The sequence below is a fragment of the Pseudomonas sp. X10 genome (assembly GCF_054889225.1).
In genome coordinates this window covers 1,829,039-1,886,709 of the sequence record NZ_CM142677.1, presented here as the reverse complement: position 1 = coordinate 1,886,709, position 57,671 = coordinate 1,829,039, and the positions used below count along the sequence as shown (strand labels likewise).

At 61.4% G+C, this 57,671-nt stretch carries 45 protein-coding genes and 1 pseudogene (2 of these 46 running past the window's edge); 23 read left to right on the top strand and 23 right to left on the bottom strand.

All coding sequences use genetic code 11. From position 1 onward, the window contains the following. Both ACYU03_RS08710 and dsbG read left to right on the top strand, forming a co-directional pair. Nucleotides 1-254, top strand: partial view of a TlpA family protein disulfide reductase gene (locus tag ACYU03_RS08710; RefSeq protein ID WP_461889788.1) — the 3' end only. Its footprint begins 583 nt before the window's first position; only the last 254 of its 837 coding nucleotides appear in the window; the start codon falls outside the window, past its left edge; it ends in the stop codon at nucleotides 252-254. Between the two features lies 1 nt (nucleotide 255). Next, a complete protein-coding gene (dsbG, locus tag ACYU03_RS08705) occupies nucleotides 256-1,014 on the top strand; it encodes a thiol:disulfide interchange protein DsbG (RefSeq protein ID WP_461889786.1) in 759 nt (252 codons plus the stop codon). Nucleotides 1,015-1,039: 25 nt separating this feature from the next. Here dsbG and rlmM read toward each other — a convergent pair whose 3' ends face one another. Then, nucleotides 1,040-2,104: a 23S rRNA (cytidine(2498)-2'-O)-methyltransferase RlmM gene (gene rlmM, locus ACYU03_RS08700; RefSeq protein ID WP_461889784.1), complete on the bottom strand. Its 1,065-nt coding sequence runs from the start codon at nucleotides 2,102-2,104 to the stop codon at nucleotides 1,040-1,042. Between the two features lie 251 nt (nucleotides 2,105-2,355). Between rlmM and acnA the strand changes: the two genes are divergently transcribed. The 3 genes from acnA to ACYU03_RS08685 all read left to right on the top strand — a co-directional run bounded on the left by acnA (nucleotide 2,356) and on the right by ACYU03_RS08685 (nucleotide 7,755). Then, nucleotides 2,356-5,097, top strand: coding sequence for an aconitate hydratase AcnA (acnA, locus tag ACYU03_RS08695; RefSeq protein WP_461889782.1), 2,742 nt, complete (start codon nucleotides 2,356-2,358; stop codon nucleotides 5,095-5,097). Between the two features lie 125 nt (nucleotides 5,098-5,222). Then, nucleotides 5,223-5,999 carry a lysostaphin resistance A-like protein gene (locus ACYU03_RS08690; RefSeq protein WP_461889780.1) on the top strand — a complete coding sequence of 259 codons (777 nt, stop codon included), beginning with the start codon at nucleotides 5,223-5,225 and terminating at the stop codon, nucleotides 5,997-5,999. Between the two features lie 190 nt (nucleotides 6,000-6,189). After that, entirely contained in the window at nucleotides 6,190-7,755 is a 1,566-nt protein-coding gene (locus ACYU03_RS08685; protein WP_461889778.1) for a methyl-accepting chemotaxis protein, read from the top strand. Nucleotides 7,756-7,784: 29 nt separating this feature from the next. Here ACYU03_RS08685 and ACYU03_RS08680 read toward each other — a convergent pair whose 3' ends face one another. The 4 genes from ACYU03_RS08680 to ACYU03_RS08665 all read right to left on the bottom strand — a co-directional run bounded on the left by ACYU03_RS08680 (nucleotide 7,785) and on the right by ACYU03_RS08665 (nucleotide 9,949). Continuing rightward, nucleotides 7,785-8,669: a pseudouridine synthase gene (locus ACYU03_RS08680; protein WP_461889776.1), complete on the bottom strand. Its 885-nt coding sequence runs from the start codon at nucleotides 8,667-8,669 to the stop codon at nucleotides 7,785-7,787. A gap of 49 nt (nucleotides 8,670-8,718) precedes the next feature. Continuing rightward, nucleotides 8,719-9,027, bottom strand: a complete 309-nt coding sequence (locus ACYU03_RS08675; RefSeq protein WP_461889775.1) for a transcriptional regulator — start codon at nucleotides 9,025-9,027, stop codon at nucleotides 8,719-8,721. 134 nt (nucleotides 9,028-9,161) lie between these two features. After that, on the bottom strand, nucleotides 9,162-9,593 hold the full coding sequence (locus tag ACYU03_RS08670; protein WP_461889773.1) for a D-Ala-D-Ala carboxypeptidase family metallohydrolase: 432 nt from the start codon (nucleotides 9,591-9,593) through the stop codon (nucleotides 9,162-9,164). A gap of 119 nt (nucleotides 9,594-9,712) precedes the next feature. After that, a complete protein-coding gene (locus ACYU03_RS08665; RefSeq protein ID WP_461889772.1) occupies nucleotides 9,713-9,949 on the bottom strand; it encodes a glutaredoxin family protein in 237 nt (78 codons plus the stop codon). Between the two features lie 312 nt (nucleotides 9,950-10,261). Between ACYU03_RS08665 and ACYU03_RS08660 the strand changes: the two genes are divergently transcribed. The 6 genes from ACYU03_RS08660 (at nucleotide 10,262) to ACYU03_RS08635 (ending at nucleotide 17,277) form a co-directional block, all read left to right on the top strand. Continuing rightward, on the top strand, nucleotides 10,262-10,576 hold the full coding sequence (locus ACYU03_RS08660; protein ID WP_461889770.1) for an ElaB/YgaM/YqjD family protein: 315 nt from the start codon (nucleotides 10,262-10,264) through the stop codon (nucleotides 10,574-10,576). A gap of 9 nt (nucleotides 10,577-10,585) precedes the next feature. Then, on the top strand, nucleotides 10,586-10,966 hold the full coding sequence (locus ACYU03_RS08655; RefSeq protein WP_461889768.1) for a phage holin family protein: 381 nt from the start codon (nucleotides 10,586-10,588) through the stop codon (nucleotides 10,964-10,966). Next, nucleotides 10,963-11,295, top strand: a complete 333-nt coding sequence (locus tag ACYU03_RS08650) for a hypothetical protein (protein ID WP_461889766.1) — start codon at nucleotides 10,963-10,965, stop codon at nucleotides 11,293-11,295. The genes ACYU03_RS08655 and ACYU03_RS08650 overlap by 4 nt, the downstream gene beginning before the upstream one ends. Before the next feature lie 81 nt (nucleotides 11,296-11,376). Then, on the top strand, nucleotides 11,377-12,708 hold the full coding sequence (locus ACYU03_RS08645; protein ID WP_461889764.1) for a deoxyguanosinetriphosphate triphosphohydrolase: 1,332 nt from the start codon (nucleotides 11,377-11,379) through the stop codon (nucleotides 12,706-12,708). 306 nt (nucleotides 12,709-13,014) lie between these two features. Further along, entirely contained in the window at nucleotides 13,015-13,638 is a 624-nt protein-coding gene (locus ACYU03_RS08640; RefSeq protein ID WP_461889762.1) for a response regulator, read from the top strand. A 9-nt stretch (nucleotides 13,639-13,647) separates the two neighbouring features. Continuing rightward, nucleotides 13,648-17,277, top strand: a complete 3,630-nt coding sequence (locus ACYU03_RS08635) for a transporter substrate-binding domain-containing protein (RefSeq protein ID WP_461889760.1) — start codon at nucleotides 13,648-13,650, stop codon at nucleotides 17,275-17,277. Between the two features lie 33 nt (nucleotides 17,278-17,310). On the opposite strand, the gene ACYU03_RS08630 is transcribed toward ACYU03_RS08635, so the two are convergent. Further along, nucleotides 17,311-17,619: a 50S ribosome-binding protein YggL gene (locus tag ACYU03_RS08630; RefSeq protein WP_461889758.1), complete on the bottom strand. Its 309-nt coding sequence runs from the start codon at nucleotides 17,617-17,619 to the stop codon at nucleotides 17,311-17,313. Nucleotides 17,620-17,650: 31 nt separating this feature from the next. Here ACYU03_RS08630 and ACYU03_RS08625 point away from each other — a divergent pair, with 31 nt between their 5' ends. Together ACYU03_RS08625 and ACYU03_RS08620 are read left to right on the top strand one after the other, a co-directional pair. Next, nucleotides 17,651-18,559, top strand: coding sequence for a hypothetical protein (locus ACYU03_RS08625; RefSeq protein WP_461889756.1), 909 nt, complete (start codon nucleotides 17,651-17,653; stop codon nucleotides 18,557-18,559). Nucleotides 18,560-18,815: 256 nt separating this feature from the next. Next, a complete protein-coding gene (locus ACYU03_RS08620; protein WP_461889754.1) occupies nucleotides 18,816-19,976 on the top strand; it encodes a hypothetical protein in 1,161 nt (386 codons plus the stop codon). Between the two features lie 407 nt (nucleotides 19,977-20,383). Here the strand turns inward: ACYU03_RS08620 and ACYU03_RS08615 are convergent, their stop codons facing one another. Further along, nucleotides 20,384-23,770, bottom strand: coding sequence for a P-loop NTPase fold protein (locus ACYU03_RS08615; RefSeq protein WP_461889752.1), 3,387 nt, complete (start codon nucleotides 23,768-23,770; stop codon nucleotides 20,384-20,386). Nucleotides 23,771-24,089: 319 nt separating this feature from the next. Between ACYU03_RS08615 and ACYU03_RS08610 the strand changes: the two genes are divergently transcribed. After that, nucleotides 24,090-26,069, top strand: a complete 1,980-nt coding sequence (locus ACYU03_RS08610; protein WP_461889750.1) for a DUF4209 domain-containing protein — start codon at nucleotides 24,090-24,092, stop codon at nucleotides 26,067-26,069. A 345-nt stretch (nucleotides 26,070-26,414) separates the two neighbouring features. Here ACYU03_RS08610 and ACYU03_RS08605 read toward each other — a convergent pair whose 3' ends face one another. Together ACYU03_RS08605 and ACYU03_RS08600 are read right to left on the bottom strand one after the other, a co-directional pair. Beyond that, complete coding sequence (locus tag ACYU03_RS08605) at nucleotides 26,415-26,741, bottom strand: hypothetical protein (RefSeq protein ID WP_461889748.1); 327 nt, start codon at nucleotides 26,739-26,741, stop codon at nucleotides 26,415-26,417. A 269-nt stretch (nucleotides 26,742-27,010) separates the two neighbouring features. Next, complete coding sequence (locus tag ACYU03_RS08600) at nucleotides 27,011-27,511, bottom strand: hypothetical protein (RefSeq protein ID WP_461889746.1); 501 nt, start codon at nucleotides 27,509-27,511, stop codon at nucleotides 27,011-27,013. A 594-nt stretch (nucleotides 27,512-28,105) separates the two neighbouring features. Between ACYU03_RS08600 and ACYU03_RS08595 the strand changes: the two genes are divergently transcribed. Further along, nucleotides 28,106-28,450, top strand: coding sequence for a YggL 50S ribosome-binding family protein (locus tag ACYU03_RS08595; protein WP_016393045.1), 345 nt, complete (start codon nucleotides 28,106-28,108; stop codon nucleotides 28,448-28,450). A gap of 251 nt (nucleotides 28,451-28,701) precedes the next feature. Here the strand turns inward: ACYU03_RS08595 and ACYU03_RS08590 are convergent. Next, a pseudogene (locus tag ACYU03_RS08590) lies at nucleotides 28,702-28,764 on the bottom strand (hypothetical protein); the annotation flags it as partial. Between the two features lie 210 nt (nucleotides 28,765-28,974). On the opposite strand from ACYU03_RS08590, the gene dacB reads away from it, so the two are divergent. Beyond that, nucleotides 28,975-30,438, top strand: a complete 1,464-nt coding sequence (dacB, locus tag ACYU03_RS08585; protein WP_461889743.1) for a D-alanyl-D-alanine carboxypeptidase/D-alanyl-D-alanine endopeptidase — start codon at nucleotides 28,975-28,977, stop codon at nucleotides 30,436-30,438. An 84-nt stretch (nucleotides 30,439-30,522) separates the two neighbouring features. On the opposite strand, the gene ACYU03_RS08580 is transcribed toward dacB, so the two are convergent. Both ACYU03_RS08580 and rlmKL read right to left on the bottom strand, forming a co-directional pair. Next, complete coding sequence (locus ACYU03_RS08580; RefSeq protein WP_461889741.1) at nucleotides 30,523-32,913, bottom strand: sensor domain-containing diguanylate cyclase; 2,391 nt, start codon at nucleotides 32,911-32,913, stop codon at nucleotides 30,523-30,525. A gap of 96 nt (nucleotides 32,914-33,009) precedes the next feature. Then, nucleotides 33,010-35,202 (bottom strand): bifunctional 23S rRNA (guanine(2069)-N(7))-methyltransferase RlmK/23S rRNA (guanine(2445)-N(2))-methyltransferase RlmL, encoded by a 2,193-nt coding sequence (gene rlmKL / locus ACYU03_RS08575; protein WP_461889739.1) that lies wholly within the window; start codon nucleotides 35,200-35,202, stop codon nucleotides 33,010-33,012. Between the two features lie 554 nt (nucleotides 35,203-35,756). Between rlmKL and rmf the strand changes: the two genes are divergently transcribed. Next, nucleotides 35,757-35,972, top strand: coding sequence for a ribosome modulation factor (rmf, locus tag ACYU03_RS08570; protein WP_003248687.1), 216 nt, complete (start codon nucleotides 35,757-35,759; stop codon nucleotides 35,970-35,972). Between the two features lie 109 nt (nucleotides 35,973-36,081). Here rmf and ACYU03_RS08565 read toward each other — a convergent pair whose 3' ends face one another. Further along, complete coding sequence (locus ACYU03_RS08565) at nucleotides 36,082-37,104, bottom strand: quinone-dependent dihydroorotate dehydrogenase (RefSeq protein ID WP_461889736.1); 1,023 nt, start codon at nucleotides 37,102-37,104, stop codon at nucleotides 36,082-36,084. A 127-nt stretch (nucleotides 37,105-37,231) separates the two neighbouring features. Here ACYU03_RS08565 and ACYU03_RS08560 point away from each other — a divergent pair, with 127 nt between their 5' ends. The 5 genes from ACYU03_RS08560 to cobA all read left to right on the top strand — a co-directional run bounded on the left by ACYU03_RS08560 (nucleotide 37,232) and on the right by cobA (nucleotide 42,878). Next, on the top strand, nucleotides 37,232-38,446 hold the full coding sequence (locus ACYU03_RS08560; protein WP_461889734.1) for a CmpA/NrtA family ABC transporter substrate-binding protein: 1,215 nt from the start codon (nucleotides 37,232-37,234) through the stop codon (nucleotides 38,444-38,446). A 12-nt stretch (nucleotides 38,447-38,458) separates the two neighbouring features. Further along, entirely contained in the window at nucleotides 38,459-39,034 is a 576-nt protein-coding gene (locus ACYU03_RS08555; RefSeq protein ID WP_461891423.1) for an ANTAR domain-containing response regulator, read from the top strand. 179 nt (nucleotides 39,035-39,213) lie between these two features. Next, on the top strand, nucleotides 39,214-40,425 hold the full coding sequence (locus ACYU03_RS08550) for a nitrate/nitrite transporter (protein WP_461889732.1): 1,212 nt from the start codon (nucleotides 39,214-39,216) through the stop codon (nucleotides 40,423-40,425). Nucleotides 40,426-40,432: 7 nt separating this feature from the next. Then, complete coding sequence (locus ACYU03_RS08545) at nucleotides 40,433-42,103, top strand: protein kinase domain-containing protein (protein WP_461889729.1); 1,671 nt, start codon at nucleotides 40,433-40,435, stop codon at nucleotides 42,101-42,103. Nucleotides 42,104-42,131: 28 nt separating this feature from the next. Further along, complete coding sequence (gene cobA, locus ACYU03_RS08540; RefSeq protein WP_461889727.1) at nucleotides 42,132-42,878, top strand: uroporphyrinogen-III C-methyltransferase; 747 nt, start codon at nucleotides 42,132-42,134, stop codon at nucleotides 42,876-42,878. An 85-nt stretch (nucleotides 42,879-42,963) separates the two neighbouring features. Here cobA and ACYU03_RS08535 read toward each other — a convergent pair whose 3' ends face one another. The 8 genes from ACYU03_RS08535 to ppsA all read right to left on the bottom strand — a co-directional run bounded on the left by ACYU03_RS08535 (nucleotide 42,964) and on the right by ppsA (nucleotide 51,083). After that, nucleotides 42,964-43,998, bottom strand: a complete 1,035-nt coding sequence (locus ACYU03_RS08535; RefSeq protein ID WP_461889725.1) for an OmpA family protein — start codon at nucleotides 43,996-43,998, stop codon at nucleotides 42,964-42,966. Between the two features lie 111 nt (nucleotides 43,999-44,109). Then, nucleotides 44,110-44,676 (bottom strand): RNA polymerase sigma factor SigX, encoded by a 567-nt coding sequence (gene sigX, locus ACYU03_RS08530; protein WP_461891422.1) that lies wholly within the window; start codon nucleotides 44,674-44,676, stop codon nucleotides 44,110-44,112. A gap of 114 nt (nucleotides 44,677-44,790) precedes the next feature. After that, the gene (locus ACYU03_RS08525; RefSeq protein ID WP_461889723.1) at nucleotides 44,791-45,615 is read right to left on the bottom strand and encodes a mechanosensitive ion channel family protein; all 825 of its coding nucleotides are present in this window, start codon (nucleotides 45,613-45,615) and stop codon (nucleotides 44,791-44,793) included. A gap of 2 nt (nucleotides 45,616-45,617) precedes the next feature. Then, nucleotides 45,618-45,866, bottom strand: a complete 249-nt coding sequence (locus ACYU03_RS08520) for a CrfX protein (RefSeq protein ID WP_461889721.1) — start codon at nucleotides 45,864-45,866, stop codon at nucleotides 45,618-45,620. Between the two features lie 146 nt (nucleotides 45,867-46,012). Beyond that, nucleotides 46,013-47,008 carry a zinc transporter ZntB gene (locus ACYU03_RS08515; protein ID WP_461889719.1) on the bottom strand — a complete coding sequence of 332 codons (996 nt, stop codon included), beginning with the start codon at nucleotides 47,006-47,008 and terminating at the stop codon, nucleotides 46,013-46,015. 26 nt (nucleotides 47,009-47,034) lie between these two features. Then, entirely contained in the window at nucleotides 47,035-47,526 is a 492-nt protein-coding gene (rraA, locus tag ACYU03_RS08510) for a ribonuclease E activity regulator RraA (protein WP_461889717.1), read from the bottom strand. 87 nt (nucleotides 47,527-47,613) lie between these two features. After that, nucleotides 47,614-48,603 carry an alpha/beta fold hydrolase gene (locus tag ACYU03_RS08505; protein WP_461889715.1) on the bottom strand — a complete coding sequence of 330 codons (990 nt, stop codon included), beginning with the start codon at nucleotides 48,601-48,603 and terminating at the stop codon, nucleotides 47,614-47,616. Nucleotides 48,604-48,707: 104 nt separating this feature from the next. Then, the gene (gene ppsA, locus ACYU03_RS08500; RefSeq protein WP_461889713.1) at nucleotides 48,708-51,083 is read right to left on the bottom strand and encodes a phosphoenolpyruvate synthase; all 2,376 of its coding nucleotides are present in this window, start codon (nucleotides 51,081-51,083) and stop codon (nucleotides 48,708-48,710) included. Between the two features lie 177 nt (nucleotides 51,084-51,260). Here ppsA and ppsR point away from each other — a divergent pair, with 177 nt between their 5' ends. After that, entirely contained in the window at nucleotides 51,261-52,079 is an 819-nt protein-coding gene (gene ppsR, locus ACYU03_RS08495; RefSeq protein ID WP_461889711.1) for a posphoenolpyruvate synthetase regulatory kinase/phosphorylase PpsR, read from the top strand. Between the two features lie 135 nt (nucleotides 52,080-52,214). Here the strand turns inward: ppsR and ACYU03_RS08490 are convergent, their stop codons facing one another. Next, nucleotides 52,215-57,080 carry an NAD-glutamate dehydrogenase gene (locus tag ACYU03_RS08490; RefSeq protein ID WP_461889709.1) on the bottom strand — a complete coding sequence of 1,622 codons (4,866 nt, stop codon included), beginning with the start codon at nucleotides 57,078-57,080 and terminating at the stop codon, nucleotides 52,215-52,217. 328 nt (nucleotides 57,081-57,408) lie between these two features. Then, nucleotides 57,409-57,671: the 3' portion of a Dyp-type peroxidase gene (locus ACYU03_RS08485; protein WP_461889707.1), read on the bottom strand. 685 nt of this gene lie beyond the right edge of the window; 263 of the gene's 948 nt are visible here — the last part of the coding sequence; its start codon lies off the right edge, out of view — the gene reads right to left on this strand; its stop codon occupies nucleotides 57,409-57,411.

Sequence of the window (57,671 nt, the reverse complement as noted above, 5' to 3'; positions counted from 1 at the left end):
AAGGCGAGACGCCGCAGACCGTGAGCACCTTCCTCACCACCACCGGCTTGAACCTGTCCCATGTGCTGTTCGACGGCACTGGCCAACTGGCCCAGCACGTCGGCTCCATGGCCTTGCCCACGACCCTCTTCTACAACGCTGAAGGACACCTGATCGGCAGCCACCTGGGCGAACTGTCCCGCGCCAGCCTGCAGCATGCGCTGCAACCTCTCGAACGCGCCAACGCGCCCGCCCCTACCGCACAAGGAAAGTAGAATGCGCCTCCTCCCCCTCCTGCCCCTGACCCTCTCCCTGCTGGCCACTCCGCTGCTGCAGGCCGAAGAGCTGCCCAAGGCGATCCAGCAACTGCAAGCCAAGGGTGCCGTGATCAAGGGCAGCTTCGACGCGCCCAACGGCCTGCGCGGCTACGCCGCCGAGTACCAGAACAACGGCCTGGCCCTGTACCTGACGCCCGACGGCAAGCATGTGCTGGTCGGCAGCCTGTTCGACGAACAGGGCAAGGACCTCAGTGCCGAACCGCTGGAGAAACTGGTGTATGGCCCCATGAGCAAGGCCATCTGGGCAAAGCTGGAAAAGACCGCCTGGATAGCCGACGGCAAGGCGGATGCACCACGCACGGTGTACCTGTTCAGCGACCCCAACTGCCCCTATTGCAACATGTTCTGGCAGCAGGCCCGGCCCTGGGTCGAATCCGGCAAGGTGCAACTGCGCCATATCATGGTTGGCATCATCCGCGAGGACAGCCCCGGCAAATCGGCGGCCTTGCTGGCCAGCAAGGACCCGGTGCAAGCACTGCAGCAGCATGAAAAGGCCGGCAAGGCCAGCACGCTCAAGGCGCTGGACAAGATCCCCGAAGCGGCACAGGCCAAGCTCGATGCCAACCTGGCATTGATGGAAGAGATGGGGCTGGCCGCGACGCCGGCGATCTTCTACCTGGACGAACAGGGGCAACTGCAGAGCCAGCAAGGGGCGCCCCGTCCGGAAATGCTCGGGAAGATTCTGGGCAAGCGATGAAGCCGTGGCTGGCGCGGCACCGGCATCAACGCTTCTTGATATCCAGCCGCCGCAAATGACAGGTCACTTCCTCACGGTCGTGGTACAGCTGCTTGCAGGCGATAGACACCTTGACCTTGCGTGCCTTGAACCCCGCCTCTATACGGTCGAGCAGGCGCCGCACCTCGGCATAGCGCTGTTTCATCGGCAATTTCAGGTTGACCACCGCTTCGCGGCACAGCCCTTCGCCCAGCCAGGTTTCCAGCAGGGCAGCGCTGCGCGCTGGCTTCTCGACGATGTCGCAGACCATCCAGTCGACGGTCTGCTTGGGCCGCCAGGTGAAGCCGTCGGCCATCAGGTGCTGGACCAACCCGGTGTCCATCAGGCTCTCGGCCATGGGGCCGTTGTCGATGGCGGTCACCAGCATGCCGCGCTTGACCAACTGGTAGGTCCAGCCACCCGGCGCGGCCCCCAGGTCGACACCGGTCATGTCGCCGTGGAGGCGTTGGTCCCACTGGTCACGGGGGATGAACTGGTGCCAGGCCTCCTCCAGCTTGAGGGTCGAACGGCTCGGCGCCTCGCGCGGGAACTTCAGGCGCGGGATACCCATGGGCCAGAGCGCCGAGTTATCCGCGTCGGCCAGGCCGAGAAAGACCCGCCGACCGCTGATGAAGGTCAGCAGCAGGCGTGGACGCGAGGCATCCTCCAGCAACCGCCCGGCCTTGCCCAGAGCCTTGCGCAGGGGCACCTCGAACTTGCGGCAGAAGGTCGAAAGCTCCTTGCCGTCATTGCTGTCGAGCACTTCCAACCACAGGCTGCCGCAGACCGGGTAATCCACCAACTGTTCCAGCAACACGCTGATGCGGTCGCTCTCCGGTAGATCGACAAAGCGGCCCCGTGCCCACTGGCGCGGGAAGATCAGTTGGGCAAAGCGCAATTCACGCATCAGCCGCTCGGCACCTTCGGCCTCGTTGCAGACGAATTCGGCGCAGGCGCTGTGCGGCTTGCCCTTGGCGTAACCAGCCACACCCAGGCGCGCGGCGTGCTCGCTGATCTCGGCGCAGACCTCGCCCTCGAAGCCGGGCCGGCAATGCATGAACAGGGTATTCATCTCTCACTCCACGACGGTTGGCGAAAACCCCGCCAACCCTGATCCGGCGCAAGGCATGCGCCGGCAAAGCGGCGAATGATAAAGGAAGATCGGAACCTGCGACACGCCCCGCCGGTCCAGTATTGGGTCAGGACGGGCAAACCGGTCTAACCTGACGATTCAGCCAGGTCCGTGCCGTGCGGACCGTCACAGAGGCGGTGATACCGGCAACAATCAGGAATTGTCGGTCACCGGCGCACAAGGAGTTGGGAATGCCCTCGCTCGATAGCCTGAAGACCCTCAAGACACTGACGGTGGCCAACCGTCCTTACCATTACTACAGCCTGGCCGAAGCCGCCCGCCAACTCGGCGACCTGCAACGCCTGCCCATGTCGCTGAAGGTGCTGCTGGAAAACCTGCTGCGCTGGGAAGACGGCAAGACCGTCAACAGTGACGACCTGCGCGCACTGGCCGACTGGCTCCAGGAGCGCCGCTCCGACCGCGAGATCCAGTACCGCCCGGCGCGGGTGCTGATGCAGGATTTCACGGGCGTGCCAGCGGTGGTCGACCTGGCCGCCATGCGCGCCGCCATGGCCAAGGCCGGTGGCGATCCGCAGCGGATCAACCCACTGTCGCCAGTGGACCTGGTGATAGACCACTCGGTGATGGTCGACCGCTATGCCAGCCAACAAGCCTTCGCCCAGAACGTCGACATCGAGATGCAGCGCAACGGCGAACGCTACGCCTTCCTACGTTGGGGCCAGAGCGCCTTCGACAACTTCCGCGTAGTGCCGCCCGGCACTGGCATCTGTCACCAGGTCAACCTCGAATACCTTGGCCGCACCGTCTGGACCCGTGAGGAAGACGGCCGCACCTATGCCTTCCCCGACACCCTGGTCGGCACCGACTCACACACCACCATGATCAACGGCCTGGGTGTGCTGGGCTGGGGCGTGGGCGGTATCGAAGCGGAAGCGGCCATGCTCGGCCAGCCGGTGTCGATGCTGATTCCCGAGGTGATCGGCTTCAAGCTGACCGGCAAGCTGCGCGAAGGCATCACGGCCACCGACCTGGTGCTGACCGTCACGCAGATGCTGCGCAAGAAAGGCGTGGTCGGCAAGTTCGTCGAATTCTATGGCGACGGATTGGCCGACCTGCCTCTGGCCGACCGCGCCACCATCGCCAACATGGCACCGGAATACGGCGCCACCTGCGGCTTCTTCCCAGTCGACCAGGTGACCCTGGACTACCTGCGCCTGTCTGGCCGACCGGAAGAGACCGTACAGCTGGTCGAAGCATATTGCAAGGAACAAGGCCTCTGGCGCCTGCCCGGCCAGGAGCCGGTGTTCACCGACACCCTGGCCTTGGACATGCACCAAGTCGAGGCCAGCCTGGCCGGGCCCAAGCGTCCTCAGGACCGGGTTGCCCTGTCCGAGGTCAGCCAGGCGTTCGATGGGTTCGTCAGCTTGCAACCCAAGCCACTGAACAAGGACGTCGGACGCCTGGAAAGCGAAGGCGGCGGTGGAGTCGCCGTGGGCAATGCCGACCAGGCCGGCGAAATCAGCTACGAACACCAGGGCCAGACCCACGCCCTGCGCGACGGCGCAGTGGTCATCGCCGCCATCACCTCCTGCACCAACACCTCCAACCCAAGTGTGATGATGGCTGCCGGGCTGGTGGCGAAAAAGGCGGTGGAAAAAGGCCTGCAGCGCAAACCCTGGGTCAAGAGCTCGCTGGCTCCCGGGTCCAAGGTGGTCACCGACTACTACAAGGCCGCCGGTCTCACCCCTTATCTCGATCAGTTGGGCTTCGACTTGGTCGGCTATGGTTGCACCACCTGCATCGGCAACTCCGGCCCGCTGGACGACGCCATCGAGACCGCCATCAGCAGCGCCGATCTGACCGTGGCCTCGGTGCTCTCGGGCAACCGCAACTTCGAAGGCCGCGTGCACCCGCTGGTCAAGACCAATTGGCTGGCCTCCCCGCCCCTGGTGGTGGCCTACGCCCTGGCTGGCAGCGTACGCGTCGACCTGACCCGCGACCCTCTGGGCACCGGCAAGGATGGCCAGCCGGTCTACCTTCGTGATATCTGGCCCAGCCAGCAGGAAATCGCCGACGCCGTGGCGCAAGTCGACACCGCCATGTTCCACAAGGAGTACGCGGAGGTCTTCGCCGGCGATGCCCAGTGGCAAGCCATCGAAGTGCCACAAGCGGCCACCTACGTCTGGCAGGACGACTCCACCTACATCCAGCACCCGCCCTTCTTCGAGGGAATCGACGGCCCACCGCCGGTGATCGAGGACGTCCATGGTGCACGCATCCTGGCGCTGCTCGGTGACTCGGTGACCACCGACCACATTTCCCCAGCCGGCAACATCAAGGCCGACAGCCCGGCAGGCCGCTACCTGCGAGGCAAAGGCGTGGAGCCCCGGGACTTCAACTCCTACGGCTCGCGGCGCGGCAACCATGAGGTGATGATGCGCGGCACCTTCGCCAATATCCGCATCCGCAACGAGATGCTCGGCGGTGAGGAAGGCGGCAATACCCTGTACGTGCCCAGCGGCGAGAAGATGGCGATCTACGATGCCTCCATGCGCTACCAGGCCGAAGGCACGCCACTGGTGGTGATCGCAGGCCAGGAGTACGGCACCGGCTCCAGCCGTGACTGGGCGGCCAAGGGCACTAACCTGCTGGGGGTCAAGGCGGTGCTGGCAGAGAGCTTCGAGCGCATCCACCGCTCCAACCTGGTCGGCATGGGCGTGCTGCCGCTGCAGTTCAACACCGGGCAGAATCGCAAGAGCCTGGCCCTGAGCGGTAAGGAACGCATCGATATCCTGGGGCTGAGCGGTGCGCAGATCCGGCCAGGCATGAGCCTACCCCTGCGCATCACCCGCGAAGACGGCCAGCAGGAGCAGATCGAGGTGCTGTGCCGGATCGATACCCTCAACGAAGTGGAGTACTTCAAGGCAGGCGGCATCCTGCACTACGTACTGCGGCAGTTGATCGCAGCCTGAGACAGCGGCCCGGCCTTCCTGGGTTGGGCCTCTTGCCTACAGGAACCGGCGAAGCGGATGAGCGTGTCCTGAGCGGACTTGGCAGTGTCAAACCCTGGACCGGTTCATCAGTTCAAGGAAATGACATGCTCGCCCCTCACTGGATAGGCCTGACCCTGCTCGGCTTCGGTTATGCCCTGGCCCTGGCCTTCGGCACCCTCACTCTCCTCGCCGTACCCAGCCTGTTGGCGCTCCTTGGCGCCGGCGTGTTGGTACGCCGCCAGGCGCACTGGCAGAAAAGCCTGGGCCATGGCCTGTTCATCCTCCTGGCTATCGCCCTGGCACTGCACTGGCTGCCAGGCTTCAACGGCGCCAAGGTCATCGACAAGGCGGTGTTGAGCGAAGGCGCCCTCCCTTTCACCCTGTACCTGAACCTCGACAAGCCGCTGATAGGCGTCTGGCTGCTGCTGGCCTGTCCCTGGATACTGATGATGCGCCCACAGGGCCTGCCTGTCAGCCTGGCCCTGATCCTGCCGCTCACGGTGGCTACTTGCCTGGGGGGCGCATGGGCCCTGGGCCTCGTGGCCTGGGCTCCGAAATGGCCGGAACAGGCCTGGATCTGGTTGCTGAACAACCTGCTGCTGGTGAGCCTGACCGAGGAACTGCTGTTTCGCGGTTACATTCAGGGCGGGCTGCAACGCCTGTTCAACAACCAGGCGCTGGCCTTGGTGACAGCGGCCCTGCTGTTCGGGCTGGCACACCTGGGAGGTGGCTGGCAATGGTTCTACCTGGCCAGCCTAGCCGGGCTGGGCTATGGCCTGGCTTATCGCTATGGCGGTCTGGCGGCGGCCGTCCTCTGTCATTTCGGCCTCAACCTGGCGCACTTTGCCGGGTTCAGCTATCCAATGCTGGCTTCTGGCTAGACAACCAGCCATCATCTGACCAAATCGTCAAAATACCGAAATAATGCGGTCAAAGTTCATGAAATAGCAGCTATTTCCTACCTCAGGCGCCGCAACGCTTTATTGCGCCAGATCAAGTTCAGCAAATATCCATTCAATAAAGGCGCAGGCATGCCGATACCTTTCGAAAGCCTTGCGGATTGAACAGCAGATGCGTAACAACCAACCGATTACCCAACGCGAACGGACTTTTCCTGCCCAACAGCGCTTGATCTCGACCACCAACTCCAAGGGTGTGATCACCTATTGCAACGATGCCTTCATCGAGATCAGTGGGTTTTCCCGCGAGGAGCTGACGCACGCACCGCACAACCTGGTACGGCACCCGGATGTGCCGCCAGCGGTGTTCGCCCATATGTGGACAACCCTGAAGCAGGGCCAGCCCTGGATGGGCATCGTCAAGAACCGCTGCAAATCGGGTGACCACTACTGGGTCAATGCCTATGTAACCCCGGTCTTCGAGAACAACCAGGTGGTCGGCTTCGAGTCGGTGAGGGTCAAACCCACCGCTGAACAGATCCGTCGCGCCGAGGCGCTGTACCAGCGCATCAACCAGGGCAAACCACCCGTTCCGCGCCGCGACAAGTGGCTGCCGGTGCTGCAGGACTGGCTGCCGTTCATTCTGGTCAGCCAGATCGGTTTCCTGATCGGCAATTGGCTCGGCCACTCCTGGGGCTTCGCCCTGGCGGCAGGCCTGTCGGTGCCGCTTGGCCTGCTCGGCCTGACCTGGCAGCAACGCGGCCTCAAGCGCCTCCTGCGCCTGGCTGAGCAGACCACCTCCGACCCGCTGATCGCGCAGATGTACACCGACAGCCGCGGCGTGCAGGCGCGCCTGGAAATGGCCATGCTCAGCCAGGACGCCCGCATGAAAACCTGCCTGACCCGCCTGCAGGACAGCGCCGAACACCTCAACGAGCAAGCCCGCCAGTCAGACACTCTGGCCCACAACAGCTCGACCGGGCTCGAGCGCCAACGGGTGGAAACCGAACAGGTCGCCACGGCAGTCAGCCAGATGGCCACCACCACCCAGGAAGTGGCCAACCACGTTCAACGTACCGCCGACGCCACTCAGGAAGCCAATCGCCTGACCAGCCAGGGGCGGCAGATTGCCGGTGAAACCCGCGAGGCCATCGAGCGCCTGTCCGCAGCCGTGGGCGAAACCGGCCAGACCGTCACCCAGTTGGCCAAGGACAGCGACGAGATCGGTGGCGTCGTCGACGTGATCAAAGGCATCGCTGACCAGACCAACCTGCTGGCCCTGAACGCCGCCATCGAGGCAGCCCGTGCTGGCGAGATGGGCCGAGGCTTCGCCGTGGTCGCCGATGAAGTCCGCCAACTGGCGCAGCGCACCGCCGAGTCCACCGGGCAGATCCACAACCTGATCGCCAAGTTGCAGCAAACCGCCAGCAATGCCGTACAGACCATGGAAACCGGACACCGCCAGGCCGAGGAAGGCGTGGCACGGGTAATGGAAGCCGACCAGGCGCTGGCGGGTATCAGCGAGGCGGTGGCCAACATCACCGACATGGCCACCCAGATCGCCGCCGCCACCGAGGAACAAACCGCGGTGGCCGACGAGATCAGCCGCAACATCGCCACCATCGCCGAGTTGGCCGACCAGACCTCGGAGCAGGCGCAGCATTCTGCGTTGCTCAGCGAGGAGCTGACCCGCACCGCCACCGGGCAGTATTCGCTGGTGGAACGCTTCAACCGCTGAACCGCAGCGGCGCCCCCAGAGTGCCGCTTTTACCAGTCGAGGGTCAGCCGGCTCTCGAAGTAGCGCGCCTCCCCCGTCAGCGGGTCCTTGAAGCGCAGGCTCTGGGCCAAGAGCTTCAAGGGCCGGCCGTAATCATCCTCGACGTTCCTGAGCTGCGGATAGAACGGGTCGTTGCAGATGCTGGCCCCCAAGGCAGTCATGTGCACACGCAACTGATGGGTCTTGCCGGTCACGGGCGACAACCCGTAGCGCCACAAATCGCCCTGCCGCTCAAGCACCTCGGCCAAGGTCTCGCTGTTAGCCACACCGGGCACCTCCTGCATGCGGAAGAAGGGTTCGCCATGGACCAGCCGGCTCTTGTGCACCAAGGGAAATTCAAGGGCGGGCAAGGCCGCGGCAATGGCTTGGTAGCGCTTGTCGATCTGCCGGTTGGGGAAAAGCGACTGGTAGGCCGAGCGGCTCTGGGGATTGGCAGAAAACAGCACCAGCCCGGCAGTGTGCCGGTCGATGCGGTGCAAAGGCACCAGGTGCGGGTTGTCCAAACGGCGAATCAAGCGCCGCAGCAAGGTATGCTCGACATATTCGCCCGTCGGGGTGACTGGCAGGAAATGCGGCTTGTCGGCCACCACCAGGTGCTCGTCCACATGCAGGATCGCCTCCTGCACCGGGATCGGCTTCTCGTTCGGCACCTCGCGAAAATAGTGGATACGTAGCCCCTGGCGGTAAGGCGATTCGACACCGATGGCTTGCCCCTCGGCATCCAGCACGCGCCCACGGGCAATGCGGTCAAGCCATTGCTCACGGCTGATCGCCTTGAAGTGATCGCACAGGCAGTCGAGCACCGTCGACCAGGGCCCTGGCGGCAGGCAAACGGTGCTGGCTTGATGGCGTACCGGGTCGAAAGGCGCTGTCATGGCAAGGCTCGTGGAAACGGGGCGGGCATTATCCTCCATGCCCGGCCCCTCAACAAACCTGGCTGGACATCTCGCTGTACTCCTTGAGCCAGCGCAACACCTGCACGGCCTCCCAACGGCTGGGGTCATACAGGGCGTAGATCAGCCCCTCGTAACCCACCACGTCCAGTGGCCGGTGATAGCCGGCCCGCTGGAACAGCGCCTCGATCTCGGCGAAGCAGGTGTTGAAGTGCACCTTGCCGAACGGCGTCTTGCCCTCGGTCACCAGCCCGTCGAGTCGTAGCTCCAGCACGGCGTCATACAGCAGTTCGGGGGACATCCGGTTCACGCTGTATTTCAGTTGTTCGACATTGACCATCGGCACTCTCCATCAGCAATCTCCATCAGCAATCTCCAACTACAGGCTTCAGGCACAAGCGGTCACCCGGCCAAATACTGTATTGATATACAGTGTATGGTCGGACGTATGTCCGCGTCAAACGATGCAATGGTTTACTGAATACCCGGCAGGTAACCCGTACCCCGGCGGATGCTGAGCACCTGGCGCCGTGGCTTACCATAGGCGACCGCAAGATGCACCCAGCTGTCGAACTCCAGGATCAGTTGGTCGAACACCAGGTCGCTGTCCTGGATCCGCATCGCCAGCGACCTCGGCGTCATCTCTAACGTGGTGAAATCCGCAGCCAGGCCGCGAGTATGGGCGCTGTTCGGCGTCCCACCTACCCGCTGGTTGACCGCCGTGCTGCGGTAACCGCTGCTGATGAGGATCGGCCGGCCGATCAGGCGACGCACTTGCTCCAGGGTCGTGCAGAGGTGGTGCAGGTTCTCCCGGGTTTGCGGGTCAGGTGTATTGTCCAGGCCTTCGCGGCAGGCGACCTGGGAAGTGATCATTTCTTCGAGGGTGAAATGAGGGGTGATGAGCATATCGGTGCCTCTCCTGGCAATGCATGGGGCGTGGCCGGCCCTCCTGGCCGGTGCGCGGCGATTGTCCATGGCCGGCCCCAGGCATGCACGCAGAGATATGCATCGATTTATTAATGGCCTCAACGCAGGAAGGACACCACCTGCTCGGCATCGAACGGCCAACCGAGTTCAGCGCCCGTGTCACAGCGTCTCAATACCGGGATGCGCAGGCCGTAGCGTTCGAACAGGTCTTCGCTCTCGGCGATATCGACCAGTTCCACCAGCAGGCCGTGCTCGACGAAAGGCATCAGCAATGCCTCGGCCACCTCGCATAGGTGGCACCCCAAGGTGCCGAACAATTGGCATTCAGGAAGCATGGGTAGGTACCAACAACACCAGAATGGATGCTTATTCTAGGATCTGTTGACGTTCCATTCCAGGCCGCTCCGGCTCGCACCAAGACAGGCTCGGTCCTTCAAACAGCGCGCTCATGATATTGAAGCTGGTCTGAGGTGTTTTTTCTTGGGTTTATCGTGGATTGGGTTAAGGTTTATCGGTACAGGCCAGCACGCATGCTTGACCCTGGCGATCAGCCCCGGGGCAACGTAAAGGCTGTACCAGCACGTGCACTGAACCTTCCGCGACAGCCAAGACTCGAAATAGCCACATACACCCACAGGGAGAGACCCATGGCCAGCAAATCGGCAAAGAATGCTCAAGAGATATTGATGGCTGACTTCCAGGCCCTGGTTCGCGACACCGAGAAACTGCTCGCCGATACCGCCAACCTGGCCGGCGATCAGGCTGACGAGTTGCGCGACCAGATCCATGACAGGCTGCTGCGCGCTCGGGAAACCCTGCAACTGACTCAGGACTCGGTCCGTGAACACGGTCAGGCGGCACTCGGCAGCGCCGAGGAATACGTGCGGGAAAACCCATGGCAAGCCGTCGGCATCGCCGCCGGGGTCGGCCTGCTGATCGGCCTGCTGGCCAACCGGCGCTGAGGAACGGACATGGACAACGACGCCCTCGGCGCCGGCAGCTCGAACACGGGCAAGCGTCTCGGCGCAGCCGTGTTAGGCCTGCTGCATAGCCATATCGAACTGCTCGGCATCGAATTTCAGGAGCAGAAATCACGTACCCTCAGCCTGCTGCTGTTCGCCGGCCTGGCACTGGTTTTTGCCCTGCTCCTGCTGACAGCGCTCTCCGGCCTGTTGCTGGTGTTGCTGTGGGACAGCTATCGCCTGGCCGGGATCATCGGCCTGTGCCTGTTCTACGGTGTGGCCGCCTTGTATTGCGGGCTGCGCCTGAAGGCAGCGGTGTTCGACGAATCTTCGCCGTTCAGCGCAACCCTCGAAGAACTCGCCAAGGACCGGGAGCGCCTGTTGCCATGAGCCTGCCTGAACTCCCCAACACCCGTAATCCCCGTGAACTGCGCAAGGCATTACTGCGGCTGCGGCTGGAAATGCACCGCCAGGAGATCCGCCATGAGTCGGCCCAACTGCTCAACCCGTTGAATCGCTTGCGTGGCATGGGCCACTCGCTGCACGAGGGGCTGGGCATCAAGCACGCGCCGCTGTGGGGCATCGGTGCGGTGGTCGCGCTTGGCTTTCTCACCGGCAAGGGCGTGCGCAGCGGCAACCTTGCCCGCCTGGTGCGCCTGGGCGGCAGCCTGGCGCCCTTGATCCGGCTCTTCATGCAAAGCACCAATCGCCGCCCCTGAGCAACTGCTCGGCGCCCGCCGCTTGCGCGGGTGTCCTCGACACGGGAAGCTATGGCGACTCACCCGATGGGAGATCGAGCCTTGGATTGGCACACCCTGCTTACCCGCGAACGCCTGGGCAAAGCCCTGTACAGCCCGGAAGAACTGGGGCGTAGCCCCTTCCACAAAGACCACGACCGTATCATCTTCTCCGGCGCCTTCCGCCGCCTGGGACGCAAGACCCAGGTCCATCCGGTGTCGAGCAACGACCATATCCATACCCGTCTGACCCACTCGCTGGAGGTCAGCTGCGTCGGCCGCTCGCTGGGCATGCGGGTCGGTGAGACTCTGCGCGACAGCCTGCCGCAATGGTGCGAACCCAGCGACCTGGGCATGGTCGTGCAGTCCGCGTGCCTGGCACACGATATCGGCAACCCGCCGTTCGGCCATTCCGGGGAAGATGCCATCCGCCATTGGTTCCAGCAGGCAGCAGGACGTGGCTGGCTGGATGCCATGAACGATGACGAGCGCGCCGACTTTCTCAACTTCGAGGGCAACGCCCAAGGCTTCCGTGTCCTGACCCAGCTCGAATACCACCAGTTCGACGGCGGTACCCGCCTGACCTACGCCACCTTGGGCACCTATCTTAAATACCCGTGGAGCGCCCGGCACGCCGACGCCCTGGGCTACAAGAAGCACAAGTTCGGTTGCTACCAGAGCGAACTACCGCTGCTGGAACAGATCGCCCGTAAACTGGGCCTGCCACAATTGGAAGAACAGCGCTGGGCACGTCACCCGCTGGTTTACCTGATGGAGGCCGCGGACGACATCTGCTATGCCCTGATCGACCTGGAAGACGGGCTGGAGATGGGCCTGCTGCAATACACTGAGGTCGAGTCCCTGCTGCTCAGCCTGGTCGGCGACGATCTGCCCGATACCTACCGCCAGCTCGGACCCGGCGATTCGCGCCGGCGCAAACTGGCGATCCTGCGCGGCAAGGCCATCGAGCACCTGACCAACGCTGCGGCCCGGGCCTTCGTCGAACAGCAGCAAGCCCTGCTCGCGGGACAGTTGCCCGGTGACCTGGTCGAGCACATGCATGGCCCGGCCAAGCGTTGCGTGCTGCAAGCCAAGGACATGGCACGCAAGAAGATCTTCCAGGACAAGCGCAAGACCCTCCACGAGATTGGTGCCTACACGACCCTGGAAATCCTCCTCAATGCCTTTTGCGGAGCGGCCTTGGAACAGCATGGCGGGCGTACCCCGTCCTTCAAGAGCCGGCGCATTCTCGACCTGCTCGGCAACAATGCCCCCGACCCGACCGGGTCGTTGCACAGTGCATTCCTGCGCATGATCGACTTCATCGCCGGCATGACCGACAGCTACGCCAGCGAAATGGCCCGGGAGATGACTGGACGTTCCAGCCCAACCTGAGAGCAGCGGCCTGTAACCCCGAAGCCCGGGTATCGGGCTGTTACAGGCCGCCGCTGCGAATTCGTAAACGATGAAAAGTCTTACAGTTCAGATAAGTAATTAAACAAACCTGCAAGACTCTTCATATCAAGTTACCCATCGACAGTTGACAGATATCCCTCCTAGAAAAAAGCGTAATCCTACGGCTTTTATTTTGTAAGTATTTTCCCATATATCGATCACTCCCCCTTCCAGTCATGTCCGTCGACTTCCAACTGAGCTAAGGTGCCCCACAATTTCTGACACCCGTTGAATGGAAGGTTGATTATGCATTCTGTTTTTATTGTCGACGATCATCCGGTCATCCGCCTGGCGGTCCGCATGTTACTGGAGAACCAGAGTTACAAGGTCGTCGGCGAGTCGGACAATGGCGTCGATGCCATGCAGATGATTCGTGAGTCCCGGCCCGATCTGGTCATTCTTGATATCAGTATTCCCAAGCTGGACGGTCTGGAAGTGCTGTCGCGCTTCCAGGCCATGGCCATGCCGATGAAGGTGCTGGTGCTGACCGCCCAGACGCCCGCCTTGTTCGCCATACGTTGCATGCATTCAGGGGCGGCCGGCTATGTCTGCAAGCAGGAAGACCTCAGCGAGTTGCTCAGTGCGGTAAAAGCCGTTCTTTCCGGTTACAACTACTTTCCCAGCCAGGCCATCAATGTCGGCCACGACGAGACCCACAGCCAGGACCTGGAGTTGTTCCGACACGTCAACGACCGGGAACTGATGGTGCTGCAACTTTTCGCCCAAGGCCGCAGTAACAAGGAAATCGCCAAGGGTATGTTCCTCAGTAATAAAACAGTCAGTACATATAAGAAACGCCTGATGCAGAAGTTGAAAGTCGGCTCCTTGGTCGAACTGATCGATATGGCAAAACGCAACGCCCTGGTTTGAGGTCATTCAATGTCAAGGTGTGTTGCCGGCCTGCTCCTGTCCTGCACTCTCTTGCTCCTGGCAAGCGTCCCGGCTTGGGCATCCAGCATGGAGCCCCCGCACTACACCCTGCTTAGCCGTTCGCGAGCGACCCCGCCCAGTCTGCCGCTGACCCCGGCGCAAACTCGCTGGCTGGGTGCTCGGCGAGCGCTGGTACTGGGCACCTCGGCGCCGGACTACCCCCCCTTCGATATCACGTCCAGCGGCCGGGACTACCAAGGCCTGACCGCCGACTATGCCGGCCTGGTCGGCACGGCCCTGGGCCTGCCGGTCAAGGTCCTGCGCTTCGCCTCCCGCCAGGCGGCCATCGATGCCCTGGTGCAGGGACGGATCGACCTGCTCGGCAGCGCCAATGGTTTCGAGGCCTCGAACAGCGGGGTCGCGCTGTCTCACCCCTATGCTATCGACCAACCCGTGCTGGTCACCCGCGAGGACGAGAAGCGGCCATTGGACACAGGCCTGGAAGGCCTGCGGCTGAGCATGCTCTACCATTACCTGCCGTTGGACGAAGTTCGCGCCACGTATCCCAAGGCTACCCTGCTCTCCTACCCTTCCTATCAGAACGCCCTCAATGCCGTGGCGTTCGACCAAGCCGACGTGTTCATCGGCGATACCCTCTCGACCCACTACCACATCAACCAGGGTCACCTGCCCAACATCAAGATGGCCAACTTCGGCAAGCACGAGCCGGTCGGTTTCAGCTTTGCCCTGCGCAAGGACAACCAGACACTCCTGGACTTGGTCAATGCCACGCTCGACAGCCTATCCAGCGCCACGCGCGAGGATATCTACCAACGCTGGAGCGCCGGGGGCAGCAGACTGCTGACCGACCGCAAACTGCAACTGTCTCCTCGCGAAGAGCAGTGGCTGCAGCAATACCCGGTGATGCGCGTGGTCGTCAACGAGACCGCTGCTCCCCTTACGTTCTTCGACAACCATGGCAACTTTCGTGGCATCGCCGCTGACCTGCTCGAACTGATCCGCCTGCGCACCGGCCTGCGCTTCGAAGTGCAGCGTGCCAACGGCATCGGCGACATGATCGAACAGGTACGCCAAGGCCACGCCGACGTGATCGCAGCCATTTCATCAGGCGGACGGCGCAACGACATCCTCAGCATCAGCCGGCCCTACCTGGAGAACTCCTACGTGCTGGTGACCCGGGGCGGCAAGGACCAACCCAGCACCCTGGAGCAATTGGACGGACGGCGCGTCGCGGTAACCCGTGACAGCGCCATGGCGGACTTGCTGTCGAGGCGTATCCCACAGGCCCACCGGGTGGAAACCGAAAGCGCCTTCCATTCCATGACCCTGCTCGGCACCGGCCAGGTGGATGCCGCGATTGCCGCCCTGATCAATGCCAACTACGCACTGGCCACCAACCGCGGTCTTGTGATTCGCGGCTCGGTCGGCGCCGAACCTGCGACCTTCTCCATGGCCACCACACGCCAGGCCAAGGAGTTGTCGTCGATTCTCGACAAGGCGCTGCTGAGCATCAGCCCAGAAGAACTGGGCGTGATCAACAATCGCTGGCGCGGCTACAGCGCGCACGACGATGCCTACTGGCAGACCTACCAACGCCTGATATTGCAGGTCGTGCTCGGTACCAGCCTGATGCTGTTGCTGTCCCTGGGCTGGAACGCACGGCTGCGCCGCCAGATCAAACAACGCCAGGCTGCCGAGCGCGCCTTGAATGACCAGCTCGAGTTCATGCGCGCCCTGCTCAACGGCACACCCCACCCGATCTATGTGCGCGACCGCGAAGGTCGCCTGCAGAGTTGCAACGACAGCTACCTGGACGCCGTTCAGGCAACGCCCGAAGACGTCATCGGAAAACGCGTGCAGGAAAGCCTGTTCACGCATTGCGAGTACACCCGGCAGATCCAGGCGGACTACCGGCAGGTCATGGAAGAAGGCAAGCCGTTGATCCTCGATCGTCCGCTGCGCCTGAAGAACCGCGAACTGACCATCTATCACTGGATCCTGCCCTATCGCGACTCGCTAGGCGAAATGCAAGGCATCATCGGCGGCTGGATCGACATCAGCGAACGCCGCGAACTGGTCCAGGACCTGCGCCTGGCCAAACAGCAGGCCGACGATGCCAATCGTGCGAAAAGCACCTTCCTCGCCACGATCAGCCATGAGATCCGCACACCGATGAACGCTGTCATCGGCATGCTCGAATTGTCCCTAAAACGCGCCGAACAGGGGCAGTTGGACCGCCCGGCAATCGAGGTGGCCTATCACTCGGCCAAGGATCTGCTGGGATTGATCGGCGATATTCTCGATATCGCCCGCATCGAGTCAGGCCATATGACACTGGCCCCAGAACCGGTGGCGATCGCCGGACTGGTCGAGTCGGTGAGACGGGTATTCGACGGCCTGGCACAACAGAAAGGGCTCGCACTAGAGGTCGCCATCGAGCCCGCCGCCCATTGCCATGCCCTGCTCGACCCGCTGCGCTTCAAGCAAGTGCTGTCCAATCTGGTCAGCAACGCCATCAAGTTCACCGAACAGGGCCACGTACGCATCCATGTGGATGTGCGTGAAGAAGGCGTGCCCGCGCGGCCTGTCCTGGACCTCGAAGTATGCGACACCGGCATCGGCATCCGGGAGGCTGACCAGCAGCGCCTGTTCAGCCCCTTCGCCCAGGCCAACCCCAACAGCGAAGCAGCCCAGGCCGGCACCGGCCTGGGCCTGGTCATCAGCCGTAGTTTGTGTGAAATGATGGGAGGCCAGTTGACCCTGGCCAGCCTTTTCGGCGTAGGCACCCGGGTCAAGCTGCTGATGCCTCTGGAGTGCGTCGCTGCCAGCTCCCCGGCAACAGGCCCCGAACAGGGTTTCTGCACCCCCGACCCCCGGCTCAAGATATTGGTAGTCGACGATCATCCGGCCAACCTGCAACTGATGGCCCAGCAGTTGAACTTCCTGGGCCTGAGCCAGCAAAACGCCCGGGACGGGCGCGAGGGCCTGCGGGCCTGGCAGACCGGCCGCTTCGACGTGGTCATCATCGACTGCAACATGCCGCACATGAATGGCTACCAACTGGCCGAAGCCATACGTGCTCACGAGAACCAACGGCGTTGGCCACGCAGTACCCTGTTGGGCTACACCGCCAACGCACAACCGGAAGTTCGCCAACGTTGCCTGGCGGCAGGCATGGACGATTGCCTGCTCAAACCGATCAGCCTGCAGGCACTCGGTCAGCGATTGACGGCGGCGCCACATCTGGGCTGGCCCCCCGCTTGCTTCAATCTCCAAGGATTAGCGGCAATCGTCGGTGAAGACCCACGAGAGCATGACAGGCTGCTCAAGGCCCTCTGCCACAGCCTTCGCGAAGACCTTCACGGGCTGATGAGTATCGAGCCCTGCAACGACAGCACGGCACTGGCAGACCAGGCACACAAGATCCTGAGCGCCGGACGAATGCTCGAAGCGAAGGTATTGGTGGAGGCCTGCGAACAGTTGGAGAAGGACTGCAGGCAAGGATTGCCGGCAGCACTGCTCAAGCAGCGGCGGCTAAGACTGGCGCGGCAGATGCGCCGCGTGGAAAACGCCCTGGCGAAACAGCTCGAAAGCAGCCCAGGGAGACAGGCAGGTTGAAGCGGCACGCCACAGGCGGCCGCTTCATCCGTATCAGGAAGCTGGGTTGACCGGCTTCTCTGGATACCAGGCGTCCAGCAGCGGACTGACTTCGATCTTGGTCAGTTCGCTACGGCCCTTGAGCCAGGCTTCAACAGTCGCGCGCTGTTCTTCGCTGACCGAGCCACGCTTAGCCAGGCAGACCAGGCCGAAGTCGTCGCCGCCCACATAGTCCAGGCCATTGGCATCCATGGCTTCTTCAAGGAAGGCATCGAGGAAGGTGTCGATGGCTTCATCGGACAGGTCTTCCTTGAAGTCCAGGTTGAGCTCGAAACCCAGCTCTTTGCTTTGACTACTTAGCAAGCCATGTCATTGTTCTCTAAAGGCCCACAGAATGCGGCTTACAGACCACATTACCACCTCTAAAAAAATGACAATTATCAAAAACACCTCAGCCATCCGCCAACACCCCCTCACCGCCATTGATGGCGAGGTTGGAGACCTGATCCTCCAATCTGCCGAGTCGTTACGTCAGTCGCTCAATCTCAAAAGCTTCGTCATCAGACCTCAACTGATGGCGCTTGAAGCCTACTGCGACGTGATGGGCCATCGGGTCACAATGGACACGCTCCGCTCCCCCGAGATTCAGGAAATCCTGGAAGGCTTCACTACCGCAATGGCCGGAGAGGCACTCATCGTCCTGCCGGATAGAGAGCCCATCAAATTTTGCCGCACCCTCTATCAGGTGCTGAATGAAGCCAGAGCAAAATACCCAGACCACCACCGATTGGAATGGGACTTCCGGACTTTCAAACCAGACCCGGAGGTGTGCATTGCAATCCGAGCACGCACAAACGAATTTCACGAGTGGTACTGGAAAGGTTGGGACATCCAACAGCCACGGCAGGCAGCTGTATATCTGCGTCTAGCCCAGCTGGTCGTCCCCTATGGCCGGACATTTGTACAGGACGTTTACGAAGAGCTGCTGCAGTATTTCCGGAACCGTACGGGCAGATTCCGTAGCGAATGGAACATCCTGTTTGACTACCTCGCCAAGCACCACCGTTCCTGGCCACTGAGCCGGTTCAAAACGGAGGCGGGACTTAAGCAGTTCATGCAGGAGTTCTTCATTTCCTATTTTAACAATGCCAAGAAAGCCGAGCTGGACGCTCAGTCTCAGATCAAAAACTGGAACCGATTCCTTAACTCTGTAGAGCAATGCATGGATGGCGTTGAAGTGACACGAAAATGCGTTAGCGAAGAGATGCCGTTCGGGAGGAGGCAGGCATCATCGCCTTGCTAGGCAATGCGGCTATCCAAACTGCTGAGGGAGCTAGCTTCATCAAAGCCAATCTCAGATAACCTGAGGCCCGGCGCATAGCGGCAAACCCACGCGCCGCTCCACCATTTTCCTCACGCCACCAGATCGCGGTGGAGATTTACCGCAGTTGGCAGGGGATGAGGTTCAACCACTGGTCTCGGCAACTACGACGCTACCCTTGAGATCCCCCCGCACCTACAATCGCAGCATGCAATCAAAACAGACATGGTGAGGCGTTATGGCACGCAGATGGTTGAAGCAGGAACGGCGGACTAAAGAAGAGCTTTTCGATGCCTTGGTGCGAAACGCCTTAGGCTTTGTGAATACCTCCATCGATCATCTCCAGCACAAACCCAAGAACGCCATTGTCGACCTTTACACGGCTATTGAGCTATTCCTGAAAGCCCGGCTCATGAAAGAGCACTGGACACTGATGCTGTCCAAGCCCGAGACCGGCGACCTCCAAAACCTGGCCGTTGGTGATTTCCTTTCCGTCTACCTGGATGACGCGCTGAAGCGAATCGAATCGATTCTTGGAGAGAAAATCGACAAGGGCGCGTCTGAAAACTTCAAGGCTTTGGGTGAGCATCGCAATCAGATTGTCCATTTCGCCCACTCAGGAATGGATAATCCGGGCAAGACACAAGCAGGCATGATCGCCGAGGCGTGGGCGTCTTGGCACTACCTGCATTCAATGTTGGCTGGGCCATGGGAAGCCATCTTCCAGCCCTACTCTGCTGAGCTGCAGGTGCTTAACCGACGCATGATGCGGCAGGGTGAGTTCATCAAAACCCGGTTCGAGATTCTTAAGCCTCAAATCGAAATCCAAGAGAAGCAAGGCAAACAGGTCGTTCCCTGCGGTCATTGCCACATGCCCGCCGCGATTGTTGGTGAGACCCATTCCTGGGGGGCTGACTACACCTGCATAGTTTGCGGAGTGGATGACACTGCGGTCGAGGAGTGCCATGCAGAGTTGCCCTGCCCCAGCTGCAGCGCTCCATTGAAATTCTTCCAGAAGGACTTGCATGCCTGCCCAAGCTGCGGCCAAGCGGTCGATACCGACATCCTGATCGACCTCTGCTCCAAGCACTTTACCGAGGGAGACGCCTGGTGTGATGAAGACCAGGTAAACATCGCCTCCTGCCACAAGTGTGAGCACCCTCAGCCATCGGTTTTCTTCATAGACGGAATGTGGAGCTGCGTATCGTGCTTTGATCGGGGTTGGAAAGCGATTACGTGCGAGCGATGTGATGAATTCGTCACGGGCGACGTGGAGAGAATTCAATACTTTGCCTGCCACAAATGTGAGTCCCAGGTGCGTCAGGAGCTCCTGCGGGAAGCAGAAGCTCCTGACGCACCGGGTATGAAGGCGGCGCAGAGACCACCCACTGAGCCATAAGCGACGGAGCCACTCAACTCATGCTGCCAGCGCCCTGCTTTCCGAAATGGATAGACTAAACAGGTGGAGCGAGCAGGCATTCTGAATGGATGCGCCAGGTTGCAGACAATCCTGAACGACCTGGGCTTTGAAAGGCTATGGATAAGAGGTTCGTTGGCGCATGGAAATCCTGGCGATAAGGGTGATCGCGTCCGCTTAAAAATACGCGGATACCATCGCCCTTAAAGCTGGAGTTCGGAAGGTGAGTTCGCCGGACGCTTACGCTGAATTCACCACCATTAACCTTACTAGCCATGGACGTCGCCAGCCTTGCTGGTCATGTAAGTGCGAGCTTTCCTGGCCACATTGGGTGTGCTCCGCTCCGGGCCGGCACGCTTCACGCAGCGGCCCAGAGCGGGAACTGGCCATCAGGTGTCTTGCTCAGGTTCCGGATCACGCGCAGCCCTTGTGAGCGACTGGATCAGGCGTTTGAAGCCTTTGGTTTGAGCAAACTTTTTGTAGAGGGCCGGGGTGATTTCAGACAGCTTGGCAACAGCTTCCCCCATCGTGTTCCTGAGTTCTGTCGAGTACTTGAACGCCGCGATCTGCTCGGCCTTCGCATCGAAGAATTTGGCCAAGGCGGGAAGGCTGTCGGGGTTGCGGCTCAGGTACGCCAGGAACAGGACGATCCGTTGAACCTCTTGCGGGTTAGACGGCTGAACATCCGGGATGAGGTGGCCATATTTCGATAACGGGATTGCGAAATCATCAGGCTCCACCGACTCCGCGAAGAGCATCTTTCTCAATCGAATACCGATGACGTCGCGCTGCTGGGCATCAAGCAACTTGAGCAGCGAATCCATCATGGCGTACTGAGGCGCTCCCCACGGCGAAGCCACGGTGCCGCTCGCGAGGGAGTTGAGCACGTCGATCAACGCATCGCCGACAGCCGCGATCGACTGTATAGACTCTTGATTGCTCACTATCCCATTCAGGATTGCCTGGTGCTGCTTGGCCCCCGCCGAGATGGTCTGTACCCACTCATCACAAGTCCGCTCCTCGCTCGTGAGCTGCTTGAGTAGAACCTCGCGAGTTTTCGGCAGCACACTTTCATCCGCCTCCATGACGACACTGATCAACCGGACGTCCGCCTTCAGAGCGTCCTTGGAGGCTTCTGCAATATAAGTGTCCCATGCTGTGAGCCAAGCCGCGAAATCGGCCTCGGCAAGGCCAACCTGGGAAAGCGCCTGAGTAATCACGCTAAATTTGGTAGCAACCATCTGGGAGCTCAGGTGCCCAATACGCCGCTCTTGGATCAGGTAAGCCAGGTAGGTCGCAACCGACTCACCCACTTGGGCGTCGTCAACGAGTTGGAACAAAGCCGCTGTGGTAAGCGATGCGTTTGCCAAGGCCCGGAAGACTGACGACTCGAAGACACCATCCAGATCATCGAGCTTGGCGAGTGAATCGGCGTCGGCTTGCCGAATGTACGTCACTGCCGCCACCGCCTTAATCAGCGGGCTGGCATTGTTCGCCAGCAACGTTGTAATCGCAGTGCCGATGACCTGGTCGACATTCGCAGCCAAACCAAGTCCCAGCACCGCGCTCTCTACTTCCCCAGCAGCGCCTGTGGCTTTCGCCAGAATGGCCACGTCACCAGCCGAAATGCCACCGGTAATACCGCCGCCAAACTTACGCTCGCTGTACAACCATTCGAGAGCAGGCACGACGCAATTGGTCGGCATTACCGCTATGCCCATCTGGTGATCGGCACAGCTGACCAACTGCGCGTGTGCATCTGGCAGTCCCGCGTTCGCAAAGGTAAACCCACTGGCCTTGATCACGTTCAGATGGGCAATATCAGGCAGCAGATGCATCACATACTCGGAACGCTTAACAACGACCGCTTCAAACTCCAGCCCTAGCGCTTGGAGGTAATAGTCGTATTCCTGCATGAGATCCCAGGCCGGCGTCAGTTGTTCAGGATCGAACGCACCGTTCAGAATTTTCAGCAGGCCGGTTTTCAGCTGACCGCCATGAGCGTTCAGTAGCTGCCCCTTCAACCCATGGCCTTTGCAATACCGTATCGCGTCGTAGAACTCTTCAGACCCCGCTTTTGCTTCGCCGAACAAATCAAGTTGCGCACTATTGATCAGCTCCAGGAGGGACTCAATCCAGTCGCCTTCACGCGCCTGATGTGCCCCGGAAATGGTTGGCAGCAGAGAAGCCAGCGATGGGCGCAGTGACAGGAGGCGCTTCATAGCGTCAGAGAAGCCGAACAGAGAAGTAAGCCCGCCCAACGCGTCGTGATCCGCGTTGGCAAAGGCTTCTGCCAGTGGCGTATCCAAGAGCTCGGCGATCGCGATATCACCCGTAGTCAGATAATGGATCTGCAGGAACTGGATCTGCCAGCCGGTCTCCATGGAGACGCCGAGAGTGGCGCCCAGCAGGGCTCTGGTATCCTTGACTAGCCCTGCTTGCTCCTCCCCAATTTCATTCTGATAGGTCTCCGAGAAACCATCAGTACGCAGTATCTCCACCAGCGAGAGGTCGGCGTATTTGCAGAGCAGGAGATGGCTAGCGATAGCCAAGAGGCTGATCTCCTCCCCTACCACCAAGGCTGTCGTGGCGATGTCGTTGATGAATTTCTTCTGCAGCCGGGGCGTGACCAGGTTGTTGGCCATGGGGCTGTGGCGCTGCAGCAGTTGTGCGCACTGCTCAATGACGTTTCCGTCGACATCCGGGAAGCTATGGTTCCACAACTGACGGAAGCCATCTTTCCAGCCCGAGGTGATGACCGGCGGAGAACGGAAAACCACCGGGAATTTTTTCGCTATGAAGTCCCTGGCATCGTACCGTCGATCACCGTCAGCCTTCAGGTATTCCGCCACCTTGTTGGAGCAAAACGGAACGATCACCGTCAGATTCGCAGCCTTTGTCGCGACCTCGATGAAGATCTCTAGGTCACTCCACACCGACCGCAGGCTGTCCTTTGGCAGGCGATCAAGGTTGTCCAGGATGATGACGAAACGCTTGCCTTCAACCACCTTCAACTGTTCGAGAAGCGTCTTTTTGAGATCAAGAGGCGTCACCTCCTTACCGACCTCAATCTTCTCCTCAATATGGTCATCGCTGGAACCTTTGAACAGGCTCAGTAGACTCCATTTCTGGGCGCCGACTCGCACTTTCCTATGCCAAAGCTTGGCAGCGCCAAGGATCAGCACGGGGCTGAAAAACGAAACGAGGTGCACCGCTACAAGCCACCAAAACGGATCTTGCAGTGTGTTGGTGAGCGCGGCGGCTTCCGGCGACGTCCCTGTGATGGAGGCATGAGAACTACGCGAAAGTGCGAAAAGCTCACGGAATGAGGTGGCGGCGAAAAACAGGCTGGCGACCAGTGCCAACGCCCAAGCACTGACCCGGCTCGTTGTTCGTTTGTTGTACTCGAACAAGCGCCCGAGGGCTCGATCGCGAGAGGCTTTCAGCGTCTCAGCTGCCCGGCTGACATGAGGCACTTCCTTGAGCACCTCATCAGTGAAGAGCTCGATGAAATTGCTCTTTGTCGACCCCTGGTAATTCTGCTCGCAGTCGAAAAACCAGACCCTGAAATCGGAGTCAGCAGCTGTCAGCTTTACCTTCAGCATGTTCAGAATGGAGCTCTTACCAGAGCCAAACTCACCATCCAGGCCCACGACCTTTGAGGGGCCGTCACTCAGCAAATGACGGTTGATTGCATCCGCCACCTTGTCATGACTACCACCGGGGAACACGTCCTGGGTTGCAGGGTGCTCGGTATGGAAATTGATCGACCGCATAGAAGTCCTTTTATGCACCCCTGCGTGCTATTTCATCCCCGAGACCAGAGAATGGCGTTGGAGCCAGACTGCCCGAACCAGGCGAAGACACCGCAGATGATGTCAGCTCTTGAAAACCACCATATGTAGTGATGAGCCTGTCAAAAACCACAAGATAGTGGCATATTGATTGGATGGCAAGCTGCCAGTAAAGCTAGCCTATGGTGGTGTGCTTGGGGGCTGCGGCGGAACGATTTTGCATTCAAAATCAACCGTGCAAATCACTACCAGCGCAGTTAGATCATCCAGTGCAGTTAGTCATCCAGTGCGGGGAGAGGGAATGAGCGAGCAGATCATGCCATCCGAAGATCAGGACGGGGCACGAGGAGCCGGCCAGGACTCAGACATTGCGACGGGCATGGCGCCGGTTCTGGAAGCGCCTGCGGCACCGACAACGATCATCGATAACGAACCAGATCGCTCCCGACTGGAATTTGCTTCTGTCGACGATTTCCAGCATACCGAGATCAATCGGCTGCTGGAGACCGTGGATACGCTCGACTTCTACTCGTTCGACTCTGAACTGAGCGCACGCTCCCGACAGGCACTGGCGAACAAGAACCACAGCGGCTACCGGGCTTACAGAGTGCTCATGGTGGTGTGCTCATACCATTTCTCCGTAGATCGCCAAGATGCCTTCGGCCCGAGGTTAATCAGTGGCGGCATGCGCACGCCAATCCCTGCCGATATCGCTGGAGAGCAGAGCCAGGCGCTCGCCACAATCGCCGAAATAATCGACCACCCCCTGCTGCGAGCTCGGGTGGCAGATGTGGCTTGGTACAACCATCGAAACCTGCATCGAAGCGCCGGCTTGGCGATCACTTCCTACTGTCAAACGATCGAGTTCTACTTGGACGACAAGCTCTCGTTCAGGTATGAGCCCCCCTCTGGGCTGTCCTCCAAAGTCGTCGATCTGATCGAAAGGGCTTTCCACATCGTAGCCAGCACAGGCAAGCGAAAATCACCGCCCGAGACCGTGATCACAACATGGAACCGTCTATACACCCATGCCCAGAAACTGCGGTGCTTCACATCGTTTGATCGATTGGCCCGGCTAGGCCAGTCCTTCAACCTGATTGAATGGGCGCAAGTTGCGCAGGATGCGGAGAAGTCGGCAAACGCCACCGCTGCCGGCGAATACGCCATGGCCGTCAAAGTAGTGTGGGAGCTTGCCGCCCTCGCCCATCATCAGTCCAAGGATCACACTGGCTTCAAGCGCTGCAAGTTAAAGTCGATCGAGCAGACGCTCAGGATGCGAGAAGGCGTAGACAGCTTTATGGCAAGAGCCAGCTGGACGCGAGATGCCATAGGGGAGCTTCGGGCTATTCCAGGCATGCAAGCAGAACTGGAAGCGTTGAAGGCCGAGTTGCTGGAGCTGCAAGCGCAGGCTGCTCACGAGTTCTCCTCCTTCCAGATCCCGATGGATTTGAGCGAGGAGCGCCAAGGCACCATCAATATCTTCAAGGATCTGACGCTTCCAGAATTCTTCTACACATTTGCCCGGATCTGCGAGGTACCAGAGAAAATGGCGCTGCACACGGACATCATCCGTGGCCGTAGCGACTCATTCCTGTCCGACCTCTTCAACGGACAAATCTACACCGATGCCCTGGGTCGGGTTATCACACAAGCACCGACCGTCAATCTCAACGAAACGCCACCACCTGAATGGTATGACCATGAGAGCCTTCGCTACTTGGACATCCATTACCAAATGTGGGTTGAAAGCCGAATTAAGCCAGCAGCCCGAACCCTCATGACCAAATTTGCTGTCGACGATCGGCACCTGAGGGCCATCGTGTCAGCTAGCCCCTTCGTGCCGTCTGGATTCGAGGACATCTATGCCTTGGGGCTCGCGCGCTTCCTTCAGGGCGACATGATGTCCGCCTGTCACCTGCTGTTCCCGCAGCTCGAAAACTCGCTACGCCACGTGCTCAATGACGCTGGGATCGACACATCGAAGCTGAACGAGGAATTACTGCAAGAAGACCGGTCGCTGAGTGCGCTGCTGGGTACCCGACGAGAGCAGTTGGAGTCGATTTTTGGCATCGACCTGATCTATACGATTGACCTGCTCTTCAATCTCAAGGGTGGCCCGTGCCTACGCCACCTGATAGCACACGGCAAACTGCCATCCAGCGCGTGCTACCTGCACTCCAGCATCTATGCCTGCTGGCTCATGTACTACCTGGTGTGCCTGCCGCTGCAGCGGGTTTGGAACACCCATGTCGCTCCGCAGTTGGAAAGGGTTTCACTCTAGGCGCCTTAGTAATCGTACTCGTGAGAATGTCAGGTAGGCGGAATCGAACGAAGGCCAGGCAAGATTGACACGGACGGGCAGCGGAGTTTGCTGGAGTCAGTGAGCATTCCGACGTAAGCGTCTTGGAAAGTCACTTTCCGATGGGCAGCGGGGGTTGCGGATTGCCATGAACGACCGCGAGCTAAGTTATTGGCCTCAGACGGGTGCCCCCATGAAGCAAAACCGATGGAGAAGCTCTCCACCGGTTCGTCGCCTAACGGTGGGTGACCCAGCCCCTTCAACGAGGCTGAGCATCACCCCAGTGACGCAATTCACTCAAGCGAAAAATGGGTAGCAAAACTTCGCTTAGAACTCATTATTATGATCAAGGCTAGAAGCCCGGGAGTAACCACGACCTTTCTTGAGAACCCGTTTCGCTTCAGGGATATTCAATTGAATGACGCGTGGAGCCGATCCCTTCGTAACCTTGAGCTGAGGCTCACGTGTACCCTTCAGATCTGCCACGACCTGAAACACGCGCTCAGTCTCAGACGAATCAGGGCGAGCGGCGAGATCTCGTGCAAACTCACGGAGCTGCTCAAGGCCCTCAATACTGCCAATATCAAATTCCTTCTTCAGTGCCAGCTTCGCAGCTTTGGCAAGAAGAGTCATGCTTTCGTCAGCGCTGTTCATCAATTCTTCTCCGGTCTTGCTTTCAGCCTAGCACGCGCCATCTATCCGACGTAAAGAGGCAGACTGCAATTCCTGCCAGCGTCTCAGATGGCCGACTCTATGTTGCTCGTGCTCCTAGTCAGGAACGTAGCTTGCGCGACGGTATGGATCGCTTTCCTTGACGATCTGCGCCGCCCCCTTAGCCTGAAGCAACATGTATTCCTTCCGCTTCCGCCAGCGATAGAGAGTGATTGGCGCAAACTTATATTTGAGCGATCTGAAGCCGAGCTCTAGATAAAGGCGTGTAAGGCCTTTGCCCCCTCGGGATCAGCGTGCAGGAGCAACGAACCATCCAAGCCTGCTCGATATGAGGCAATGATCGCCGCGTCGAACAGAGCCTTACCAACCCCTTCCAGCTTCAGCTCCTCGAAGTACTCCTCGTAAAAGCATGGAGGTGCCGAGGAAACAAACCAGGTGTAAGTTTTCGAACCAAGCCGGTCTGAATTACAAAAGTAACGCGGCACCAGGGTCATCATACCCACGGGCACAATCTCCCCCAGCTGATTACGGGCGACCATCGCGAGGCCAAACGCCGGGTGTGCATAGCGCGTGCTCAAATGGCCTTGGTTGTGAACATCAAGCAACCAAAAGTTCGTGCTCCAGTTCCAATCAAAGTCAGCACGGATTTTCTTACTGGCACTTTCTGGGGTGGTATCAGTGGCCGTCCGGAAATGCGCCTTAATCATGGGCTGCATCGTGCTGTGCCACCACGCAGCATGCTCGGCAGTCATCGGAATGATCTCCACGGGGACTTGGCCCAGCGACTTCCCCTCGAACGAGGAAGCTTCAACAGCAGAGATGTATGGCGGGACGCGTGCAGGATCAGGGTAGAGAGCTTGCGAGTCCGAACGGGATTGAGTCGCGTGGGTGTCGCTGGCTGAGCCGAGCTCAGATTTAGGCGGGATAACGATTGACGATGACAAACGACACGTTCCTGTTCAAGAGCCATGTGGCAGTCAGCCATTCTGTTGACTCTCGGCTGCATGCGTCAAGGCACGAATGGCTCTAGAATGGCTATTACAGGGCCGTCATGGCTCCTCATCCAAACCCAATCCGCGCCCTGCAGCACTCTCCGGAAAGACGAGAGGCACGCGCACTCGAAGAGATTGTTTAGCCCCCTTCCCCCCTGGGCAACCTCGCCAGACTTGACTCTGGAGCGGCGCTTGTAGCTCTGGATCCTGCCCGAGGCTTCTCTCCAGTCGCCAGTGGCCCGATCGCCACTCGACCTTGAACGCCGCCTTGAGACCTCGGCTGATCGGACAAAGCAGGCATTTGAACGGGTTAACTGATAGACTGCGCGCCGTAATTACTTAGAGGATTTTTTGATGGCCACTAACCGCTCCCGTCGTCTTCGCAAAAAGCTTTGTGTGGACGAGTTTCAGGAATTGGGCTTTGAGCTGAACCTGGAATTTAAGGAAGATCTGGATGATGAGGCAGTCGATGCATTCCTCGATGACTTCCTGACCGAAGCCATGGACGCCAATGGCCTGGACTATGTCGGCGGCGAAGATTTCGGCCTGGTTTGCAAGGCAGAACGCGGCTCGGTTACCGAAGAGCAACGCGCAGCTGTCGAAGCATGGCTCAAAGGCCGTAGCGAAGTGACCAAGGTTGAAGTCAGCCCTCTGCTCGACGCCTGGTACCCCGAGAAGCCGGTCAACGCTGCAAAGTGATCGCGCTTAGCTGCAGTGCGTAACTGCTGGCTTGTGAAAAGACCACCTTTCGAGGTGGTTTTTTTATGGGTGATCAGAAATCTCAAGGCCATCTCGTGGCGTCAAGCCAGGGGATCAGCGAGGAATGAGAGAGGCGCGAGGGAGAGGTTGCTGGCGACTGCCGTCAGGGGATACGGCATGAGAGGAACAGGAATTCGGACGCAGATAAGAGAAGATTTTTGACAACCAAACCACTATTTTTTGCTAATTAGCAAAACCTGGAATTCATCCACGCAGAGCTTCTTGCGCAGACGACGGGAACGGTTGGTAGCCATGAAACAATCCTCTTGAGTAATAACGCGCGGCACTTTAGCAGTTTCACCGACCGACTGCCGGACTAATACGGGTAAATCCCGGGCTTTTCCGTCGAACGTGACGCATGGCACCCACGCTTGGGGCATAATGCGCGCTATATTTTTTCCTAGGGGGCCACCATCCCGTATAGCCCCGTTTTTCCACCCCTCGTCCGCAGGGTTCCAGCACCTATGATCAAATCGCTCCGTTCCCTCCTGCTCACAGGCCTGCTCCTACCACTGGCCATGCCCAGCCAGGCCGCCACCGTCAACACGACCCTGTCGCCCAAGGTGCAACAGGCGCTCAAGGTCAACAAGCTCCAGAACTCGGCCCTGTCGCTGGTGATGCTGCCCCTCAATGGCCCGGGCACACCCACCGTCTACAATGCCGACGTTTCGGTCAATCCGGCCTCGACCATGAAGTTGGTCACCACCTACGCCGCCCTGGAACTGCTTGGCCCCACTCACCAGTGGAAAACCGAGTTCTACAGCGACGGCCCCCTGAGCAACGGCGTGCTCAATGGCAACCTGTACCTCAAGGGTGGCGGCGACCCCAAGTTGAACATGGAAAAACTCTGGCTGCTGATGCGAGACCTGCGCGCCAATGGCGTGCGCACCATCACCGGCGACCTGGTACTGGACCGCAGCCACTTCGTCCAGCCCAACCTGCCACAGTTCAACGATGACGGCGGCGACGAGAACAAGCCATTCCTGGTCAAGCCCGACTCCTTGCTGGTCAACCTCAAGGCCCTGCGCTTCGTCGCCCGCAACGATGGCGGCAAGGTGCTGGTCTCGGTCGAGCCACCGATCGCCAACATCCGCATCGACAACCAGGTCAAGGCCGTGGCCTCCAGGCAATGCACGGGCGAAGTGCGTTACAACCCGATTGTCCAGCCCAACGGCGTCAGCGTAGTGGTCAGCGGACAGTTGGGCGATGGCTGCAATTCGCAAACCTACCTGGCCCTGCTCGATCATCCAACCTACGCCGCCGGCGCGGTACGGGCGATCTGGAGCGAACTGGGCGGCACCATCCAGGGCCGCGACCGCATCGAGAACGTGCCCAAAGGCGCTCGCCTGCTGGCCCGCGCCTTCTCGCCGGACCTGGTGGAGGTCATCCGCGACATCAACAAATACAGCAACAACACCATGGCCCAGCAGCTATTCCTCAGCCTGGGCGCGCAGTTCCGTACCGATGTCGATGGCGATGACGCCCGTGCCGCACAGCGCGTGGTGCGTCAGTGGCTGGCGAAGAAAGGCATCACCGCGCCGCACCTGGTGATGGAAAACGGCTCCGGCCTGTCCCGTGCCGAACGGGTCAGCACCCGTGAAATGGCCGCCCTGTTGCAAGCCGCCTGGAAGAGCCCTTACTCCGCCGAATTCATCAGTTCCATGCCGCTGGCGGGGATGGACGGCACTATGCGCAGGCGCCTCAGCCGCACCGCCATGACCGGCGAGGCGCACATCAAGACCGGCACCCTCAACACCGTGCGAGCCATCGCCGGCTACAGCCGTGACAGCAACGGCACCACCTGGGCGGTGGCGGCGATCCTCAACGATCCCAAGCCATGGGGAGCCGCCGCTGTGCTCGACCAGGTGCTGCTGGACCTCTACCGCCAGCCCAAGCTGGTGAACAGCACGGCATCTTCGGCGCCCTGAACAGGGGTTTCGGTTTCGAGGTAGGAGCCAGCGTCAGCTGACGCTGGTTCCTACACCTATAGCGTCGACCGCAAGGCAACGCCCTCACGCCAGCTCCACTTCAACCCGATCCCTGCCTGCCTGTTTCGCCGCGTACACCCCCGCATCCGCCCGCAACAGCAAGGCATCGGCCCCCTCCCCCGGCCGCCAGCCAGCCACCCCGAAGCTGGCCGTCACCCGGCCGACACCCTCGACAGGCACATTGCGCACACTCTGCCAGAGCTCCAGGGCCAGGGACCGTGCTTGATCGGTAGTGCTCCCCGGACAGAGCACCATGAACTCTTCGCCACCGAGCCGGCAGAACACATCGGTACGCCGCAGCCGATGGCCGATGCGCTGGCACAGGCTGCGCAAAACATGGTCGCCCACCGCATGTCCGAACTGATCATTGATCCGTTTGAAATGGTCGATATCCAGCATGATCACCGCCAGATCCAGCTCATCACGCTGGGCCCGCTCCAACTCGCCCTTGAGCCTCTCCTGGAAATACCGGCGGTTGTGGATGCCGGTCAGGGCATCGGTGACTGAAAGGGCCCGCAGTTCTTCTTCCACCCGTTTGAGATCGGAAATGTCCGTCAGGTAACCGTGCCAGACGGTACAACCGTCCTCGCCCGGCTCCGGAGTGGCCTCGCCACGCACCCAGCGCAAACCAGCTTCGGGCAACTGCACCCTGTACTCCTCGCGCCAAGGTGTCAGGTGTTGTGCCGAATAACGGATCGAACTGCGTACCCGCGCCAAGTCGTCAGGGTGGATACGCTCGAATACCGCTGTGGCATCCTGGCGCAACAGGTCAGGGTCGATCTCGTAGATTTCGCGCAGGCCCTCACTGGCGTAGCTGAAACAGGAATGCCCATCGGCATCCAGCCGGTACTGGTAGATGCCACCCGGGACTTCAGCACTGAGTTTCTCCAGTAACCGGTCACGGGCCGCCAGCGCCTCGTGCACCCGCCGACGCTCGGTGACGTCGATGCAGATCGCCAGGTGTCCAACCCACAGCCCCTGCTCATCGAGCACGGCGGTCACTAGCATATTGGCCAGCAAGCGGCTGCCATCTTTGCGGACCAGGGTCCATTCGCCTGGCTCGCCTGCGCTACCCTGGACCGTTTCGGCGTACATCGCCTGGGCAGCGCTGATCTCTCTTGCATAGCGCTGGCTCAGGGTGCGTGCGCGCTGCTGCAGCTCCTCGGGCTGCACCAGACTCTCCAAGGTCAGGTGTCCTATGGCTTCGTCGGCGTGGTAGCCGAGCATGCGCTCGGCACCAGCATTGAAGGTGCTGATCACCCCTTTGAGGCTGGTGGCGATGATAGCCACCTGGGTCGCGGCATCGAGCACGCTGCGCAACTGGTTGTGGGTTTCCCGCAGGGATTGTTCGCTGACGCGCAGTTCGGCCGTACGTTGCTCGACCAGGGTCAACGCACGCTGCCGCTGGCTGAAAAGACTGTAGAGCAAGGCGCTGAGCAACAGGCTGAGCAGGCCGCCGAGCAGCGCCACTGCGGGCACCGCCGAAGAATGATTGGCCTGGAGGAAAGCCAGGCTAGGACGAATATCGAGGCGATAATCATGATCGGCCAACCCCAGCAAATGGCTGCTGGAGAGCGCCACCGGCGCGACATTGTTCTGCGTCTCGAAAAGCACTTCGGGCCCGTCCTCCCCGGACAGGTCGAGGATGCGCACCGACAGGTTGTCGTCCACAGGCGACGGCAAGCCTTCCGCCATCAACTGACGCATGCTCAGCACCGCCATGACATAGCCGCTCGGCCCGCCGGCCGACGCGCCTGCGGCGAATACTGGCGCCACCATCAACAGGCCCCGCGCATAGGCCGGCTCGACATTGACCAGGTTCAGCGGCGCCGAGACAGCCATGCTGCCGGGGCTGCTGGCCCGCGCCAGGGTCGCTTCGCGCAAGGGCTGGGCGCGCAAGTCGAGGCCGTAGGGCTGGCCCTTGAGGCGCACCGCCTGGGTATAGAGCACCGGATAGTAATGATCCCGCGCTGGTGCCACGTGCCAGTCTCCCTGGAGGTCCTGATCGCGGATCTGGTACGGCTGGCCCATCCATTGCGAAGCCCTGCGCTCGAAATCGGCACGCTGCGCCGCCTCAACCCGTGGCGCCCAGGAGTAGGCCAGGCTGCGGTGTAGTAACGGCCGCGCGTAGCCGTCGAACTCACCGGGGGTGATTTCAGTGGCGTAGGTGAAAAAGCGCCGCAGGCTGTCCAGGCGCTGTTCCTGATCCTCGAAACGCTCCTCGATGCGGCTGTAGCGCTCCTTGGCCAACAGCTCGAAACGCTGCTGCAATTGCTGCTGGTAAAGCACATGGGTGGCCAAGGCCAGCACGCCCGTGAGCAGGCCGCCGGTAGCCAACGCTACCAGCGCCACAACCCAAGGCGACAAGTCCTCGCTGAAGAAGCCAAGCATCTTCGTATGAACGCCATGTGACATAGATCACTCTCACCAGGTCAGCGTCCTGCGATTTTTCTCGGCCCTGGTCTGAGTTATAGCTATTAGCCATCAGCGCCGCAATGCGACCTCGTCGGCTCAGCGCAACTGCAAACGCCAAGCCCTGTGGATCCGGTTGTTACGGGCAAAGTCCGGATCGAGTGTCTGGGCGCTGATCTCCTCCACGGCATAGCGCTCGGTCAGATGCTCATCGAGCTGGAACTTGCGGAAATTGTTGGAGAAGTACAACACCCCACCAGGTGCCAGGCGTGCCATGGCAAGGTCGAGCAGCTCGACATGGTCGCGCTGGACGTCGAACACGCCTTCCATACGCTTGGAATTGGAGAAGGTGGGCGGGTCGATGAAGATCAGCTCGTAACTCTCGCGGCAGTCCTGCAGCCATGCCATCACATCGCCCTGCTCCAGGCGGTTCTTGTCGGAGAAGCCGTTGAGCGCCAAGTTGCGCCGTGCCCAATCCAGGTAGGTCTTCGACAGGTCGACGCTGGTAGTGGTGCGAGCACCGCCCTTGGCCGCGTGCACACTGGCCGTGGCGGTGTAGCAGAACAGGTTGAGGAAACGCTTGCCCGCCGCCTCGCGCTGAATGCGCAGGCGCATGGGCCGGTGATCGAGGAACAAGCCGGTGTCCAGATAGTCGGTGAGGTTGACCAGCAGCTTGACGCCACCTTCGTTGACCTCAAGGAACTGCCCTTGGCTACCCTGGCGTTCATACTGGCGGGTACCGCTCTGGCGTTCGCGGCGCTTGAGCACCACGCGGTTCTGATCAATGCCCAGGGCCTGGGGGATCGCCGCCAAGGCATCGAACAGGCGTGCCTGGGCCTTTTCCGGATCCACTGAGCGTGGCGCGGCGTATTCCTGCACATGCACCCAGTCTTCGTAGAGATCGACCGCCAGGGCGTACTCGGGCATGTCGGCATCGTACAAGCGGTAGCAACTGACCTGCTCGCGCCTGGCCCACTTGCCCAACTGCTTGAGGTTCTTCTGCAGGCGGTTGGCAAACATCTGCGCACCTTCGCTCAGGCGTGCCGGCTCGCTGGCCACTGCCGCAGGACGCGGGGCTTGCTCGGTATCGCGCTCGGGCTGACGGCGCTCGCCGGTGACGAACTGGTCGGGGCTGACCTTGATCAGCAGCAGTTTGCAGGGCAGTGCGCCGTTCCAAAAGGCGTACTGCTTGTGGCTACGGATGCCCATGCGCTTGCCCAGCTCGGGCGCGCCGGTGAATACCGCGGCCTCCCAGTTCAGGCAGGCCTGGCGCAGGCGTTCGCCGAGATTCTGGTAGAGGTAGAGCAGGCTGGCTTCATCGCCCAGACGCTCGCCATAGGGTGGGTTGCAGATCACCAGGCCCTTCTGGTTCTGGTCCGGACGCGGCTCGAAGGTGCCGACCTCACCTTGGTAGATCTTCACCCAGTCACCCAGGCCGGCCCGCTCGACGTTATTGCGGCCAGGCTGGATCAGGCGCGGGTCGGCTTCATAACCGCGAATCCACAGCGGTGGTTTGGCCAGGCCCGCCTGTGCCCGGGCCAGGGCTTCGTCATGCACTTTGCGCCACAACGCCGGCACGTGCCCGAGCCAGACGCTGAAGCCCCAGCGCTCACGCTTGAGGTTGGGAGCGATATCGGCGGCGATCATCGCCGCTTCCACCAGGAAAGTGCCCACACCACACATGGGGTCGGCCAGGGCACCGCCCTCAGCGGCGATCCGTGGCCAGCCGGCGCGGATCAGCACCGCTGCCGCCAGGTTTTCCTTCAGCGGCGCAGCGCCTTGCTGCAGGCGGTAACCACGCTGATGCAGGCTGTGTCCGGACAGGTCCAGGGAGAGGATCGCTTCGCCACGGTCCAGGCGCAGGTGCACACGCAGGTCCGGGTTGAGCTTGTCCACCGAGGGGCGCTGGCCGTCGCGGTTGCGCAGTTTGTCGACAATGGCGTCCTTGACTTTCAAGGCACCGAAATGAGTGTTGTCGATGCCCGAGCCGTGGCCACTGAACTCCACCGCCAGCGTGCCATCGGCCGCCAGGTGGTCCTGCCAGTCGACATCATGCACACCGTCATACAGATCGTCGGCATTCTTCATGTTGAAGCGCTTGAGCACCAGCAGTACCCGGTTGCCCAGGCGCGACCAAAGGCACAGCCGGTAGGCGGTTTCCATGTCGGCCGAGCCACGAATGGCGGAGGTGTGTTCACGCACCTCCTCAAGGCCGAGGCCGCGGGCTTCTTCAGCGAGCAGGCCTTCCAGGCCCTTGGGGCAGGTGAGGTAGAGTTCGAAACGATCCGACATGAGCAATCCAGAGCCTTGGGCATATTAGAGTGACAGGGCAACGCATCGCCCTGCCGATGTTTGCTCGCATGCCCTTCCAACAGGCGTACGAGTGGCATCCCTGGCTTTCCAGGCATGCCGGGCCGCCCGATCGATCCGCCCTTTTTTGCACATGGCAAAGAGGCTTTGATCACCGAGCAGAATGAAAATTTCCAGCGGCAAGGGCGCCAATGTGACCCTTCGTCGCATTACTGCTTGTTACTGCCTTCATCCGGCGCCATGGCCAAATGACTGCAAACCTTGAGTAAACCCTGATCATAGCGGGGTTTGGATCAAACCGAGTTGCGACTCATTTATTTACTTATCCTTTGACCCGCACAAAGGTTACGTCCTTATGACAAAACGATCATTCACACTGTGACCTGCATTGGTTAGAACTCGTATCAGGTTGTCACCGCAACGGGGCAACACATCCGCTCGCCACGCCGGCAGCGAGCGAACACCGGCAGAACGATTCTGCCCGGCCTCCAGGAGGCCGACGGGACATTACAGTCAACAAGTGAGGGCAACACCCTATGAGAAGACTTAAGCGTGATCCGTTGGAAAGAGCATATTCACGTGGCTACCAATATGGGGTCACCGGCAAATCCCGCGAGCTTTGCCCTTTTAATCTACCGTCTGTTCGCCAGGCATGGATCAATGGCTGGCGCGAAGGACGCGGCGACAACTGGGACGGTATGACCGGCACCGCGGGCATTCATAGACTCAACGAAAATCACGCCGTTGGCTGAACGAGGATCTGATTCCAGTCACCATGCACGCCCCATCCGGGCGGCGGGCTGAGGCCCAGGGGCCCCTTCAGGGGGCCCTTTTTTTATGCCCGGTTCTTGTACCCGGCGCTCAACGAGGCATGGCGGCGATGGCGTCGACCGCCTCACGAATCAGCGCCGGCCCCTTGTAGATGAAGCCCGAGTAGATCTGCACCAGGCTGGCACCGGCGGCGATCTTCTGCGCCGCATGACGGCCCTCGGTGATCCCGCCTGCCGCGATGATCGGCAGCTTGCCAGCCAGTTCGCCAGCCAGCACCTTGACCGTGTGGGTGCTCTTCTCGAGCACCGGCGCGCCCGACAGACCGCCCGCCTCGTCACCATGCAACAACCCCTCGACACCTTCGCGGCCCAAGGTAGTGTTGGTGGCGATCACCGCGTCCATTCCCGACTCTAGCAATGCCGAGGCTACCAAGGCGGTTTCCTCGTCAGTCATATCCGGGGCGATCTTGATGGCCAGAGGCACACGCTTGCCATGCTCGGTGGCCAGTTGTTCGCGACGGACCGCCAGGGCATCGAGCAGTTGCTTGAGCGAGTCACCGAACTGCAGGCTGCGCAGGCCCGGTGTGTTGGGCGAGCTGACGTTGACCGTGACGTAGCTGGCCTGGTCGTAGACCTTCTCCAGGCAGATCAGGTAGTCGTCCACCGCGCGCTCGACCGGGGTGTCGAAGTTCTTGCCGATGTTGATACCAAGGATGCCTTCGTAACGGGCCGCACGCACCCGCGCCAGCAGATGGTCGACGCCCAGGTTGTTGAAACCCATGCGATTGATGATCGCCTCGGCCTCAGGCAAGCGGAACAGCCGAGGCTTGGGATTGCCCGGCTGGGGACGCGGCGTCACGGTACCGATCTCGACGAAGCCGAACCCCAGTTGGGCGAAACCGTCGATGGCCGCGCCGTTCTTGTCCAGACCTGCGGCCAGGCCGACCGGGTTGGCGAAGTTCAAGCCCATGACCGTGACCGGCAGAGCGGCAGGCCGCTTGCACAGCACGCCGTTCAGACCGAGGCGGCCACCGGCGCCGATCAGGTCCAGGGACAGGTCGTGGGAGGTTTCCGGGGAAAGCTTGAACAGCAACTGGCGGGCCAGGGTATACATGGGCGGGCAAGACTCGACGTGAGTGAGGGGGCGATTATAGCCATCGCGCCGCCTCGGCGACAGGGCCTTGGCATATGGGTTGCTACGTCCTTGCTACATAGCCTATCCAGCACAGGCGAGGACATTCGTGAATACAGCACCCCCGGCAATGCCACTGGCCTGGGTCAACGGCAGCGACGCGCCGGAGAAACCCACCCTGAACATCGGCTTCATGGCCCTTACCGACTGCGCCTCGGTAGTGGTTGCTGCCACCCAGGGCTTCGCCCAACCCTATGGACTGACCCTGAACCTCAAGCGCCAGGGCTCCTGGGCCGGTCTGCGCGACAAGCTGGTCAGCGGCGAGCTGGATGCCGCCCATAGCCTCTACGGCCTGATCTATGCCGTACACCTGGGCATCGGCGGTGTGCCCGCTACCGACATGGCCGTGCTCATGGGCCTGAACCAGAACGCCCAGGCCATCAACCTGTCGCCAGCCCTGCAACGCAAGGGTGTGACCAACCCCGAGGCACTGGCGCGCCTGGCGCACCAGAATGGCACACGCCTGACCTTCGCCCAGACCTTCCCCACCGGTACCCACGCCATGTGGTTGTACTACTGGCTGGCCAGCCAGGGCATCCATCCTCTGCACGATGTCGACAGCGTGGTGGTGCCACCGGCTCAAATGGTCGCTCACTTGCAGGCCGGGCGCATCGATGGCTTCTGCGTCGGCGAGCCCTGGGCGGCCGACGCCGTGGCCCAGGGCCAGGGCTTCACCCTGGCCACCAGCCAGTCGATCTGGCCGGACCACCCGGAAAAGGTCCTGGGTTGTGCCCGCGCCTTCGTCGAACAGTACCCCAACAGCGCACGGGCGCTGGTCATGGCGATCCTCGCGGCCAGCCGTTTCATTGAGCAGAGCCAGGAAAACCGCCGCAGCACCGCCCATCTGCTAAGCGGCACAGCCTACCTCGACACCCCTGCAAGCAGCATTGAACCACGCCTGCTGGGTGACTATCAGGACGGCCTGGGCAATCGCTGGCAGGATCGCCATGCCCTGCGCTTCCATGACCAGGGCCGGGCGAACCTGCCCTACCTGTCCGACGGTATGTGGTTCATGACCCAGTTCCGCCGCTGGGGCCTGCTGCGCGAAGACCCCGACTACCTCGGCGTTGCCCGCCAAGTCCAGCAACTGGCCCTGTACCGAGAGGCCGCCAGCGCCCTTGACGTACCCTGCGCCGACCTGCCCATGCGCAGCAGTTTGCTGATCGACGGCAGCCGCTGGGATGGCAGCGACCCTCATGGTTATGCGCGCAGCTTCCGTCTGCACGCCCTGAATGACCAGCCGACCGCCCGTGTCGGCCTTTGAGAGGGCATGAGCATGCTGCGCATCCTGCTGATCGACGACACGGAAAAGAAGGTCGGCCGCCTCAAGGCAGCGTTAAGGGAGGCAGGCTTCGAAGTCATTGAGGCCGACGGGCTGACCATCGACCTGCCGGCTTGCGTCGAAACGGTGCGTCCGGACGTGATCCTGATCGATACCGAGTCACCGGACCGTGACGTGATGGAACAGGTGGTGTTGGTCAGCCGCGACCGACCACGGCCTATCGTGCTGTTCACCGACGAACATGACCCTGGGGTGATGCGCCAGGCGATCCAGGCCGGAGTCAGTGCCTACATCATCGAAGGCATCCAGGCCTCACGCCTGCAACCGATCCTCGACGTGGCCATGGCCCGTTTCGAGAGCGACCAGGCGCTCAAGGCCCAACTGCAGGCACGTGACCAGCAACTGGCCGAGCGCAAACGCATCGAGCAGGCCAAGGGGTTGCTGATGAAGATGAAGGATTGCAACGAAGAGCAGGCCTACACCTTGATGCGCCGCCAGGCCATGAGCCGGCAGCAGAAGCTGGTCCAAGTGGCCGAACAGATCATCGCCATGCACGACTTGCTCGGTTGATCAACAACTGGCCCGACTCTTGCTGTTGATTCGCTACAGGTAGCCAACGGCGGTTGCCCCCATCACGACAAAGACGTCGCTCGCCCTCCCACACCCGTGGGCCGGGCAGCGGCGTTTTTTCGTTCCGGCCCTGCGAAAGACAGGGCGTGACTTCCGTTGCATGCTGAGCGAGGTGTTCGATGAGTACGAGCTTCTGGAAATCCGGCCATGTGCCCACCCTGTTTGCCGCCTTCCTGTATTTCGACCTGAGCTTCATGGTCTGGTACCTGCTCGGCCCCTTGGCAGTGCAGATCGCCAGCGATCTGCAGTTGACCACCCAACAACGGGGCCTGATGGTCGCCACGCCGATCCTGGCTGGCGCTATCCTGCGCTTCGTCATGGGCCTGCTGGTCGATCGCCTGTCACCCAAGACCGCCGGCCTGATCGGCCAGGTGATCGTGATCGTCGCGCTGTTCTGTGCCTGGCACCTGGGTATCCATACGTATGAGCAAGCCCTGCTGCTGGGAGTGTTCCTCGGTGTTGCCGGGGCGTCGTTCGCCGTGTCCCTGCCCCTGGCATCGCAATGGTATCCACCACAGCACCAGGGCAAGGCCATGGGTATCGCCGGTGCCGGCAACTCCGGGACCGTATTCGCCGCCCTGCTGGCTCCTGCGCTGGCGGCAGGCTTTGGTTGGAGCAATGTATTCGGCTTCGCCCTGATCCCGCTGTCGCTGACTCTGGTGCTGTTCGCCCTGCTGGCTCGCAACGCTCCCCAGCGCCCCAGCCCCAAGGCCATGGCCGACTACCTCAAGGCCCTCGGCGACCGTGACAGCTGGTGGTTCATGTTTTTCTACAGCGTGACCTTCGGCGGCTTCATCGGCCTGGCCAGCGCCCTGCCCGGCTACTTCAGCGACCAGTACGGCCTGAACCCGGTCACCGCCGGCTACTACACCGCCGCCTGCGTCTTCGCCGGCAGCCTGATGCGTCCTCTCGGCGGTGCCCTGGCCGACCGCTTCGGTGGCATCCGCACCCTACTGGCGATGTACAGCGTTGCGGCCATCTGCATCGCCGCAGTCGGCTTCAACCTGCCCAGCGCGGCGGCGGCCCTGGCCTTGTTCGTCAGTGCCATGCTTGGCCTGGGCGCCGGCAATGGCGCAGTGTTCCAGTTGGTGCCACAGCGCTTCCGCCAGGAAATCGGCGTGATGACCGGCCTGATCGGCATGGCCGGCGGCATTGGCGGCTTCCTGCTGGCAGCCGGGCTGGGCACCATCAAGCAGCACACCGGTGACTACCAGATGGGCCTGTGGCTGTTCGCCAGCCTTGGTCTGCTGGCCTGGTTCGGCCTGCATGGGGTCAAGCAGCGCTGGCGCACCACCTGGGGCTCGGCAGCCGTGACGGCGGCGCGGGTCTGAGCCCCCCATGAGCCTGCAGCTGAGCTTCGCCCAAGCCAGCGCTACCGGGCCGCGCGCGGAGAACCAGGACGCTCTGCGCCTGGTCACTCCGGCGCCGGAGCTGGCCGCCACCAAGGGCTACCTGTTCGCCCTCGCCGACGGTGTCAGTCAATGTGCCGATGGCGGGCTCGCAGCACGGGCCAGCCTGCAGGCGCTGGCCCTGGATTACTACGCCACCCCAGCTACCTGGGGCGTGGCCCAGGCCCTGGACCGCCTGCTGCTGGCGCAGAACCGCTGGCTGCGCGCGCAAGGTGCCGGGCAGCCACTGCTGACGACACTCAGTGCCCTGGTCATGCGCGGCCGCCGCTTCACCCTGGCGCATGTCGGCGACTGCCGCGCCTATCGCTGGTCCAACGGGCAACTGCTGTGCCTGAGCGAGGACCATGTCTGGGACCAGCCAGGTATGCAGCACGTGCTCAAGCGCGCCCTGGGCCTGGATCAACACCTGCTGGTCGACTACCTGGAAGGCGAACTGAAGGCCGGCGAGTGCTTCCTGCTACTCAGCGACGGGGTCTGGGCCAGCCTCAGCGACCAGCAGATCCAGTCAGTGCTGCGTGAACAAACCGATCTGCAAGACGCCGCCAGTACCCTGGTCAGCGCCGCTCACCACAGCGGTAGCCAGGACAATGCCAGTGCCCTGCTGGTGCGTATCGATCAGCTCGGCCCGGCCAACCTGGGCGATACCCTGGCACAACTGCAGCAATGGCCAGTACCGGCGCTACTGCGCTGTGGCCAATCGATCGACGGCTGGCAGGTCGAATCAGTCTCGGCCCAGAGCCGGCAATCCTTGCTCTACCGGGTCCGCGACAACCAGCAGCAAACCTGGCTGCTGAAAACACTGCCCGCAGCGCGCGAACAGGAAGCTGGCGCCTTGCAGGGGCTGCTGATGGAAGAATGGTTCCTGCGCCGGGTTGCCGGGCGCCACTTCCCGGAAGTGCATCCGGCCAGCCAGCGCCAGCACCTGTACTACGTGATGCGTGAATACCCCGGGCAGAGCCTGGCAGCGCTGTTCAGCAGTCAAGGCCCCTTGCCCCTGGCGCAATGGCTGGAACTGGCACGCCAATTGTTGCAGGCGGTGGGTGTACTGCACCGGCGCAACCTGGTGCACCGCGACATCAAGCCGCAGAACCTGCACTTGGGCAACGATGGCCAACTGCGCCTGCTCGACTTCGGCCTGGCCTACTGCCCGGGCCTGTGCGAAGACCAGCCCCACGATTTGCCGGGGACGCCCTCTTTCATTGCCCCCGAAGCCTTCGAGGGACAGCCGCCCAGCCCTCGACAAGACCTCTATGCCGTGGGCGTCACCCTGTATTACCTGCTGACAGGTCACTATCCCTACGGCGAGATCGAAGCCTTCCAGCACCCGCGCTTCGGCATACCGACCAGTGCGGCGCGCTACCGTCCGGACCTGCCCGAATGGCTGCAACGCAACCTGGAACAAGCATTGGCCGTCGACCCACAGCAGCGCTTCGAGACCGCCGAACAATGGCTGCTGCTGCTTGAACAAGGCGATCGCCAGGAAATCAGCCTCCGCCCTCGCCCCTTGCTGGAACGTGAACCCTTGAAAGTCTGGCGGGGCCTGGCCCTGCTGTCCCTATTGCTCAACCTGGTGCTGTTGCTCGCCTTACTCAAAGGCTGAGCCAAGTCATGCCGATGAGGAGAACCCAATGAACGCGAAAGTCTGGCTGGTCGGTGCAGGCCCCGGCGACCCTGAACTCCTGACCCTCAAAGCCGTGCGGGCCCTGGGCCAAGCCCAGGTCGTACTGATCGACGACCTGGTCAACCCGCAGGTACTCGAACACTGCCCTCAGGCGCGGGTCATTCCGGTAGGCAAGCGCGGCGGTTGCCGCTCCACACCCCAAGCCTTTATCCAGCGCCTGATGCTGCGCCATGCCCGTCAGGGCCGCTGCGTGGTCCGACTCAAGGGTGGTGATCCATGCATTTTCGGGCGTGGCGGTGAAGAGGCTGTATGGCTACAGGGCCACGGTGTCGAGGTGGAGGTGGTCAACGGCATCACCGCCGGCCTGGCCGGGGCTACCCAGTGCGGCATTGCGCTGACCTTGCGCGGTGTCAGCCGAGGCGTGACCCTGGTGACGGCGCACACCCAGGATGACAGCGAACTGAACTGGGCAGGGCTGGTTCAGGGCGGAACGACACTGGTGCTGTACATGGGGGTGGCGCGGCTGGACAGCATCCGGCGGGGCTTGCTCGAGGGCGGGATGTCACCGTGCACACCGGTAGCCATGATCGAGAACGCCTCGCTGCCAGAGCAACGTGAATGCCGTAGCCAGTTACAGCGGATAGAGGCGGATGCCAAGGCGTTCGGCTTGCGCAGCCCGGCGATTTTGGTGATAGGCGAGGTGGTGGGGGCGCTGGCGGAGCAGGCACTGGATCTGCAAGCAATGGCAGGCTAGGCCGCTTCGACACAAGCCCATCGGGCAGATCCCAGACAAAGAAAAACCCGGCCGAGGCCGGGTTTTTCGTGAAGCGTCAAACCAATTACTCGGCCTGGGCTTCTACTTGCGCTTCAACGCGACGGTTGATGGCGCGGCCTTCTTCGGTGGCGTTGTCAGCAACCGGACGGGTCTCGCCGTAGCCAACCGAATCAACACGGCTGGACTCAACACCATACTGCTCGGTCAGAACCTGCTTAACGGCGTTTGCACGACGCTCGGACAGCTTCTGGTTGTAAGCGTCAGGACCAACGGAGTCGGTGTGACCTTCAACAGTAGTGGTGGTTTGTGGGTACTGCTTCATGAAGTCAGCCAGGTTCTGGATGTCGCCGTAGCTGTTCGGCTTGACGACAGCCTTGTCGAAGTCGAACTTCACGTCCAGCTCGACACGTACGACTTCAGCGACAGCCGGGCAGCCGTCGGCATCAACGGTAACGTTGGCCGGGGTGTCAGGGCACTTGTCGACGTTGTCGCAGACGCCGTCGTTGTCGCTGTCGGCGCAGACTTCGGCAACTGGAGCAGGAGCGACTTCAGCTTGCTTCGGGCTACCGCCGAAGTTCAGGCCGATACCGACGCTAGGAGCCCACTCGGTGTCACCTTGGTCGATGTTGTACTGAGCTTCGACGCCAGCACGGGCGTAGAACATGTCGGTGATGTACCACTTGGCGCCAGCGCCGATGTTGGCGAAGGTGGAGTGGTCACGACCGCCACGACCGGTCTGACGAATGCTCTGGTGCGAGAAACCAGCGGAAACGTACGGACGAATTGCATCGTACGGGTTGTTGAAGTGGTAAACGGCGTCCAGGGCGGTGTTGGAGCCCAGGATGTTCTTGCCGTCTTTGCCACGAGCGTTGAACACTTCGTCGTAGCCCAGGCGCAGTTCGACGTCGTCGGTCAGGAAGTAGCCAATCGAACCACCGAGAAGGTTACCGTCGTTTTTGAAGTCGCGCTGACTGTCAAAATACTCCTTCTTGTAGAAAATCTCGGTTTCGACCGCGCCTTGGCCTTGTGCCAGCACGCCCATCGAAGTAGCGGCAACAAGAGAACCAATGGCCAAGCCCAAGGTGTTTTTCAATTTCATCCGTTAAATCCCCATCTGGTGATAGTTAAGCAGTCCCACCAACATCCTGGGGGACAACTCGACGGCAAGTTTAGCAGAACTCGCCGGTTCGTTAGAGATATTTGAGGGCCACTAAGTTTCAGCCAACCCTGCAAATTTCTCACGTAGCTTGTCGAGCGCACGCTTGTAGCGCATTTTCGTTGCGCTCAAGCCCATGTGCATGATGTCGGCGATCTCTTGGAATTCCAGTTCTGCGACAAATCGTAGCACCAGAATTTCGCGATCTATCGGGTTCACATGCACCAGCCATTTATCCAGCCCGCCTTTCTCTTCGGCCTTTGGCGCCTTGTCTTCCGAAGCCTCTTCAACAGGGTCCAGACTCAGGGCATCCATCAACCGGCGCTTGCGCCGCTCCTTGCGGTACTGGGTAATGCACTCGTTGTAGGTAATGCTGTAAAGCCAGGTCTTGAACTTGGATTTACCTTCGAAGTTCTTCAACCCGTACAACACCTTCAGCATCACCTCCTGACAGACATCATCAGCATCCCGGTCGTTCCCTAGATAACGTGCACAAACGTTGAACAGGGTCCGCTGGTAGCGCCGCATGAGCTCCTCATAGGCGCGGGTAACATGAAACAGCTCCTCATGCGAACGCGCCACCAACTCCTCGTCAGTGAGCTCGCGTGGGTCATAGCGCATGGGCAGCGAGTGAACTTTATTCAAAACGAATCTGGCCGACAGTCAGGTCAATGTCGCCGCATGCCCCACCCGGGGCCAATTTTGCGGCGGCATACATTAACAGCTTTTGTGCGGTTAGCGGCTACTGACTCGCTGCTCGAGAAGCATTCGATTGGACAGCGACACTAGTTCGCCATCATCGGTCAACAGCGTCGTCTTAACGGTGCCGATCTCCTCGATATGCCCTTCGACCTCACCAATCCGCACGTGCTGGCCCACCTCGTAAAGCTCCCGGACATAGATTCCGGCCAGGATCTGCCCGGCGATTTCGCGGCTGCCCAGGCCCATGGCCAGGGCAACGGCCAGACCAACGGTAATCAGGCCGATGACGATCACATGGTTGAGGAGATCTGTCTTGACTTCGAGCTGGCTGATCGCCACAGAAATACTGATGAGGATGACCAGGCCCTGAGCAATACGCCCTACCCCCGCCGCATATTCCAGGCCAATGCCTTCCGCAGCCCCCCGCACCAGGCCATTGACCAGTTGCGCCAGCAGCACGCCCGCGAGCAGCACCAACGCAGCGCCGAAAACCTTGGGTAGGTACAGGGCGAGCATGTCGAGGGTGGCCGAAACACGTTCCAGGCCCAGCGACTCGGCCGCCGACACCAGGAAGATCAGCAGTACGAACCAGTAGACGATCTTGCCGATCAGGGTAGAGATCGGCACCTGGATGCCGACCCGGCCAAGCATCTTGGTCAGCCCTGTGCCGCTCATCAGGCGGTCCAGGCCAAGCTTGGCGAGCAGCTTGGACAGCAGGGTATCGAGTAGCTTGGCGACCACGAACCCGAGTAGCACCACTACCAGGGCACCGAACAGGTTGGGGATGAAGTTCGCCACTTTGGTCCATAGGGCGGTCATGGCGGTGACCAGGCTCTGGGTCCAGAGATCGAGTTCCATATTCAATCGGCCTTATCAGCTTTGCCTGCGGCAGGTTTGCGGCGCACCGGCGCGACATGCGCCGAGCCATTGTTCACGGCGATCATCAGTGCCTGGCTCCAGCGGCCCAGCAGAGTGAACAGATCGCCCGCGCCGACCTGGCGGTTGGCGGTTTTCAGGACCCGGCCCAGGCAGGCGGCATCGTCACGGTCCTTGCCGGACGGCGACGCCTTGAGCAGGTCCCGCAGGGATTCTTCAAACGGATCGTGCATAGGCACCTCGCGCAATATCAGTCAAAGACGAGGGCGCCGGGCGATGGGTCACATACGTCATTGGGACGTTTGTTTCAAAATGACTCCAGGATGCTGGAGGCACAACGGCCTTGCCGCTCATGGGAGCGCTATGGAACATCACGACCTCACGCCCAACGCAAACGCCGGAACAGCCACCACTGGCCCAAGGCCAGGGTAAGCACGAACAGGCTGGCGAACAGAAAGCCGTAAGGGTTGTCAGCCCCGGGAATACCACCCACGTTGATGCCCAACAGGCCAGTGACGAAGCTCATGGGCAGGAAAATGCAGGTGATGATGCCGAAGCGGTACATGATCCGGTTCATGCGCTCGCTGCGCCGGCGGTCTTCGCTCTCCAGCACCAGCGCCGCACGCTCGCGGGTCAGTTCCAGCTCTTCGAGGTAGCGGATCAGGCTGTTGTGCAACTCGTTCCAGTAATCGACGTCATTGTCGGCGAACCAGCTCCACTTGTTGCGCGCAAGCTGGGCATAGATGTCCCGTTGGGGTGCCAGGAAGCGGCGCAGGCCGGCGGCGCGGCGGCGAATCTGCTGTAGGCTGCCCTGTTCCGGAGCATACCGTTCGTCGGATTCCACCTTCTCTTCTTCAAGATCGACCACTTCCGAGAGATCGCTGACCAGTGCCTGGACCTTCTCGGTCAACCGCTCGCCCATGACCAGCAGCAGCTCGGAAGCCGTCTTCGGTCCCCGCCCCTCGGCCAGTTGCTGCAGTATCTCGTCACTGGCACGCAACGGCCGCAGGCGCAACGAAATGACCCGCCGGGCTTCGGCGAAAATACGTACCGAGACCATGTCCTCAGGCTCGGCACCAGGATTGAGGTTGACCCCACGCAAGAACAGCAGCATCTGCTCGTCCGCCAATGGCAGCAGGCGTGGCCGGGTGTTCTCCTCCAACAGCAACTCGCAGGCGAATTCACTCAACCCACTGTCACGCTGCAGCCAGCTGCGGGTCTGTGGGTGGCTGCGATCCCAATGCAGCCAGAGGCTCTGCTCCGGCTGCAGCCGCAAGTCATCCAATTCAGTCCGGGCAATCGTACGCGCGCCGCCTTTACCATCGAGCACCAGAGCATGCACCAGCCCCCACTGCGCGTTGTCTTCCTCGAACATTCCTGCTCCATCAGCGCTGTTGCGCGTTACTCCGGCATCTTCAGCGGGCTTGGCGAAACGATGACGCCATTGTTGTCGGCATAGATGTATTCGCCAGGACGGAAGGTCACGCCAGCGAAGGTCACCGCGACATCGAGGTCACCGATGCCACGCTTGTCGGTCTTCAGCGGATGGCTGGCCAGGGCCTGCACGCCGACGTCGGTCTGTGCGAGCACATCCACATCGCGAACGCAGCCGTAGATCACCAACCCTTCCCAACCATTCTTCGCTGCCTTCTCGGCGAGCATGTCGCCCAGCAGCGCACGGCGCAGGGAGCCGCCGCCATCGACCACCAGGACCTTGCCCTTGCCATCGAGCTCGACCTGCTCCTTGACCAGCGAGTTATCCTCGAAGCACTTGATGGTGACGATTTGGCCTCCGAAGGAGTCGCGACCACCGAAATTGCTGAACATCGGCTCCAGCACCTGGACCAGGTCCGGGTAGGCGTCGCACAGGTCGGGCGTTACGTAATGCTGCATGGGAAACTCCTGTCAGTCACAACGAAAACAAGGTTTGAGCCCAAGGCTACACCGGGTAACGTCTCCGAGTCATCCAAGACCGATCAGTCAGGCTTTTTGCGTCTGTTCCGACCCTGTCGCGCCCGCTACCGGCGCGGACGGATCTCTCAGCCAGGACTCGACCAAAGGCCAAACTTGCTGCTGCGCCGCCTTGCTGACCAGCATGTCGACATGGCCGAAGGCCTCGAAGCCCTCCTCGCGACCCAGCCGCAGAAATTGCTTGCGCTCGCCGCCCAATTGCATGAACAGCTTGCGGCAGGCCCAGACCGGGTCCTGATGGTCCCCCGCGCCAGCCACCGCCAGCACGGGCACATCGACCTCGGCGAGCCCCGCCCACCAATCTCGCTCCTTGTCACCGAAGCGGCCGAACAGCCCGTGCCAGCGCAGGCTTTCCAAGGCCAGGCCGATCGGCTCGTCCTCGGGCCCGCGCTTTAGCCGCGTGCCGGACAGATGCGCGAAACGCTTGAGCAGCAAGCGCCCACTCCAGGCCACTGGCGGTACCTTCAGAGGCCAGTAGATGCGGCTGACCTGGGTGCCGAAGAACGCCGCGCTGGCGACCCGTTTCGTGTCGAGATAGCCACCACCCAGGGCCGCAGCCAAGGTGGTGCCCCCCAGAGAGTGGCCAATCCAGTGCGGTGCCTGCCCGGTCTTTTCCTGAACGAACGCACCAATCACCGGCAGATCGTAGCGAGCGTAATCGGCTACCCGGTTATGACGCCAGGTGCGGTTGCGCGGCGACAGGCCGTGGCCACGCATTTCCGGGATCCATACATCGAAACCGGCGCGCGCCAAATGGGCACCCAAACCAATGCCCTTGGGCGAAAACCAGAAGCGCCGGTTGGAGAAACTGCCGTGCAGGAGAATGACCGGCACGCCCTGGGGCTGGCCCAGATCAGCCAGCCCCAGGCGGGTCACAGCCAGCTCGACACTGGGATCCGGGCTGTTGCCAGCCTTGATCCGATAGACGTCCTCACTGAGGTCACCGCGGCGTTCGGCACTGAGCAAGGCCACGGGAAAAAGGGTACTGCTGCTTTGCATAGGGGGCTTGGACAAAAAAAGGGCGGGAACCATTGCTGGAACTCGCCCTGGGAAAACCAGGCAAGGGCGCTCCGCCGCAGCGGGTCGCCCTTGCGTTCTCTGCATCAGACCGCGCCTTGGCCCTCGGCCAGGAAGAACCAGGTCTCGAGGACCGAGTCGGGGTTCAGCGATACGCTCTCGATGCCCTGCTCCATCAGCCACTTGGCCAGGTCCGGATGGTCCGATGGACCCTGGCCGCAGATGCCGATGTACTTGCCGGCCTTGTTGCACGCCTGGATGGCGTTGGCCAGCAGCTTCTTCACCGCAGGGTTCCGCTCATCGAACAGGTGGGCAATGATGCCCGAGTCGCGATCCAGGCCCAAAGTCAGCTGGGTCAGGTCGTTGGAGCCGATGGAGAAGCCGTCGAAGTACTCGAGGAACTCGTCGGCCAACAAGGCGTTGGATGGCAATTCGCACATCATGATAACGCGCAGGCCGTTGACGCCACGGCCCAGGCCGTTCTCGGCGAGCAGGTCGACCACTTGGCTGGCCTCGCCCAGGGTGCGCACGAAAGGCACCATGATCTCGACGTTGGTCAGGCCCATTTCGTCGCGCACGCGCTTGAGTGCGCGGCATTCGAGTTCGAAGCAATCACGGAACGACTCACTGATGTAGCGCGAAGCGCCACGGAAGCCGAGCATCGGGTTTTCTTCTTCCGGTTCGTACAGCTTGCCGCCGATCAGGTTGGCATATTCGTTGGACTTGAAGTCCGACAGGCGGACGATGACCTTCTTCGGCCAGAACGCCGCGGCCAGTGTGCTGATACCCTCGACCAGCTTCTCGACGTAGAAGCCCACCGGATCGTCGTAGCCGGCGATGCGCTTGTCGACGCTCTCTTTGAGCTCCGGCGGCAGGCCGGCGTAGTTCAGCAGCGCCTTGGGGTGCACGCCGATCATGCGGTTGATGATGAATTCCAAGCGCGCCAGGCCGACGCCGGCGTTGGGCAACTGGGCAAAATCGAAAGCACGATCAGGGTTGCCGACGTTCATCATGATCTTGAACGGCAGGTCGGGCATCGCGTCGACCGAATTCTGGCGCACGTCGAAGCCTAGTTCGCCTTCGAAGATAAAGCCGGTGTCGCCTTCGGCGCAGGAAACGGTGACGCCCTGGCCATCCTTGAGCACCTGGGTGGCGTTGCCGCAACCGACCACGGCCGGAATACCCAGTTCACGGGCGATGATCGCCGCGTGGCAGGTACGCCCGCCACGGTTGGTGACGATGGCGCTGGCGCGTTTCATCACCGGTTCCCAATCCGGGTCGGTCATGTCGGAGACCAGCACATCGCCTGGCTGGACCTTGTCCATCTCGGACACGTCCTGGATCACGCGGACCTTGCCGGCGCCTATGCGCTGGCCAATGGCGCGGCCCTCGACCAAAACAGTGCCCTTTTCCTTGAGCAGGTAGCGTTCCATGACATTGGCGCTGGCGCGGCTCTTCACAGTCTCAGGGCGGGCCTGGACGATGTACAGCTTGCCGTCGTCACCGTCCTTGGCCCATTCGATGTCCATCGGGCGCTGGTAGTGCTGCTCGATGATCATCGCCTGCTTGGCCAGTTCGCTGACTTCGGCATCGGTCAGGCAGAAACGCGCGCGGTCGGCGCGATCGACGTCGACGGTCTTGACCGAACGGCCGGCCTTGGCTTCGTCGCCATAGACCATCTTGATCGCCTTGCTGCCCAGGTTGCGGCGCAGGATCGCCGGACGGCCAGCCTGCAGGGTGTTCTTGTGCACGTAGAATTCGTCAGGGTTGACCGCCCCCTGGACGACGGTTTCGCCCAGGCCGTAGGCGCCGGTGATGAATACCACGTCACGGAAGCCCGACTCGGTGTCGAGGGTGAACATCACGCCGGCGGTGCCGGTTTCCGAACGGACCATGCGCTGCACGCCAGCGGACAGGGCCACCAGCTTATGGTCGAAGCCCTGGTGCACGCGGTAGGCGATGGCACGGTCGTTGAACAGGGAGGCGAAGACTTCCTTGGCCGCGCGGATCACGTTGTCCACGCCACGGATGTTGAGGAAAGTCTCCTGCTGGCCGGCGAAGGACGCGTCCGGCAAGTCTTCGGCAGTGGCCGAGGAGCGAACGGCAACCGCAATGTTGGGGTTGCCCTTGGACATTTCGGCGAAGGCGGTGCGAATTTCGGCATCCAGGCGAGCCGGGAATTCAGCCTCCATGACCCACTGACGGATCTGCGCGCCGGTCTTGGCCAAGGCGTTGACATCATCGACGTCCAGCGCATCGAGCGCGGCGTGGATGCGGTCGTTCAGGCCACTCTGTTCGAGAAAATCGCGATACGCCTGAGCCGTAGTGGCAAAGCCGCCCGGCACCGATACACCGGCACCTGCGAGGTTACTGATCATCTCGCCCAGGGATGCGTTCTTGCCCCCCACATGCTCTACATCATGGACGCCGAGCTTATCGAGGGAAACTACGTACTCAACCAAGGTGATCTCTCCACTAACTGTGTTGGAAAAGCTCAGGACGCCCGCCTGCCTGCTCTGGCTTGGCCGGGCGTTTGTGGCCTGGACCTGGAAAATAAGTGAGAATGCCGACATACCGCGTTCGGCAAACCGAACTTATCATACTTCAAGATTCTTCAGCAGCTTAAGGCCCAGGCGCAAATGAAACGATCCGCGTTCTTCATCTCCGACGGCACCGGTATCACTGCCGAAACGCTGGGGCAAAGTCTGCTCGCGCAATTCGATAGCATTCCTTTCAATAAATTCACTCGTCCCTACATCGACAGCCTGGACAAGGCCCGCAGCATGGTGCAGCAGATCAACGACGCCGCCGAGCGAGACGGGGTGCGCCCGATCATCTTCGATACCATCGTCAACCAGGACATCCGCGAGGTCCTGGCCACGTCCAATGGCTTCATGATCGATATTTTCTCGACCTTCCTGTCCCCGCTAGAGCAGGAGTTGACCGCCCATTCTTCATACTCCGTGGGCAAGTCCCACTCGATTGGCGGCAACTCCAACTACATGGAGCGGATCGAGGCGGTCAACTTCGCCCTGGACAACGACGACGGCGCCCGTACGCATTACTACGACAAGGCCGACCTGATCCTGGTCGGCGTATCGCGCTGCGGCAAGACCCCGACCTGCCTGTACATGGCCATGCAATTCGGCATCCGCGCGGCCAACTACCCGCTGACCGAGGACGATATGGAACGCCTGCAACTGCCGGCAGTGCTGAGGAAGTACCAGCACAAGCTGTTCGGCCTGACCATCGACCCGGACCGCCTCACCGCCATCCGTCACGAACGCAAGCCCAACAGCCGCTACTCCAGCTTCGCCCAGTGCGAGTTCGAGGTGCGCGAAGTGGAGAACCTGTTCCGCCGGGAGAACATCCCGCACATCAACTCCACGCACTTCTCGGTGGAGGAGATCTCGGCGAAGATTCTGGTCGAGAAAGGCGTCGAGCGCAGGTTCAAGTGAGCTAGCGCTTCGGGGTAATGCCGCTAGTTTGCAGCGTGCTTGAAAACCCAAGACATACGCCTATGCGCCATGGCGCCCCCAGAAACCCAAAAGCCCCGGCATCGCTGCCGGGGCTTTTTCATTTCAGCTATCGCTTCAGGACGGCACCACCACCCCCTGCCCGCTCATCGCCAGGTCGACCAGCTCGCGGTTGGCCACTGCATACATGGCGTAGTCGGTCCCGGTGGCGTTGCGCAAGTCGTCGAGCATGGCGCGCCAGCGCTCGACCATAGTGCGGTGCTGCTCCAGCCACAACGCTACCCGTGCATCCATGTCCTGCGGGGCATCGGCCATCTGCAACACCGAAATGGTGATGGCGCGCTGTTGCAGGTCGATATCGTCGCGGAAGGCTTCGCGGGCCAGGGCCTGCCAGTTGTTCTCCACCGGCAGGTTGCTGATTTCCTGGAGATACCAGGCCAGGTCGAGGCCGCTGCCCACGGCGAAGAAGGCCTTGGCCACCTCGGCTGGGTCCTGGCCGGTGACATCCGAGGCCTCGATGATCGGCAGCAAGGTGTACAGGTGGGTAGTCCCGGCCACCATGCGCGCCAACAGTTCCGGCACACCGGCTTCGACGAAGCCCTGGTAGCGCACCTGCCAGCGTTCGCGGGTGGGGCCCTCCAGCAACTCGTCGAGTTTCAGGCCCAAAGCGGCGATCTTCGGCCCGAAGTGCGCCACGTCACGGCCAGCGTCCTGTTCGTTGCGCCGGCTACGCAGGAACCAACGGGTCGCACGGCGGCCCAGGCGCATCAGTTCGTCCATCAGGGTCAGCTGGATCTCGGCCGGCACTTGGTAGTCCAATGCCTCGATCTGGCGGAACCAGTGTGGCAGGTGGAAGATGTCGCGCACGATGACATAGGCGCCGGCGACGTTGGCCGGGCTCATGCCAGTGGATTCCTTCAGGCGCTGGACGAAGGTGATGCCCATGTTGTTGACCAGGTCGTTGGCGATCTGGTTGCTGACGATCTCGCGCTTGAGGCGGTGACGGCGCATGGACTCGGCGAACTTGTTGGTCAGCGACGGCGGGAAGGCGGTCTCCATGTCGCGGGTCAGGTAGTCGTCATCAGGCACCAACGACTTGAGCAACTGCTCCTTGAGGTCGATCTTGCTGTAGGAAATCAGCACTGACAGTTCGGCGCGGGTCAGGCCCTGGCCGGCGGCCAGGCGTTCGCTCAGTTGTTCCTCGGATGGCAGGAACTCGATGGCCCGGTCCAGCTTGCCGCGGCTCTCCAGGTCGGCCATCAGGCGCTTGTACTCGGCGATCCGCTCGCGGGCGCGGCGTGCCGCCAGGGACAGGGCCTGGGTCTGCTTGTAGTTGTTGCCCAGCACCAGCGAGGAGACTTCATCGGTCATGCTGCCGAGCAACTGGTTGCGCTGCTTCTCGGTCATGTCGCCGGCCTGCACCACTTCGTTGAGCAGGATCTTGATGTTGACCTCGTGGTCGGAGCAGTCCACGCCACCGGCGTTGTCGATGAAGTCGGTATTGGTGGCACCACCGTGCAGGCCGAACTCGACCCGGCCGAGCTGGGTCATGCCCAGGTTGCCGCCCTCGCCCACCACCTTGCAGCGCAGCTCGTTGCCGTTGACACGCAGGGCATCGTTGGCTTTGTCGCCGACATCGGCATGGCTCTCGGTGCTGGCCTTGACGTAGGTGCCGATACCGCCGTTCCACAACAGGTCGACCGGCGCCTGGAGCAGCGCATGCAACAGCTCGGTCGGGGTCAGCCGGTCAGCCTCGATGGCGAAGCGTTCCTTCATCTGCGGGGTGATGCTGATGCTCTTGGCGCTGCGCGGGAAGATCCCGCCGCCTTCGGACATGATGCTGGTGTCGTAGTCGCTCCAGGCCGAACGTGGCAGGTCGAACAGGCGCTGGCGCTCGGCGAAGCTGGTGGCCGAGTCCGGGTTCGGATCGATGAAGATGTGCAGGTGGTTGAACGCGGCGACCAGTTGCAGCTTGTCGGACATCAGCAGGCCGTTGCCGAATACGTCGCCGGCCATGTCGCCGACACCGATCACCGTGATCGGGTCTTCCTGGACGTTGATGCCACGCTCGCGGAAGTGCCGCTGCACGCCAACCCAGGCGCCACGGGCGGTGATGCCCATCTTCTTGTGGTCGTAGCCGGCCGAGCCGCCCGAGGCGAAGGCATCGCCCAGCCAGAAGCCGTAGTCGATGGCGATGCCATTGGCAATGTCGGAGAAGGTCGCGGTGCCCTTGTCCGCCGCCACCACCAGGTAGGGGTCGTCGTCATCGTGGCGCACCACGTTGGCCGGAGGCACCACCCCACCCTCTTTCAAGTTGTCGGTAATGTCGAGCAGGCCGGAGATGAAGATTCGATAGCAGGCGATGCCCTCGGCCTGGATTTCATCGCGGCTGCCGCCCAACGGCAGGCGCCGCGGCAGGAAGCCCCCCTTGGCACCGACCGGAACGATCACCGAATTCTTCACCTGTTGGGCCTTGACCAGGCCGAGCACCTCGGTGCGGAAGTCTTCCTCGCGGTCCGACCAGCGCAGGCCGCCGCGAGCGACGTTGCCAAAGCGCAAGTGCACGCCCTCGACCCGTGGCGAGTAGACGAAGATTTCGAACTTCGGCACCGGCTTGGGCAGTTCAGGGATCAGCCTCGGATTGAACTTGAAGCTGAAGTAGGACTTGTTCTGGCCGTTGGCGTCAGGCTGGTAGAAGTTGGTACGCAGGGTGGCCTTTATCAGGTCCAGGTAGCGGCGCAGGATGCGGTCCTCGTTGAGCACCTGGACTTCGTCCAGGGCCGCGAGAATCGCCTGCTCCAGGCGCTGCTGCTTGTCATCCAGGTCTTCGCTGGTCAGCTTGCGCGCCAGGTAGAAGCGGGTCTTGAACAACCGGGTCAGCTCACGGGCGATGTCGGTGTGGTTGTTCAGGGTAGCGGCGATGTAGCCCAGGTCGAAGCCGAGGCGGATCTGCTTGAGGTAGCGGGCATAGGCGCGCAACAGCGCCACGTCGCGCCATGGCAGGCCGGCGGTGAGCACCAGGCGGTTGAAGGCGTCGTTCTCGGCGTCGCCGTTGACGATATGGACGAAAGCGTCCTGCAGGGTGTCGTTGAGCTGCTGGATATCCAGGTTCAGGCCTTCGCTGTAGGTGAAGGCGAAGTCATGGATCCAGAACTCACGGCCATTGGCGTGGCGCAGGCGATAGGGGAACTCGCCCAGCACGCGCAGGCCGAGGTTCTCCAGAATCGGCAGGACATCCGACAGCGCCAGCGGCGTGTCGGCATGGTACAGCTTGCAGTGCAACTGCTGTTTGCCGGCCTGGGTCAGCGGCTGGTAGAAGCTCATCACCAGCGGCTTGTGCTCGGACAGGGCCAGCACATGCTGCATGTCGACCACCGCCGAGTGGGCGGCGAAACGCTCGCGGTAGCCCGCCGGGAAGCCTTTCGGGAAATCGGCCAGGATGTTGGTGCCCTGGGCCTCGCCGAAGCTTTCGACGACCAGGCTGGCATAGTCGTCCTTCCAGGAACGACAGGCCTGGATAACTTCGTTTTCCAGTTGCTGCGGGTCGATGTCGATACGGTTCTTCGGGTCCACCCGCAAGATCAGTTGCACACGCGCCAGCACCGATTCGGAGAAGAACGTCCAGAACTCGCAGTCGCTGGCCTTCAGGCGCTCCATCAGCACCTGCTGGATCTTCTGCCGCACCTCGGTGGAGTAGATGTCGCGCGGCACATAGGTCAGGCAGTAGCAGAAGCGGCCGTAGGGATCCTTGCGCAGGAACACGCGGATCTTGTTGCGCTCCTGGATCTGCACGATCGACATGACGGTGCTGAACAGCTCGTCGATCGGCGTCTGGAACAGGTCGTCACGCGGCAGCACTTCCAGCACCTGGGCCAGTTCCTTGCCCAGGTGAGCCTTGGGATCGAAGTGCGAGCGGCGCTCGACTTCCGCGACCTTGCCACGGATATAGGGGATGGTGCGCACGCTCTCGCCGTACACCGAAGAGGTGTACAAGCCCATGAAGCGGCATTCCTTGATGACATTGCCGTCGGCGTCGATCTGGCGAATCGAGACGAAATCCGGGTAGGCCGGGCGATGCACGCGGCTTGGTTGCGAGGCCTTGGCGAAGGACAGCAGCAGCGGCTCCTTGAGGTAGGCCACGGCGTAGTCTTCGATGCGCAGGTCATCAGCACTCAGGCCTGGGCGCAGCAGGCGGGCCAGGCCCAGGAAGGACTGATCGTCATAGACCAGGTGACCACCCTCGGCATCGGCCTGGACCACGAACTCCTCGTAGCCGAGGAAGGTGAAATGATTGTCCACCAGCCAGGACAGGAAGCTCTCCACCTCGGCCTTGTCGTTCTGCGCCGGCGCGTAGGCGGTCTGCTCAACCAGCTCCAGCAACTCGCGCAGCTTGGCCTTCATCGGTTCGAAGTCGTCGACGGCGACGCGCACCTCGGCCAGCACCTGCTCGATCTCGCGGGTCAGCACGTTGAGTTCGGCGGCATTGGCGCAGCGGTCGATCTCCAGGTACATCAGCGATTCCTGATGCACGCCCTCGCCCTGGGTCCCCTTGGGCAGCAACTCGACCAGTTCGCCCTTGGCGCCGCGACGCACGCTCAGCACCGTGGTCTGCAAAGTATGGATGCTGTAGCCGCGGCGGTTCAGCTCGGTGCGCACCGAGTCGACCAAAAATGGCAGGTCGCTGTGCAGCACCTCGACCGCGGTGTGGGTCGACTGCCAGCCGTGGCGTTCGTAATCGGGGTTGTACACCCGCACTTGCGGATGCTTGGCGTCGAAGCGCTCGATGATGCGCCAGGCAGAGAGGGTGCAACCGGCCAGGTCGGAAAGCCTGCGCTGGGTGAGTTCGTCCAGAGAGATGATGCCGAAGAACTGCTCGGCGAACAGTGCCACTTGTGGCAGGGACTGCTCGCTGATGTGCTGCGCCAGGGCCGCTTGCAGTTGATGCTGGAAGTCGGCTTTGCTGGCTGCGGTGAAGAACGCCATCTGTGGTACTCCGCTTGGGCTTTGTTATGAGTGAAGCGTCGCGCACGTCCGCCATGTACGGATCAACGATAGCCAACCCGCAGCAGGAAGACGGTAAAACCAGGAAGAACAGGCGTTGAACGCGGCAGGCGCGTTCATCCATTCCACGGATGGGCATCTGCAAAAACGACTGCCGCAGGCTCAGGCTGTGTCTTTACGGGTGACCATCGATTGCGCAGCTTAACGACTGGCAGGTCTCGGCTGCTTGCAGCGCTGCGACATATTCGGTCATAACGGGCACCTCCGAGGCCGGTAGCTCGGCCTCGGAGAGCGCAAGCGGGAGGGTGCCTCAAGGCTGGCGGTCGGCCAAGGCCTCGAGCAAGTCGGCCGAAGGAACGAAGAACAGACCACCGGTGACCGCGGTGCTGAAATCGAGCAGGCGGTCGTAATTGCCCACTGGCTTGCCGACGAACATGTTCTCGAGCATCTGCTCTATGGGCTCGGGCGACCGCGCATAGCCAATAAAGTAGGTGCCGAACTCACCTGCGCCGGGGCGGCCGAAAGGCATGTTGTCGCGCAGGATCTTCACCTCCTCCCCGTCCTCAGTGAGGG

What these genes read in the sequence shown, in the direction of transcription:
- dsbG (WP_461889786.1), top strand. Translation starts at nt 256, where the DNA reads ATGCGCCTCCTCCCCCTCCTGCCCCTGACCCTCTCCCTGCTGGCCACT.
- rlmM (WP_461889784.1), bottom strand. Translation starts at nt 2,104, where the DNA reads ATGAATACCCTGTTCATGCATTGCCGGCCCGGCTTCGAGGGCGAGGTC.
- acnA (WP_461889782.1), top strand. Translation starts at nt 2,356, where the DNA reads ATGCCCTCGCTCGATAGCCTGAAGACCCTCAAGACACTGACGGTGGCC.
- ACYU03_RS08690 (WP_461889780.1), top strand. Translation starts at nt 5,223, where the DNA reads ATGCTCGCCCCTCACTGGATAGGCCTGACCCTGCTCGGCTTCGGTTAT.
- ACYU03_RS08685 (WP_461889778.1), top strand. Translation starts at nt 6,190, where the DNA reads ATGCGTAACAACCAACCGATTACCCAACGCGAACGGACTTTTCCTGCC.
- ACYU03_RS08680 (WP_461889776.1), bottom strand. Translation starts at nt 8,669, where the DNA reads ATGACAGCGCCTTTCGACCCGGTACGCCATCAAGCCAGCACCGTTTGC.
- ACYU03_RS08675 (WP_461889775.1), bottom strand. Translation starts at nt 9,027, where the DNA reads ATGGTCAATGTCGAACAACTGAAATACAGCGTGAACCGGATGTCCCCC.
- ACYU03_RS08670 (WP_461889773.1), bottom strand. Translation starts at nt 9,593, where the DNA reads ATGCTCATCACCCCTCATTTCACCCTCGAAGAAATGATCACTTCCCAG.
- ACYU03_RS08665 (WP_461889772.1), bottom strand. Translation starts at nt 9,949, where the DNA reads ATGCTTCCTGAATGCCAATTGTTCGGCACCTTGGGGTGCCACCTATGC.
- ACYU03_RS08660 (WP_461889770.1), top strand. Translation starts at nt 10,262, where the DNA reads ATGGCCAGCAAATCGGCAAAGAATGCTCAAGAGATATTGATGGCTGAC.
- ACYU03_RS08655 (WP_461889768.1), top strand. Translation starts at nt 10,586, where the DNA reads ATGGACAACGACGCCCTCGGCGCCGGCAGCTCGAACACGGGCAAGCGT.
- ACYU03_RS08650 (WP_461889766.1), top strand. Translation starts at nt 10,963, where the DNA reads ATGAGCCTGCCTGAACTCCCCAACACCCGTAATCCCCGTGAACTGCGC.
- ACYU03_RS08640 (WP_461889762.1), top strand. Translation starts at nt 13,015, where the DNA reads ATGCATTCTGTTTTTATTGTCGACGATCATCCGGTCATCCGCCTGGCG.
- ACYU03_RS08635 (WP_461889760.1), top strand. Translation starts at nt 13,648, where the DNA reads ATGTCAAGGTGTGTTGCCGGCCTGCTCCTGTCCTGCACTCTCTTGCTC.
- ACYU03_RS08625 (WP_461889756.1), top strand. Translation starts at nt 17,651, where the DNA reads ATGCGGCTTACAGACCACATTACCACCTCTAAAAAAATGACAATTATC.
- ACYU03_RS08620 (WP_461889754.1), top strand. Translation starts at nt 18,816, where the DNA reads ATGGCACGCAGATGGTTGAAGCAGGAACGGCGGACTAAAGAAGAGCTT.
- ACYU03_RS08615 (WP_461889752.1), bottom strand. Translation starts at nt 23,770, where the DNA reads ATGCGGTCGATCAATTTCCATACCGAGCACCCTGCAACCCAGGACGTG.
- ACYU03_RS08610 (WP_461889750.1), top strand. Translation starts at nt 24,090, where the DNA reads ATGAGCGAGCAGATCATGCCATCCGAAGATCAGGACGGGGCACGAGGA.
- ACYU03_RS08605 (WP_461889748.1), bottom strand. Translation starts at nt 26,741, where the DNA reads ATGAACAGCGCTGACGAAAGCATGACTCTTCTTGCCAAAGCTGCGAAG.
- ACYU03_RS08600 (WP_461889746.1), bottom strand. Translation starts at nt 27,511, where the DNA reads ATGACTGCCGAGCATGCTGCGTGGTGGCACAGCACGATGCAGCCCATG.
- ACYU03_RS08595 (WP_016393045.1), top strand. Translation starts at nt 28,106, where the DNA reads ATGGCCACTAACCGCTCCCGTCGTCTTCGCAAAAAGCTTTGTGTGGAC.
- dacB (WP_461889743.1), top strand. Translation starts at nt 28,975, where the DNA reads ATGATCAAATCGCTCCGTTCCCTCCTGCTCACAGGCCTGCTCCTACCA.
- ACYU03_RS08580 (WP_461889741.1), bottom strand. Translation starts at nt 32,913, where the DNA reads ATGTCACATGGCGTTCATACGAAGATGCTTGGCTTCTTCAGCGAGGAC.
- rlmKL (WP_461889739.1), bottom strand. Translation starts at nt 35,202, where the DNA reads ATGTCGGATCGTTTCGAACTCTACCTCACCTGCCCCAAGGGCCTGGAA.
- rmf (WP_003248687.1), top strand. Translation starts at nt 35,757, where the DNA reads ATGAGAAGACTTAAGCGTGATCCGTTGGAAAGAGCATATTCACGTGGC.
- ACYU03_RS08565 (WP_461889736.1), bottom strand. Translation starts at nt 37,104, where the DNA reads ATGTATACCCTGGCCCGCCAGTTGCTGTTCAAGCTTTCCCCGGAAACC.
- ACYU03_RS08555 (WP_461891423.1), top strand. Translation starts at nt 38,459, where the DNA reads ATGCTGCGCATCCTGCTGATCGACGACACGGAAAAGAAGGTCGGCCGC.
- ACYU03_RS08550 (WP_461889732.1), top strand. Translation starts at nt 39,214, where the DNA reads ATGAGTACGAGCTTCTGGAAATCCGGCCATGTGCCCACCCTGTTTGCC.
- ACYU03_RS08545 (WP_461889729.1), top strand. Translation starts at nt 40,433, where the DNA reads ATGAGCCTGCAGCTGAGCTTCGCCCAAGCCAGCGCTACCGGGCCGCGC.
- cobA (WP_461889727.1), top strand. Translation starts at nt 42,132, where the DNA reads ATGAACGCGAAAGTCTGGCTGGTCGGTGCAGGCCCCGGCGACCCTGAA.
- ACYU03_RS08535 (WP_461889725.1), bottom strand. Translation starts at nt 43,998, where the DNA reads ATGAAATTGAAAAACACCTTGGGCTTGGCCATTGGTTCTCTTGTTGCC.
- sigX (WP_461891422.1), bottom strand. Translation starts at nt 44,676, where the DNA reads ATGCGCTATGACCCACGCGAGCTCACTGACGAGGAGTTGGTGGCGCGT.
- ACYU03_RS08525 (WP_461889723.1), bottom strand. Translation starts at nt 45,615, where the DNA reads ATGGAACTCGATCTCTGGACCCAGAGCCTGGTCACCGCCATGACCGCC.
- ACYU03_RS08520 (WP_461889721.1), bottom strand. Translation starts at nt 45,866, where the DNA reads ATGCACGATCCGTTTGAAGAATCCCTGCGGGACCTGCTCAAGGCGTCG.
- ACYU03_RS08515 (WP_461889719.1), bottom strand. Translation starts at nt 47,008, where the DNA reads ATGTTCGAGGAAGACAACGCGCAGTGGGGGCTGGTGCATGCTCTGGTG.
- rraA (WP_461889717.1), bottom strand. Translation starts at nt 47,526, where the DNA reads ATGCAGCATTACGTAACGCCCGACCTGTGCGACGCCTACCCGGACCTG.
- ACYU03_RS08505 (WP_461889715.1), bottom strand. Translation starts at nt 48,603, where the DNA reads ATGCAAAGCAGCAGTACCCTTTTTCCCGTGGCCTTGCTCAGTGCCGAA.
- ppsR (WP_461889711.1), top strand. Translation starts at nt 51,261, where the DNA reads ATGAAACGATCCGCGTTCTTCATCTCCGACGGCACCGGTATCACTGCC.
- ACYU03_RS08490 (WP_461889709.1), bottom strand. Translation starts at nt 57,080, where the DNA reads ATGGCGTTCTTCACCGCAGCCAGCAAAGCCGACTTCCAGCATCAACTG.